The 53,188-nt window shown below is 53.5% G+C and carries 71 protein-coding genes and 3 tRNA genes (2 of these 74 only partly in view); 21 read left to right on the top strand and 53 right to left on the bottom strand.

What is annotated here, in order from left to right:
* From AC6I8C_RS06905 to AC6I8C_RS06710, 40 genes are all read right to left on the bottom strand, one after another.
* Positions 1-344: the 5' portion of a glycine-rich domain-containing protein gene (locus AC6I8C_RS06905; protein WP_497821989.1), read on the bottom strand. The gene continues 544 nt to the left of window position 1, outside the view; 344 of the gene's 888 nt are visible here — the first part of the coding sequence; the start codon lies at positions 342-344; its stop codon lies beyond the left edge, outside the window.
* 2 nt (positions 345-346) lie between these two features.
* Entirely contained in the window at positions 347-928 is a 582-nt protein-coding gene (locus AC6I8C_RS06900; RefSeq protein ID WP_497821988.1) for a YmfQ family protein, read from the bottom strand.
* Positions 919-1,986 carry a baseplate J/gp47 family protein gene (locus tag AC6I8C_RS06895; RefSeq protein WP_497821987.1) on the bottom strand — a complete coding sequence of 356 codons (1,068 nt, stop codon included), beginning with the start codon at positions 1,984-1,986 and terminating at the stop codon, positions 919-921. Before AC6I8C_RS06895 ends, AC6I8C_RS06900 begins: the two co-directional genes overlap by 10 nt.
* A complete protein-coding gene (locus tag AC6I8C_RS06890; protein WP_497821986.1) occupies positions 1,979-2,392 on the bottom strand; it encodes a phage GP46 family protein in 414 nt (137 codons plus the stop codon). The genes AC6I8C_RS06895 and AC6I8C_RS06890 overlap by 8 nt, the downstream gene beginning before the upstream one ends.
* Entirely contained in the window at positions 2,389-2,946 is a 558-nt protein-coding gene (locus tag AC6I8C_RS06885; RefSeq protein WP_497821985.1) for a phage baseplate assembly protein V, read from the bottom strand. The genes AC6I8C_RS06890 and AC6I8C_RS06885 overlap by 4 nt, the downstream gene beginning before the upstream one ends.
* Positions 2,946-4,016 (bottom strand): phage baseplate assembly protein, encoded by a 1,071-nt coding sequence (locus AC6I8C_RS06880; protein WP_497821984.1) that lies wholly within the window; start codon positions 4,014-4,016, stop codon positions 2,946-2,948. The genes AC6I8C_RS06885 and AC6I8C_RS06880 overlap by 1 nt, the downstream gene beginning before the upstream one ends.
* The gene (locus AC6I8C_RS06875) at positions 4,013-5,389 is read right to left on the bottom strand and encodes a DNA circularization protein (RefSeq protein WP_497821983.1); all 1,377 of its coding nucleotides are present in this window, start codon (positions 5,387-5,389) and stop codon (positions 4,013-4,015) included. The genes AC6I8C_RS06880 and AC6I8C_RS06875 overlap by 4 nt, the downstream gene beginning before the upstream one ends.
* A 59-nt stretch (positions 5,390-5,448) precedes the next feature.
* Positions 5,449-5,904 (bottom strand): hypothetical protein, encoded by a 456-nt coding sequence (locus tag AC6I8C_RS06870; RefSeq protein ID WP_497821982.1) that lies wholly within the window; start codon positions 5,902-5,904, stop codon positions 5,449-5,451.
* Positions 5,905-5,965: 61 nt separating this feature from the next.
* Positions 5,966-7,864, bottom strand: coding sequence for a phage tail tape measure protein (locus AC6I8C_RS06865; protein ID WP_497821981.1), 1,899 nt, complete (start codon positions 7,862-7,864; stop codon positions 5,966-5,968).
* Positions 7,865-7,948: 84 nt separating this feature from the next.
* Positions 7,949-8,272: a phage tail assembly protein gene (locus tag AC6I8C_RS06860; protein WP_497821980.1), complete on the bottom strand. Its 324-nt coding sequence runs from the start codon at positions 8,270-8,272 to the stop codon at positions 7,949-7,951.
* Entirely contained in the window at positions 8,269-8,625 is a 357-nt protein-coding gene (locus AC6I8C_RS06855) for a phage tail tube protein (RefSeq protein ID WP_010246516.1), read from the bottom strand. The genes AC6I8C_RS06860 and AC6I8C_RS06855 overlap by 4 nt, the downstream gene beginning before the upstream one ends.
* On the bottom strand, positions 8,625-10,121 hold the full coding sequence (locus AC6I8C_RS06850) for a phage tail sheath subtilisin-like domain-containing protein (protein ID WP_497821979.1): 1,497 nt from the start codon (positions 10,119-10,121) through the stop codon (positions 8,625-8,627). The genes AC6I8C_RS06855 and AC6I8C_RS06850 overlap by 1 nt, the downstream gene beginning before the upstream one ends.
* On the bottom strand, positions 10,121-10,309 hold the full coding sequence (locus AC6I8C_RS06845) for a DUF2635 domain-containing protein (RefSeq protein WP_497821978.1): 189 nt from the start codon (positions 10,307-10,309) through the stop codon (positions 10,121-10,123). Before AC6I8C_RS06845 ends, AC6I8C_RS06850 begins: the two co-directional genes overlap by 1 nt.
* 3 nt (positions 10,310-10,312) lie before the next feature.
* Positions 10,313-10,873, bottom strand: coding sequence for a phage tail terminator protein (locus AC6I8C_RS06840; RefSeq protein WP_497821977.1), 561 nt, complete (start codon positions 10,871-10,873; stop codon positions 10,313-10,315).
* Positions 10,870-11,376, bottom strand: a complete 507-nt coding sequence (locus tag AC6I8C_RS06835) for a hypothetical protein (protein ID WP_033771366.1) — start codon at positions 11,374-11,376, stop codon at positions 10,870-10,872. Before AC6I8C_RS06835 ends, AC6I8C_RS06840 begins: the two co-directional genes overlap by 4 nt.
* Positions 11,369-11,758 carry a phage head closure protein gene (locus AC6I8C_RS06830; protein ID WP_089414362.1) on the bottom strand — a complete coding sequence of 130 codons (390 nt, stop codon included), beginning with the start codon at positions 11,756-11,758 and terminating at the stop codon, positions 11,369-11,371. Before AC6I8C_RS06830 ends, AC6I8C_RS06835 begins: the two co-directional genes overlap by 8 nt.
* Before the next feature lies 1 nt (position 11,759).
* On the bottom strand, positions 11,760-12,089 hold the full coding sequence (locus AC6I8C_RS06825; RefSeq protein ID WP_497821976.1) for a head-tail connector protein: 330 nt from the start codon (positions 12,087-12,089) through the stop codon (positions 11,760-11,762).
* A gap of 5 nt (positions 12,090-12,094) precedes the next feature.
* Positions 12,095-12,442, bottom strand: a complete 348-nt coding sequence (locus tag AC6I8C_RS06820; RefSeq protein ID WP_497821975.1) for a DUF7210 family protein — start codon at positions 12,440-12,442, stop codon at positions 12,095-12,097.
* A gap of 41 nt (positions 12,443-12,483) precedes the next feature.
* Positions 12,484-13,698: a phage major capsid protein gene (locus tag AC6I8C_RS06815; RefSeq protein WP_089414363.1), complete on the bottom strand. Its 1,215-nt coding sequence runs from the start codon at positions 13,696-13,698 to the stop codon at positions 12,484-12,486.
* A gap of 9 nt (positions 13,699-13,707) precedes the next feature.
* Positions 13,708-14,556 (bottom strand): head maturation protease, ClpP-related, encoded by an 849-nt coding sequence (locus AC6I8C_RS06810; protein ID WP_497821974.1) that lies wholly within the window; start codon positions 14,554-14,556, stop codon positions 13,708-13,710.
* A gap of 11 nt (positions 14,557-14,567) precedes the next feature.
* Entirely contained in the window at positions 14,568-15,872 is a 1,305-nt protein-coding gene (locus tag AC6I8C_RS06805; protein WP_134160943.1) for a phage portal protein, read from the bottom strand.
* Positions 15,872-17,617: a terminase large subunit gene (locus tag AC6I8C_RS06800; protein WP_497821973.1), complete on the bottom strand. Its 1,746-nt coding sequence runs from the start codon at positions 17,615-17,617 to the stop codon at positions 15,872-15,874. The genes AC6I8C_RS06805 and AC6I8C_RS06800 overlap by 1 nt, the downstream gene beginning before the upstream one ends.
* Complete coding sequence (locus AC6I8C_RS06795; RefSeq protein WP_187495131.1) at positions 17,571-18,035, bottom strand: phage terminase small subunit P27 family; 465 nt, start codon at positions 18,033-18,035, stop codon at positions 17,571-17,573. Before AC6I8C_RS06795 ends, AC6I8C_RS06800 begins: the two co-directional genes overlap by 47 nt.
* A gap of 173 nt (positions 18,036-18,208) precedes the next feature.
* Positions 18,209-18,547, bottom strand: coding sequence for an HNH endonuclease (locus AC6I8C_RS06790; RefSeq protein ID WP_497821972.1), 339 nt, complete (start codon positions 18,545-18,547; stop codon positions 18,209-18,211).
* 137 nt (positions 18,548-18,684) lie between these two features.
* On the bottom strand, positions 18,685-19,221 hold the full coding sequence (locus AC6I8C_RS06785; RefSeq protein WP_279810422.1) for a hypothetical protein: 537 nt from the start codon (positions 19,219-19,221) through the stop codon (positions 18,685-18,687).
* A gap of 234 nt (positions 19,222-19,455) precedes the next feature.
* Positions 19,456-19,695: an Rz1-like lysis system protein LysC gene (gene lysC, locus AC6I8C_RS06780; RefSeq protein ID WP_497821971.1), complete on the bottom strand. Its 240-nt coding sequence runs from the start codon at positions 19,693-19,695 to the stop codon at positions 19,456-19,458.
* Complete coding sequence (locus tag AC6I8C_RS06775) at positions 19,610-20,047, bottom strand: Rz lytic protein (RefSeq protein ID WP_167431352.1); 438 nt, start codon at positions 20,045-20,047, stop codon at positions 19,610-19,612. Before AC6I8C_RS06775 ends, lysC begins: the two co-directional genes overlap by 86 nt.
* Positions 20,035-20,667 (bottom strand): glycoside hydrolase family 19 protein, encoded by a 633-nt coding sequence (locus AC6I8C_RS06770; protein WP_497821970.1) that lies wholly within the window; start codon positions 20,665-20,667, stop codon positions 20,035-20,037. The genes AC6I8C_RS06775 and AC6I8C_RS06770 overlap by 13 nt, the downstream gene beginning before the upstream one ends.
* A complete protein-coding gene (locus AC6I8C_RS06765; protein WP_497821969.1) occupies positions 20,651-21,241 on the bottom strand; it encodes a phage holin, lambda family in 591 nt (196 codons plus the stop codon). Before AC6I8C_RS06765 ends, AC6I8C_RS06770 begins: the two co-directional genes overlap by 17 nt.
* Positions 21,242-21,424: 183 nt before the next feature.
* Positions 21,425-22,228 (bottom strand): antitermination protein Q, encoded by an 804-nt coding sequence (locus AC6I8C_RS06760; RefSeq protein ID WP_497821968.1) that lies wholly within the window; start codon positions 22,226-22,228, stop codon positions 21,425-21,427.
* A gap of 20 nt (positions 22,229-22,248) precedes the next feature.
* On the bottom strand, positions 22,249-23,265 hold the full coding sequence (locus AC6I8C_RS06755) for a DUF968 domain-containing protein (protein ID WP_497821967.1): 1,017 nt from the start codon (positions 23,263-23,265) through the stop codon (positions 22,249-22,251).
* Positions 23,262-23,627: a RusA family crossover junction endodeoxyribonuclease gene (locus tag AC6I8C_RS06750; protein WP_320503440.1), complete on the bottom strand. Its 366-nt coding sequence runs from the start codon at positions 23,625-23,627 to the stop codon at positions 23,262-23,264. Before AC6I8C_RS06750 ends, AC6I8C_RS06755 begins: the two co-directional genes overlap by 4 nt.
* Positions 23,628-23,635: 8 nt before the next feature.
* The gene (locus tag AC6I8C_RS06745; RefSeq protein ID WP_320503441.1) at positions 23,636-24,400 is read right to left on the bottom strand and encodes a hypothetical protein; all 765 of its coding nucleotides are present in this window, start codon (positions 24,398-24,400) and stop codon (positions 23,636-23,638) included.
* Positions 24,397-25,719, bottom strand: coding sequence for a ParB/RepB/Spo0J family partition protein (locus AC6I8C_RS06740; protein ID WP_497821966.1), 1,323 nt, complete (start codon positions 25,717-25,719; stop codon positions 24,397-24,399). Before AC6I8C_RS06740 ends, AC6I8C_RS06745 begins: the two co-directional genes overlap by 4 nt.
* Positions 25,716-25,838: a hypothetical protein gene (locus AC6I8C_RS06735; protein ID WP_254920038.1), complete on the bottom strand. Its 123-nt coding sequence runs from the start codon at positions 25,836-25,838 to the stop codon at positions 25,716-25,718. Before AC6I8C_RS06735 ends, AC6I8C_RS06740 begins: the two co-directional genes overlap by 4 nt.
* Positions 25,835-26,269, bottom strand: coding sequence for a PerC family transcriptional regulator (locus tag AC6I8C_RS06730; protein ID WP_336998815.1), 435 nt, complete (start codon positions 26,267-26,269; stop codon positions 25,835-25,837). Before AC6I8C_RS06730 ends, AC6I8C_RS06735 begins: the two co-directional genes overlap by 4 nt.
* A 12-nt stretch (positions 26,270-26,281) precedes the next feature.
* Positions 26,282-27,175, bottom strand: coding sequence for a conserved phage C-terminal domain-containing protein (locus AC6I8C_RS06725; protein WP_497821965.1), 894 nt, complete (start codon positions 27,173-27,175; stop codon positions 26,282-26,284).
* Positions 27,172-27,354, bottom strand: coding sequence for a DUF4222 domain-containing protein (locus tag AC6I8C_RS06720; protein ID WP_010245217.1), 183 nt, complete (start codon positions 27,352-27,354; stop codon positions 27,172-27,174). The genes AC6I8C_RS06725 and AC6I8C_RS06720 overlap by 4 nt, the downstream gene beginning before the upstream one ends.
* A gap of 285 nt (positions 27,355-27,639) precedes the next feature.
* Positions 27,640-28,176 (bottom strand): YmfL family putative regulatory protein, encoded by a 537-nt coding sequence (locus AC6I8C_RS06715; protein WP_158131505.1) that lies wholly within the window; start codon positions 28,174-28,176, stop codon positions 27,640-27,642.
* Between the two features lie 25 nt (positions 28,177-28,201).
* Entirely contained in the window at positions 28,202-28,444 is a 243-nt protein-coding gene (locus AC6I8C_RS06710) for a hypothetical protein (RefSeq protein ID WP_010245221.1), read from the bottom strand.
* 100 nt (positions 28,445-28,544) lie between these two features.
* Between AC6I8C_RS06710 and AC6I8C_RS06705 the strand changes: the two genes are divergently transcribed.
* The 11 genes from AC6I8C_RS06705 (at position 28,545) to AC6I8C_RS06655 (ending at position 34,761) form a co-directional block, all read left to right on the top strand.
* Positions 28,545-29,231, top strand: coding sequence for a LexA family protein (locus AC6I8C_RS06705; RefSeq protein ID WP_497821964.1), 687 nt, complete (start codon positions 28,545-28,547; stop codon positions 29,229-29,231).
* 944 nt (positions 29,232-30,175) lie between these two features.
* The gene (locus tag AC6I8C_RS06700) at positions 30,176-30,334 is read left to right on the top strand and encodes a DUF1317 family protein (RefSeq protein ID WP_110330201.1); all 159 of its coding nucleotides are present in this window, start codon (positions 30,176-30,178) and stop codon (positions 30,332-30,334) included.
* A gap of 10 nt (positions 30,335-30,344) precedes the next feature.
* On the top strand, positions 30,345-30,788 hold the full coding sequence (locus AC6I8C_RS06695) for a hypothetical protein (RefSeq protein ID WP_497821963.1): 444 nt from the start codon (positions 30,345-30,347) through the stop codon (positions 30,786-30,788).
* A complete protein-coding gene (locus tag AC6I8C_RS06690; protein ID WP_497821962.1) occupies positions 30,785-31,189 on the top strand; it encodes a hypothetical protein in 405 nt (134 codons plus the stop codon). Before AC6I8C_RS06695 ends, AC6I8C_RS06690 begins: the two co-directional genes overlap by 4 nt.
* Positions 31,190-31,201: 12 nt before the next feature.
* Positions 31,202-32,017: a hypothetical protein gene (locus AC6I8C_RS06685; RefSeq protein ID WP_497821961.1), complete on the top strand. Its 816-nt coding sequence runs from the start codon at positions 31,202-31,204 to the stop codon at positions 32,015-32,017.
* Positions 32,017-32,310, top strand: coding sequence for a hypothetical protein (locus AC6I8C_RS06680; protein WP_497821960.1), 294 nt, complete (start codon positions 32,017-32,019; stop codon positions 32,308-32,310). Before AC6I8C_RS06685 ends, AC6I8C_RS06680 begins: the two co-directional genes overlap by 1 nt.
* Positions 32,303-32,977 carry a hypothetical protein gene (locus tag AC6I8C_RS06675; RefSeq protein ID WP_497821959.1) on the top strand — a complete coding sequence of 225 codons (675 nt, stop codon included), beginning with the start codon at positions 32,303-32,305 and terminating at the stop codon, positions 32,975-32,977. Before AC6I8C_RS06680 ends, AC6I8C_RS06675 begins: the two co-directional genes overlap by 8 nt.
* Positions 32,977-33,114 (top strand): hypothetical protein, encoded by a 138-nt coding sequence (locus AC6I8C_RS06670; protein ID WP_497821958.1) that lies wholly within the window; start codon positions 32,977-32,979, stop codon positions 33,112-33,114. Before AC6I8C_RS06675 ends, AC6I8C_RS06670 begins: the two co-directional genes overlap by 1 nt.
* Positions 33,107-33,454: a hypothetical protein gene (locus AC6I8C_RS06665; protein ID WP_497821957.1), complete on the top strand. Its 348-nt coding sequence runs from the start codon at positions 33,107-33,109 to the stop codon at positions 33,452-33,454. The genes AC6I8C_RS06670 and AC6I8C_RS06665 overlap by 8 nt, the downstream gene beginning before the upstream one ends.
* A gap of 51 nt (positions 33,455-33,505) precedes the next feature.
* Positions 33,506-33,733: a DUF4224 domain-containing protein gene (locus AC6I8C_RS06660; protein WP_497821956.1), complete on the top strand. Its 228-nt coding sequence runs from the start codon at positions 33,506-33,508 to the stop codon at positions 33,731-33,733.
* Complete coding sequence (locus AC6I8C_RS06655; RefSeq protein WP_497821955.1) at positions 33,733-34,761, top strand: tyrosine-type recombinase/integrase; 1,029 nt, start codon at positions 33,733-33,735, stop codon at positions 34,759-34,761. The genes AC6I8C_RS06660 and AC6I8C_RS06655 overlap by 1 nt, the downstream gene beginning before the upstream one ends.
* Positions 34,762-34,859: 98 nt before the next feature.
* On the opposite strand, the gene AC6I8C_RS06650 is transcribed toward AC6I8C_RS06655, so the two are convergent.
* The 6 genes from AC6I8C_RS06650 to uvrY form a co-directional block, all read right to left on the bottom strand.
* Positions 34,860-34,946, bottom strand: a tRNA-Leu gene (locus AC6I8C_RS06650).
* 10 nt (positions 34,947-34,956) lie between these two features.
* Positions 34,957-35,030, bottom strand: a tRNA-Cys gene (locus AC6I8C_RS06645).
* A gap of 40 nt (positions 35,031-35,070) precedes the next feature.
* A tRNA-Gly gene (locus tag AC6I8C_RS06640) sits at positions 35,071-35,146 on the bottom strand.
* 152 nt (positions 35,147-35,298) lie between these two features.
* Positions 35,299-35,847 (bottom strand): CDP-diacylglycerol--glycerol-3-phosphate 3-phosphatidyltransferase, encoded by a 549-nt coding sequence (gene pgsA, locus AC6I8C_RS06635; RefSeq protein WP_497821954.1) that lies wholly within the window; start codon positions 35,845-35,847, stop codon positions 35,299-35,301.
* A 69-nt stretch (positions 35,848-35,916) separates the two neighbouring features.
* A complete protein-coding gene (uvrC, locus tag AC6I8C_RS06630) occupies positions 35,917-37,749 on the bottom strand; it encodes an excinuclease ABC subunit UvrC (RefSeq protein ID WP_497821953.1) in 1,833 nt (610 codons plus the stop codon).
* Positions 37,742-38,401: a UvrY/SirA/GacA family response regulator transcription factor gene (gene uvrY / locus AC6I8C_RS06625; protein WP_013357383.1), complete on the bottom strand. Its 660-nt coding sequence runs from the start codon at positions 38,399-38,401 to the stop codon at positions 37,742-37,744. The genes uvrC and uvrY overlap by 8 nt, the downstream gene beginning before the upstream one ends.
* A gap of 431 nt (positions 38,402-38,832) precedes the next feature.
* Here uvrY and AC6I8C_RS06620 point away from each other — a divergent pair, with 431 nt between their 5' ends.
* Entirely contained in the window at positions 38,833-39,057 is a 225-nt protein-coding gene (locus AC6I8C_RS06620; RefSeq protein WP_003849983.1) for a DUF2594 family protein, read from the top strand.
* 33 nt (positions 39,058-39,090) lie between these two features.
* On the opposite strand, the gene AC6I8C_RS06615 is transcribed toward AC6I8C_RS06620, so the two are convergent.
* The 3 genes from AC6I8C_RS06615 to AC6I8C_RS06605 form a co-directional block, all read right to left on the bottom strand.
* Entirely contained in the window at positions 39,091-39,702 is a 612-nt protein-coding gene (locus tag AC6I8C_RS06615; RefSeq protein WP_497821952.1) for an autoinducer synthase, read from the bottom strand.
* Between the two features lie 122 nt (positions 39,703-39,824).
* Positions 39,825-40,547 carry an autoinducer binding domain-containing protein gene (locus AC6I8C_RS06610; protein WP_497821951.1) on the bottom strand — a complete coding sequence of 241 codons (723 nt, stop codon included), beginning with the start codon at positions 40,545-40,547 and terminating at the stop codon, positions 39,825-39,827.
* Positions 40,548-41,735: 1,188 nt separating this feature from the next.
* A complete protein-coding gene (locus tag AC6I8C_RS06605) occupies positions 41,736-42,431 on the bottom strand; it encodes an extensin-like domain-containing protein (protein ID WP_497821950.1) in 696 nt (231 codons plus the stop codon).
* Between the two features lie 285 nt (positions 42,432-42,716).
* Here AC6I8C_RS06605 and cycA point away from each other — a divergent pair, with 285 nt between their 5' ends.
* On the top strand, positions 42,717-44,111 hold the full coding sequence (gene cycA, locus AC6I8C_RS06600; protein WP_497821949.1) for a D-serine/D-alanine/glycine transporter: 1,395 nt from the start codon (positions 42,717-42,719) through the stop codon (positions 44,109-44,111).
* A gap of 46 nt (positions 44,112-44,157) precedes the next feature.
* Here cycA and AC6I8C_RS06595 read toward each other — a convergent pair whose 3' ends face one another.
* Together AC6I8C_RS06595 and rutR are read right to left on the bottom strand one after the other, a co-directional pair.
* Complete coding sequence (locus tag AC6I8C_RS06595) at positions 44,158-45,132, bottom strand: metal-dependent hydrolase (protein ID WP_497821948.1); 975 nt, start codon at positions 45,130-45,132, stop codon at positions 44,158-44,160.
* A gap of 38 nt (positions 45,133-45,170) precedes the next feature.
* Positions 45,171-45,806 (bottom strand): HTH-type transcriptional regulator RutR, encoded by a 636-nt coding sequence (gene rutR / locus AC6I8C_RS06590; RefSeq protein WP_497821947.1) that lies wholly within the window; start codon positions 45,804-45,806, stop codon positions 45,171-45,173.
* A 305-nt stretch (positions 45,807-46,111) separates the two neighbouring features.
* On the opposite strand from rutR, the gene rutA reads away from it, so the two are divergent.
* From rutA to rutG, 6 genes are read left to right on the top strand one after another with little or no spacing between them, the layout of a single operon-like run.
* Positions 46,112-47,203, top strand: a complete 1,092-nt coding sequence (gene rutA / locus AC6I8C_RS06585) for a pyrimidine utilization protein A (protein WP_135909439.1) — start codon at positions 46,112-46,114, stop codon at positions 47,201-47,203.
* Positions 47,203-47,916 (top strand): pyrimidine utilization protein B, encoded by a 714-nt coding sequence (gene rutB, locus AC6I8C_RS06580; protein WP_497823314.1) that lies wholly within the window; start codon positions 47,203-47,205, stop codon positions 47,914-47,916. The genes rutA and rutB overlap by 1 nt, the downstream gene beginning before the upstream one ends.
* 20 nt (positions 47,917-47,936) lie before the next feature.
* Positions 47,937-48,332, top strand: coding sequence for a pyrimidine utilization protein C (gene rutC, locus AC6I8C_RS06575; RefSeq protein ID WP_497821946.1), 396 nt, complete (start codon positions 47,937-47,939; stop codon positions 48,330-48,332).
* Positions 48,332-49,141, top strand: a complete 810-nt coding sequence (gene rutD, locus AC6I8C_RS06570; RefSeq protein ID WP_497821945.1) for a pyrimidine utilization protein D — start codon at positions 48,332-48,334, stop codon at positions 49,139-49,141. The genes rutC and rutD overlap by 1 nt, the downstream gene beginning before the upstream one ends.
* 19 nt (positions 49,142-49,160) lie before the next feature.
* Positions 49,161-49,673, top strand: coding sequence for an NADH-dependent FMN reductase RutF (rutF, locus tag AC6I8C_RS06565; protein WP_266307139.1), 513 nt, complete (start codon positions 49,161-49,163; stop codon positions 49,671-49,673).
* A gap of 49 nt (positions 49,674-49,722) precedes the next feature.
* Positions 49,723-51,048, top strand: coding sequence for a pyrimidine utilization transport protein G (gene rutG / locus AC6I8C_RS06560; protein ID WP_013357372.1), 1,326 nt, complete (start codon positions 49,723-49,725; stop codon positions 51,046-51,048).
* Here the strand turns inward: rutG and AC6I8C_RS06555 are convergent, their stop codons facing one another.
* Positions 51,049-51,963 (bottom strand): DMT family transporter, encoded by a 915-nt coding sequence (locus AC6I8C_RS06555; RefSeq protein ID WP_497821944.1) that lies wholly within the window; start codon positions 51,961-51,963, stop codon positions 51,049-51,051.
* Positions 51,964-52,059: 96 nt separating this feature from the next.
* Positions 52,060-52,233 carry a con-10 family general stress protein gene (locus AC6I8C_RS06550; protein WP_013357370.1) on the bottom strand — a complete coding sequence of 58 codons (174 nt, stop codon included), beginning with the start codon at positions 52,231-52,233 and terminating at the stop codon, positions 52,060-52,062.
* 301 nt (positions 52,234-52,534) lie between these two features.
* Between AC6I8C_RS06550 and wrbA the strand changes: the two genes are divergently transcribed.
* Together wrbA and AC6I8C_RS06540 are read left to right on the top strand one after the other, a co-directional pair.
* Entirely contained in the window at positions 52,535-53,134 is a 600-nt protein-coding gene (gene wrbA / locus AC6I8C_RS06545; protein WP_497821943.1) for an NAD(P)H:quinone oxidoreductase, read from the top strand.
* Positions 53,135-53,154: 20 nt separating this feature from the next.
* Positions 53,155-53,188, top strand: the 5' portion of a protein-coding gene (locus tag AC6I8C_RS06540) for a YccJ family protein (RefSeq protein ID WP_003850006.1). 197 nt of this gene lie beyond the right edge of the window; 34 of the gene's 231 nt are visible here — the first part of the coding sequence; the start codon lies at positions 53,155-53,157; the stop codon falls past the right edge of the window.

The raw sequence follows: 53,188 nt of genomic DNA, 5'->3' as shown, positions 1-53,188 counted from the left end.
GGACAGCCACCGCCACCACCACCGCCTCCAACTCCTCTCACTACTGCCTTTTTGGTGCCTGTGGTTGGGGTGTAAACTCCAGACGCGGTGAATCGTTGAATGCTAATAAGCCGGCCTGGACCAACCAAGCTCTTCATGGCCGCCAGAAGTTGCGCATTATTTGCTTTTGAAAGACTGAGGCCGGCAGCTTCGATTACAGCCGCAATCTCTTCCTGTACTGAATCAAAGAAATCGGCATCAAGCGCTGTAGGCAGTTCGCCGGTCTGTGGATTACCACCAGTAAAGCCATTTTTACCCGCGCCAAATTTATCCACCTGTGCGGTAGATGTGTCGATACGATGCATGTTTACTCCGGATATCTGAAAATTACGTAGGTATGAGAGGGAGCGAGCTTTTCCAGTACGCACTCTGCGACGGTATCTCCCCAGGTGCGCAGGCTGTCTGTGCAGTTACTGATTGCCGTCATCGGCGTTATCTGTGTGGCCACTGGCATATTGACCTGCCAGTAGTAACGCCAGTCGTCGCTATAAAGAGAGTCTGTACAGTCAGAGAGGCAGGTAAACTGGCTCTTGTTGTAACGGGTAATAGTCACCCCGGTATAGCCAAGCGCTTCAAGCTGCCCGAGATAAAAAGCCTCGTTGATACCGCCTGGCAGATTCAGTTTTGCATCCAGACGCTGGCGACGCTGCTGAAGTGTCTGAACGCCAGCAGGGGCGCAACTGTCGGGAAGCCCACTTATCTCTTCATAACGGTCAATCAACTCCGTTACCGATCGGGGGTCGATTTCCAGCATAAGTGCGTCGCCGCGACCGTGAACTGCTGCCAGTGAAGGTGCAAATCCCGTCAGCAGCAGATCGTCTGCATCCCACGCAGGGCCGCGCGGAAGTAGCGCACCAAGCATCTGCCGGTACTGAGCTGTCATGTCCATGAAATAGTCCCTACTACGCCGACCTCACCTTTTGCAATCGACACATCGGCTGCCGGACTGACCAGCGTGTGGCTGTATTCACCCGTTGCGATACTGATTGCCTCACTGATGCGTGAAGGTTTAAGCACACCTTCTGGCACGCCATCGCGCAGCATCATTGATCGCAACTCAGCCTCAACGGCATATCGCACTTCCGGAGCATCGGGGTTAAGCCGTATATGAAAATCCACGACATGGGGCGTCGCAGCAAACACATAAATGTCAGCCCCGGCCACCGGTGCGCGCGGTTCAATATAAGACTGCACAGCTGCTACTGTTGCAGCGTCAGGGATGGGATTCATCAGGTCGCTGTTGGCAACCATGACCCCGACCGTTCCCCGTCCGCTCCAGTGCCGGTATGTCCAGGCACGCGTTACGCCAGCCACTTCCTTAGCCCAGACTTCATAATCTCCGTCAGCACCGCCCTGTGGAGTCCAGTACCATCTCTCGATGACACGCGCCCGCCACACTTCAATATCTTCGATATCTGCGCCCCCCTGAATACTGTCCGCCTCGCCTGCTGAAGGCAGGCCGGTAATTGGGCTGACAAGTCGCATGGCCAGCCCGTCATCGGTGTTGCCAGCTTTCCCTGCCGTATCACAGATAACAGGAACGCGCAGGACACCGCCTGCCGATTCGGCTTTTGCTGATGTGGTGAAGGAAGTCAGATCGTCACGCTGAATAGTCACGCCTGCAGGAATGGGGATGCCGTCCGTTGCAACGTCCCATCTCGCAAACCCCGTTGCAAACGTGGCCGCCTTGCGCGGGCATCGCTTCATGTTGGCGTGACGCGTCAGCCAGTCCTCATCCGCAAGGTCTGGCAGAAGGTTGCGCGCAAGATAGTCGATGTAACCATATACGGTATGCACCGCCGCCGCCTGCACACGTCCGTAAACTTCGGCGTCGGTACGTCGCAATGCTGCCAGCGTAGTATCGGCTGCCAGGCGGGTAAGGATATCGTTGCGGACGGTGGTGATTAACTGAGGGAGTGTCGGACGGGTAAATCCACTGTCAGCCATTAAGTTCACTCCATAAATCATCAAAGGAAAAAGCCGTGCGGTTGCCGTCTTTCTGGCTGATAACCACTGAGGCGCTTAGCGTATTAATTCCGGTTCGCTCGGCCTTCACATCCACCCGCACCGCTACCCCGTCATCCACCAGCCACTTAAGCGCCTGGCTGATATATTCGCGCGCTTTCAATGGTGTTTTATTGGTGAGCGTCTGGCGACTAAGGAGATAGAGACGCGAGCCGATACGGTCGTTCTGGACGGTCGGGAAGCTGTCGCCCCACCATCCGTTATCCTGCTCAGGGTTGTCGTCAGGCTCGGCCTTTCGCCAGGAGAACAGGGAGATAATCACGGCGCGGGTGAGTGGGTCAGGCGGCCACGTTACGTCACGCTGAATGCCGTTGATGACAATAATCATGACGCCTCCATTTTCTGCGTTGTCGCGTCAGTAGTGCCGCCGCCATCGCCGTTCTCTTCATGCGTATGCCCGTTGTAGGTCTCTCGCATTGCTGACATCGCCAGGCCGCCTGAGTCGCACCTATCTTTAATTTCACCAGTGGACTCGATGTCCATTTCGAATCGTGCCTTTGGCGCATTGGTAAAAGTAATTGGCTTTCCCGCGCCATTGACGATAATCCCTGCCCGGGTCAGCGTGACTGACTGCCCCTGATCGTCATACACCGCCACCTCACCGGACTTAAGATCTTTAATGCGGAAGCGACGGTCAGAGACGACCAGCACCACACCGTGAGATCGGTCACCGTCAAAGTAGGCGGCCACGGCCTCTGCACCGGTAAGCGGCGCTGCGGTAAAGCCATAAGGCTCCATGTGTTCAATATCACTTTTCCCCTCGCCCCCAGCCATTTCAACCTGAAGCATCTGGCACTTTGTAGCCGTGTTCAGTCCGCGAACCACGGCGCGGGCCAGAAGGTTTGACAGCGCACGTCCCATACCTGAAATCGGGTTAGCCATCAGAAATCATCCTCTTCTTTCTTTTTCTTACGCTTGCCGGGTTTCGCCGGTTCAGGAAGATAAGCATCCGGCGGCCCGACGCGGATTTCGGTCACGGTGCCGTTTTCATCCTGCTGATAGGTCACCTCAGCGATCACCATCTGGCGATTGTTAAAACCAAGGATGGGATCGAAGACAATAACCTGCAGGTTAGGCAGCCATAGTGAGCCGTCACCCTGTCGCCAGCCCTGCACGGTGTAGGTAACCTCATCAGTACGCGCTGCACGCTGGCGCATCTCAAATTCTGCGCGTGCGCTGCAGGTTGCCGTGGTGGCGTTGCCGGTCTGGCGGATAATCATCGGGCGGTACCGCTTCAGTCCACCATCAATGGTTTTTGAACGAATGGCCGTGGTGGTGGCCTCACCAAAGTCGTCGTCGTTACCCTTACGCTGCCCGGACACCTGATAATCGCTGAACCGATCACGGATGCTCTTTTCCGTGTCACAGGAAAGAATGTTTTCACCCAGCACCAGCGCGGTATGTGCCTGCTGGCTGCCGATGCCACCGATAACCAGATTGCCCTGCGCGTTGTCATATGCTAGCGCCTGCTGAAGCCCCAGCATCTTGTTCAGCACGTCCATGACCGTTTCGCCCTGGTCGGCCTGAATTCCCTGAAGCGCACCGGATGCGCCGCCCGCATCCACCACCGTAATGCTGAACGGCTTCGCCAGCTCAGCTGCCACCTGTGCCAGCGAACGACCGGCATACTGTGACGGCGTGGCTGAGCAGTCGATAAGATCAGCCGTTTTGCTGCGCCCTGAAATCCCGGTGCTAATGCTGCGTGCGTCGTACCGGACCGGCGTAGCCTCAACGTAGCCGGTCAGCACTTTATCGGTGCCTATCAGCACCTCAACCATGTCGCCGTTTTTAATGCGGGTACTGCGCACCGCCTGATCGGTATCGCCAGGCCAGCTACGGGTAATCTCAACGGTGAAGTCGCGGGCAATACGCTCAATGCCAGCCGCGATCCTCACCGATGTCCAGCCGCCCCACTCCTGACCGTTAACGCGAAGAATCACAGTGTTGTTCATCGTACCGGCACCCTTAGTGACTGAACCGGTACGAAACCGGGATGGCGTATGCCGTTACGCGCCGTTATGTCACCGGCGCGGGATGCTGAGTCGTACCAGTCGGCAGCCAGTACCAGTGCGGGCGTAACATGCGAAGGTGTGCGCTCCGTCATGCGCTCGACCTGCTCCAGGCGCGCAGAGATATCACGGTTAACGTCAGTGCGCACGGTGACCAGCGCCTGGTAAAGCCCATCATCTGAAACGCGCTCCATCTCAAGGTCAATGGCCTCATTGAGACTGTCACGCACCTGCGCGAGATCATCCCAGGAAATGACGGTGCTGTTATCAATAGAGGTGGTTACGCCGGAAGATGCGGAAACGGTGGCTGTCGCTGTGGTATCAGTATCTGAAGCCGCACTGCCTGAATCAGTCCGTATGTTGCTGACAGCAGGATGCGATACCACGACCGGCTGCTGCGGGTCCTGCTGGCGCGTGACTGTCCGGTTTACAGGCTGCGGCAGACTGGTGACCGTTGCGGCCGCCTCGCTGATGGCCGTGGTTCGCACCGCCTGCGCAACGTAATTGCGCTGCGTGGCCTGTGCCTGTGCTGTCTTGCTGTCGGTTTTCCAGACGCCGCGCGGGGCCAGACCCGAATCAACCGTGACGCCGGTCAGCCCCTTAATCATCGACATCAGGTCAGAAGTGTTACCCGTCAGCCGCGTTCCGGCGCGCCACATGGTCTGCAACCGGTTAACAAAGCTCATGCCACTCGACGGTGGACTGAGCAGCACCGATAAATCACCCTGCATCAGACGTGATGCGGCGCTGATACCAGAATCAACATACTGAAAGGCGCTGGTTACGGTACTGAACATGCCTGTCGCCTCATCCAGCACACCGTCCTGTAGGAAGTCCGGCAGGCCATCCATACCAAAGGCACCGAACGCCGATGAAATTGCATCGTCCAGGAATGAAACTGACGATGTGAGTTTCTGTCCGGTTGCCAGTCCAGCGGTGGGAAACGATAATTCACCGGACTCAACGAAGCTGAAGCTGACGCGGCACATACGCCCTTCGCCCTGTGAATGGCTGACGCGAACGGCATCATCTACTACCACGGTCATCTCGCCGTAGTAAGGATGAACCAGCGTGCATGATCCCGGCTTTTCAATGGCTTCAATCAGCCGGTTACGCTGCTCAAAGAAATCATCGCCAATCAGATAAGCCTGAACGCTGAAGCGGCGCGTCGCGCGGCCCAAATCTTCCGCCCACGGTTTGTCGCGATTGGGGTACTCATGCACCTGCACGCGACGCCCAAAGGTTGCCTCATCGCTGTCCACCTTAAACGCGATGCCCCGCAGTGAGGCATCCTGCAGATTATCTTTCCAGCTCATGGCTTTCTCCGGGCGTAAAAAAACCCGCCGGAGCGGGTTGCTTTGAAAATAAGCTTTGATTATTTGGATTCTGAAGCGGTGCACTCAACTTCATGAATGCCGCTTTTAGCATTTGAACTAACGCCAGCTTTTACTTTGCCATTTTTCATAACGGTGATAAAAAACTGGCCGCCAGTCATGGTAAGCCCGAAATTAACTCCACTAACCTCTTTTGAATCCCAATCGTCATTTGGATGTTCAAATGTAAGCCAACTCAGGTCAGCGTTTTTCGGTGAACCGCTTTCAAATAAATACGTCCCTACGCTCTCGCCGATCGTATAAGACGGCTTGGTTACAATAAGCCTGCCGCTCGCGGATGGAGCTAAGCAAGACAGATTTAGTGATAATGAAACTGACTCATTGCTATCCACCGATGATTTGACTTCATTAACAAAACTTGTCGTTAATTTGTTATCTTTCGCAAACGCAGAGGTTGTTAGAGCTGATAAAACCAGAGCTATAGCTAATTTTTTCATGCTTGTCGCCAATAAATAGTTATATATGTCAGGATTTATACCACATCAATAAACAGCGTAATTAATTGTTACCGCTAAAACGATTATACCCAACATCATAACTAAGCCATGGAGTCGCGCTCCCTGCTGGAGTTGCCACGCGCATGCCAGGCGGCGCATTCTCAAAGTTGACCTTCAGCTCGCCCGCTTGCGGGCGGCCTGCAGAAGATGGCCGTTCCAGTCCCACCTTTGGATCATAACGCCCTTCAGGTATTGGGTTGTCCATTCCCAGAATTTCACGCAGCCTCGGGAAAAAGCCGTTATATCCCCGCTCCCGCTCCTGTGACTGCATGCGGTTAACCAGAAACTCACCCTTACTTACACCCTGCGCATTTGCCTGCTTGTCTAAATCCTGCAACTGCTTAAGAAGTGAGATTGCTATGCCAATCGTGATGGTCATCGCACCAAACCGGCTGATTGAGCCCAGCAAGCCAGAAAGCGAACTCGCAAGAGTTACGGCCTGCTGAAGTGAGCCAATCGTTTTAAGGGCGAAAGAACCGGCCATTACCGCACCGATGCCCTCAATAACGGTCTGCCAGCCCCCCATTTCCTGAGCGACATTATCTATCTCAGTCCAGACCTGCTTAACAATTGGCCCAACCTGATCCCAGTTGTTGATTATCAATAAGGCACCGGCAGCAAGCGCAGCGATAGCCAGTTTGGCGGGCGACAGATTCATTACGAAATTTAGTACTTTGAATGCCTGTGAGACAGTGCCTACTGCTGCACCTACAGCAATCAGTGAGATAGCAAATTTCGCAACCGATCTGACCAACTCTGGATTATCCCTGACAAACTTTTCTGTCTGCTTTAAATAAGGCATCAGCTCAACTACAGCCTGCTTGAGCTGTGGCGTAAGTGCATCGCCGAGCGCAAGGCTCACCGCTGTTATGCCATTCTGCATCAGCGTGAGTTTGTTTTCGGTAGTGTCTGCGCGGGAGTCATACTCCTTTTGCATTGAGCCAGCATACTGCTGTGCATCAGCAACCTTACCGAAGTTTTTGCGAAGCAGGTCGAGATTGTTAAGAAGCGGTGCGATAGCCTTTATCGACTCTCTTCCGAACAGCCATTCGAGTGCTTTTGATTTGCTTTCTTCAGGAAGATTTTTAATCCCTTCCAGCACCTTAAGCATGGTCGCTTTTGAGTCCTTGACCATGCCACTGGCGAGAGACTTAGGTGTCATCCCGATTTTTTTCAGGACCTTTTTTGCATTACCGGTATTGGCATTGGAGAGCGAAAGCATGAAGTTCTGAATACCGGTACTGGCTACTTCAGACTGGACACCCATCCCTGCGATGGTTGCACCAAGTGCGGCAAGATTGCCCGTTGAAACGTGGTTGACCGCCGCGAGCGAGCCTACGCTGGTGACTATTTCAGAGATTTTAGCTGCGCTGGCAGGACCGGTATTGCCGAGATAGTTCACCTTGTCCGCCAGTCCGACAACATCTTTCTGCGTCATTTTGAAAGCGGTACGCCAGGTCGCCATCATCTGACCGGACTCTTCCGCAGTCTGATCAAACGCAATACCCATTTTTGCCGCATCTTCTGCAAACCTGACAAGTTCACCTCGGGCGATGCCAGCCTGACCTGCTGCGGCAACAATCTGACCGATACCGTCTGCCGTAATCGGCAGTTTTGTTGACAGGTCAATAACGTCCTGGCTCATTTTTCTGAAAGCATCAGCGTTATCCAGACCGTCAACGACCTTGCGGATATCAGCCATTGTTGATTCGAACTTAATGGCCTGATTTACAGGAATAGCCAGCGCACCCAAGATGGATGCGCCGATAGCAGTTGCTCCAACGGCCAGCGATGAGAATTCCTTCTGAAACCCCTTCAGCTGGCGCTGCATGCCTTTCATCGGGCCGGTGAGTTGGTCAACGGCTGTGATTATGGCCTTTAACTGGAAGCTGTCAGCCATTCTTTATTTCCTCGCTTATGCGTACTGCTTCTTCCTCAAGCTCCAGAAAATCGGAAAGAGCTGACCGCTTCAGTTCAAGAGGGTTTATTCGCCAGAAGTGAGCGACGTTGTAACATCGCTGCCGGAGATTTCTCCCGCTCCCGAGCCGGTAAAAAAACCCAGAATCGTCATTGAGGCTTTGAAAATATCAATCTTCGCCATCTGGCTGGCAGATGAACGCGGAACCCCGGCCAGCACCGGGATATAGCGCAGCGATACCGAACTATCGATTTTGATATTTCCTTCACTGCCAATGGTGAATGGAAAGCCGATCTGCTCAATCTCATCGAAAGATGGCTCACGCAGCTCCAGCACATGAAGGGTTTCGCCATGTGCCGTAATAGGTTTTGAAAGTTGCAGTTCACTCACTGATAAAATCCTTCTGAGCCGTGGAATTCGAGGTCTACCGTACCCTCTTCCGCATTGTGGTTAGCTTCACCGAACTGGAACGCTTCGGACAGCACGTAAACCATGCCGTTGGCCAGTTCGGCAGTGATGGTCATCTGGTCTGAATCCATCAGCTTGGTGACCGGAAACGCCTTCGGAACCTTGAAGGTGCCTTTGACGTAAGGCGCACGGTGCGTTTCTTTGTAATCCACGTCACCGGCCAGGCCGATCACGTCATCACGCACTTTGGTGTTCATCGGCACCTCAATGCCGCCGGTCAGCGACAGCTGCTGGCCGTCCACCTTGACGTATGCTGTACCCGCAATCTTTGCCATTACGCGGTCTCCTCGCTGTATTGCAGACGGAACTGATTAAGCAGCGCAAACACGCGCAACTGGTTGACGTAATCCGGCGGGAAAAGAACATCTACGCGGGTTGGATCGCTCACGTTGCGCTCCACCACCAGATGCTGCTTGAAGAGATCGAAGTTCTCCACGATCCCGGCTCGCTCCATGGTGCGATAGCTCGCGCATATTTCCCCCTTCAGCACTGCAGGCGTGACGATAGCCTGACCAGGACCAAATCGGGTGCCGTCATCTGCCAGCTTGTGTCGCGGGTATTTGCTGGTAACGATACTCTTCAACTGTCGGATAACGTAGGCACTGGTATGCAGGGTTTCACTATCCAGATAGCTGCTATCAGCCACTTCATAGGCATTCTGCTTATAGGTAGTGATCTCACGCTGAATGCGCAGTACACCGCCTTCACTGGATGCCGTGGCAATGCCATGCGTAAGCAGAGACTGCTGCTCAGTCAGGGTGAAGCGGTTGCCTGCCATAGCTGGCAGAGCGCCGATCATCTCACCAGTCTGAGTGGGTCGCGCCGGGTCGATGCGAATAAATACAGCGTTACGAGCCGTGCGCATAGCTACCAATTCATCAGCTGCGGTCTGAACTGTAGTCTCATAACCGGCCACTGAGATGTGCTGGTTATTCAGCGTATCGCCAAACGCCACTAGGTCTGACAGTGTGCCTAACTTCGCTGTGTAGACGTGGCCATACAACTGCCGCGCATAGCTCCAGCGGCCAGAAGAGTCGTTCATCTCCAGTGCGACTGTTGCCAGTGATGCTGAATCGCTGAATGGTGTGCCGATAAAGTCGAAAGGCTCATCACCCATTGCGGCTACGGCGCCTGAAAGATCTGGCGAGCCGGTGCCGCCAGCCATGCCGGTGATCGCAACGTTAACTCCATCTGGCGTGTTTTCGCTGCCAATGGTGCCGTAATAGTTCATCACTAATGGGATGTCGTTTCCGGTAAGTCCTTTATGGCGAGCGGTGAGAGTAACCACGCCTGCTGCAGCGGTTGCCGTTACTGGCAGGTCGGCATTAGCATTGATAGCTGCGGCGAGAGCAGTTGCAACTGTCGCCGGTGTGTCACCAGTAACTACGGCTGCCTGTGCGCGTGTTGCACCGATATAAAGGCTTACGGTGCCTGATGCCTGCGCATTACCGGTAAGGGTTAACTTGCCAGTGGCGGCATCACCTTCAGGTTCATCAACTGCGATTACCCACAACTCGCCAAAAGGATCGACAGCGCGGTATTTAGCAACCATGCGGGCAAGTTGGCTGCCACGGCCCGCTAATTTGCCCGCCAGTGGAGCTGATGGCATGATCGTAAGCTGGTTTTTAGCAATTGTGCTGCCTGTGGACGCAAAGCCGATCAGTAGTGAAGGCCCGCTGTCCTGCGTGGTATTCGCTTCGCTATTATCCATTTCGGCCCAAAAGAGCGGCACGCGAAGGTTTGCTGGAATGTTTGGATAGCTGACAGACATTACTCACCGCCTTGTTTCTTAGGGTCCACCACGGGTTTTTTCTCTTCCGTGACGACTGTTTCAACATCCCCGGCCGCAAGGCGGCGGAGCCAGTAGCTGCTTTCTTCGACGTTCCGGCCTTCTGAAGGCAGCAGATCGCCCCGGACAGGGTCTGGAACAGACCGCCCGCGCTTGGGTTTGATTTGCATGGTTTACTCGCTGAGGTTGATTTTTGTGTGGTGTTCTATGATGCCGTCAGGGCCATTGCCCGGGTCGATGTAATCGATGTCGATGTAGACTGTTTTCAATTCATCCAGTGAGTTCAGGTCATCTTTTTGGCGCGTATCCTCTTCAGTGATTTCGCGCGTCAGCATGAATTCAAACTGGTAATAGAGACGCCCCCGATCCATGTCCAGAAGCTGCCCGCCAGAATATGCCACGGGGCCAGCATCTTCATCCGGCTCCCAGCCCAACAGCGCCTTCCAGATTTCGCGGCGCACATCATGCACGGCGTCATAACCTGCCGCCTGTCCACGCTCGTCGCGCGTATTGTCAAGCACCACGACCACCGCAAAGCCTTCGGTTACGTTCTGCCAGTAGTCAGTCAGGGACTTCTGCTCAGCTGTGACGTCTTCGGTCGGCACCACATACGCCGCCGGCAGCTTCATCTTCCCGGTTTCGGGGATAGACTTGAATTCAGCCGCCCCGGCTACGTTGCCAGCGAACATCGGACATCGCGCCCGGAGAGCGGCGATCACAAGTGATAGCTTCATTTCTTTTTCCTTTCAGGACGCAGGGAGGTACGCAGCGCACGGGTCAGCACATAACGCGTCCACGTTTTGCGCGCCTCCAGCACTTCGGTCATGTAGTTTTTACGCGGGGCAACTCGCCAGCCATTACCGCCGGATTTCCCTTTGTGATGGCTCTTTTTGCGCTTAGAACCACGCTTCACGCCGTAGAACAGAAACGCGGGGTAAAAGTCGCCCTCAATGAGTCGGTTACCCTCGCCCCGTTTCTGGTTTGGCGCGATGCGCACCATCAGGCCCGGACGGCTTTTTGATGCGCGGGGAACGTAATAGCCGATTGACCGTGCCAGCCTGCCAGTCCTGAATCCCGGATACTCACCCGGCGCGGAACGACCACGACGCATGACCAGACGCCTGGCATCACGCATGTGAACCTGACCAATCTGAATGAAGGCGCGGCGCATTTTTGCCCGGTTAAAAACGAGGTCTTTGGGCTGCTGAAAATCAACGTGCAGAAGCGGCTTAGCCATACATCTCTCCGTCGCTGTCCACAGCCCTCAACTCTTCGCACTCCAGCAGCAGGTAACGACCGGCTGAGTTGAGGTCGCGCAGGCGCTTAACGCGATATACATAACCGCCGTAAACCACCTCAAAATCTGAAGTGATGCCACGTAGATAACGGATGGTCATGTAGTGGGTTATGGTGTCGTCAGCCTGAACGGATTCATGATAGGTGGTAGCACCTACCTGCCGGACCTTCGCCCAGACGTCCTTTTCATTCTGATAGACCGAGTCAGTGCCACCATCATCTGCTGGCTGGTCGATGCGCTGGCGAAGATGGATGCGCTTATTGAGCTCGCCGGGATCAGGAAGCGTGAACACAGCGCTGGTATTTGAAGATCGTCGCTGCATGCTAATACCCCGATACCGGCAGACGCCGTGAATACAGCAGAAACTCAAACGCCTGCGGCGTCTCAGTCATCTCCAGCTCTGACACTGAGCTGCGATGCTCATACCAGTGGCTGACCAGCATCAACAGGGCAAGCCGGATATCTTCGGTAATCACCATGCCATCGGTATCAAGCGGTGCAACGTCTGCCACCGTTTTATACAGATTACGGTTGAGGTAGGTTACCGCCTTCGCCTCGGCTGCCAGAGCAAAAAGCTCAAGCAGCCGATCCTCTTCCGTGAAGTCGTTCTCCAGTCGGCATTGCTGTTTAATTTCTTCGAGCGTCAGCAGCATGGTGTTCAGCCCTTTTTGTTTTTACCTTTTGCTGGCTCTGGCTCTGGCTCTGGCTCTGGCTCTGGCTCTGGCTCTGGCTCTGGCTCTGGCTCTGGCTCTGGCTCTGGCTCTGGCTCTGGCTCTGGCTCTGGCTCTGGCTCTGGCTCTGGCTCTGGCTCTGGCTCTGGCTCTGGCTCTGGCTCTGGCTCTGGCTCTGGCTCTGGCTCTGGCAGAGCAGCAGTACCGTCTTCAACCAGCTCTGCATAGCCTTTTTTAATCAACTCGCGACCATGCTGCTCGTCGGTCTCGATGGTGTTGCCTTCAGAAACGACAGTGCCGCCGAAATAATTCGGTTTAATCAAAAGCAGTTTCATATGTAACTCCCGGAAAAGCGGCCCGAAGGCCGCCGTTGCTCTTACGCAGCTGCAGCAGGTGCGGTGAATGAACCGTAAACGAACGCTTCAGGACGCTTAACGGCCAGCGCCAGACGCTCTTCACAACGGATTGAGATCATGTTTTTCTCAAAGTCGTCGGCGTTTTCAGTGGAGATAACCACGTTGGCATCTTCGCGGTCGAAAATCTGCGCACCGGCATTGAATGCGCCGGTCAGGAATTTACCCTGGAAGGCAGCCGCTTCGGTCGCGACAACCGGCAGCCCCCACAGGGTAGGACCAGTCAGCGCTGCCGGGTTCGCCAGAATGTAACGACCCAGTGAATCCTTAGTCAGCTCGATCTTCGCCCAATCAATGAAGTGCAGAACATGGCCAGACGCCGGGAAGCGCGCCAGTTGCGCCTGCAGCATAGCAAGTCGCAGATCATCGATACCGCTTTGATTCGCCACGCTGAAGGCAGCAGCATATGCAGATGCCTGCGGAACGATACCGTTCAGGTGAGTGCCGGTTCCGTCACCGAAAAGAATCTCCTGCTCTTCAACGTACTTCAGGCCATAGCGCAGTTCGGCGTCAATTGTCGATTGCAGCTGCGGCATGTCATCAAGAATCTGCTTAGCGGCTTTGAACAGGTGCGCGATGGTACGGACCGGCGTGATTTTTTCCGCAAAGGTGATGCCGCTGTAAGGTTTGGTGGTGTTCTCAGCGACGGTCGCCGCATTGTTGGTGAAGCCAGTCTGCTGAACCCAGTAGATGGTATTGGACTCAGTACGGCCCGGTGCAATCAGGTCGCGGATAAACAGTCGCTGTTTTGGCTGCTGATCGATACCTGGCAGGCGGTCAGGTGCAACGATCTGGCCCGGCACGTTGACCGACAGCAACGCAGCCTTAACCGGAATGCTCAGGCGCTTATTGCCTTCGATGCTGGCTGAAAAAGCTTTCAGTGCTTCGGAGGAAACAACCTGACCGCCAACGGTTTCGATGACGTTTTTCGCATTAGCCAGCGGCATTTGAGCAACGTGCTGCTCCAGATCACCCAGCGCAGCCTTCAGCGTTTTTTCTGCTTCACGCATGGCGTTAAGCTCACTCGCCATTTTATCCACTGCCGCTTTTGTTTCCGCTGACAGTGAGCCTGATTTTTTCGCCTCGGTCAGCGCTTCTTCAGCCTTCGCGTTAAACTTGCCGCTGGCTTCGTTGATGCTGGCTGTAACCTGCTTCAGAACTTCATTTACTTCAGACATTGTTAATCCTTATTTGCCGAACGCGGCCAGCGCGTTTTTAAGTTGTGCAATATTTTCGGGGTTGATTTCGTCGGTAGCGCCCGGCATACCTTCAGGGATGGCAGCAGCGCCTGGCTTGCCGCCGGTTAAAGCTTTAAGAAGTTTTCGACGCTCGGAGCGCGGTGCGTCGGTTTTTGCCAGCATCGCGTCCAACTTGCGCAGCGCAGCTGCAGGGCTGTCGTCGCCATCTGCAATCTCATCTGCTGACAGCAGGCGATCTGCAAAACCTTTTTCAACCGCATCGCTACCGCCGATGTAGGTTTCGGCATCCATCATCGCGTCGATGGTGGCCGCATCCAGACCGGTTCTTGCGCTATAGATATCGTTCATCGCCTTATCAAAAGGCACCATGTCGGCCGCAATCTGCTGCAGGTCATGACGGTTGCCCATCGCATACACCCAGCAGTTATGGATCATCAGGAAAGCACCGCGACCGATCTGCACCTCATCACCGGCCATCGCGATAATCGACGCAGCAGAAGCAGCGAGGCCCAGCACCTTGACAGTGACCTTCCCTTCGTACTCACGCAGCAGGTTATAAATCGCCAGGCCTTCAAACATATCGCCGCCCGGCGAATTGATATTCACGGTCACATCAGCACCGCCGATTGAGCGGAGCGCGGCAGCAATGCGGCTGGCGGTAACACCATCGCCGTACCAGTCAGCGCCAATGACATCGAACACGGAAATGCTGTTGTCATCACTCTTTGCGGCTTTGATGCCGCCGTTCCAGCGATCCATTGCAGAAGACGGCAGATCGCGATTTTCGCGCGCAAAAGGCCGCCCCTCCGGTGCGGCCGGAAGGCTTTTTACTGTCATTGGGGATGCTCCTAAGCCGCCTGTTTAAGCGGTGATTGTTCGAAAGGAATGTCCGGGAAAACGGCGTTGTGAACTTCGCGCAACAATGTGGCCCTTGCGGCGGTGCTGTTTTTGCGCAGGTCTTCAAGCGGTGTAAGGTTCAGCTGTACGGTGTAGATATCACCACCTTCAATCGGTGGCAGATTCTCCAGGCGGCGCACGTCATTACGGGACATCCAGCCGTTCTGCAGCGCGGTGGTGTAATAAGCGGAGCGCCCTGCGCTGTCGGCACGCAGCAGACCTTCAACGGAGAACTCAGCAAACAGGTCTTCATCACCGTTCAGCAGGCAACGTGATATCTCCTGTTCAATATTCACCAGCATCGGGCGAAGCGTATTAGTCAGGAACAGAAGGTTCATGCCTTCAACGCTCGACGCCCAGCTGCTCTGCTTATCAACGTGACCAACCATAAACGGCGGCACGCGGAACCAGCGGCAGATTTCCTCAATACTGAATGACCGTGACTCCAGCATCTGAGCATCTTCAGGGTTAAGGGTGATGCCCTGATAGGACATATCACCCTCAAGCACCATCACCTTGCCCGCGTTTTTTGAACCAACGAACCGGTTAAGGTTTTCGCGGTTTTTCTGTCGCTGCTCTTTTGTCAGCAGATTCTTTGACAGAAAGAAGCCTGAAGTCTGAATACCGTTTTCAAAAATTTTTGCGGCTGACTCTTCGACCGCCATCGCTGCGCCAAACACGTCACGACCGGTGCGCATCGGCATCATTCCGCATACGCCATCCAGACCAAATCCCCGGATGTGCATCATGTTTTTAACCGGGATGATGCGCGGCACGCCCTTCTCAGTGTAGGTATACTGCAGTTCGCCGCTGTCGAGCCGCTCAACCTTCATACACTGCGGAAGTAGCGGCACCAGAGAAACCAGTTTGGTGCCGATCATCTTTTTCTCAACGTAGGCATTACCCCGCAGGCAGATGCTGGCAACCACCATCAGCATGAAGCGCGACGGCGTCATTTCGCTGTTCGGACGGCGGCAGAGTAACTGATAGGCCGGATGATTAAGCGCCAGCTTGCGGGAACCGTCAGCTGCTCGCTCGTATACCTTCATCGGCAGGGTTGAAACTGACTCACTCAGCAGACGCACACAGGCCCAGACTGAGGCCAGCGCCAGCGCTTTCTCTGCCGTTACAACCTTTCCGCTGCTGCTTGTGCCGTACCACTCCTGCCAGAATGCAGCATCATTTAGTCCAATCGACTCACCAAGCCAGTTAACAATCGCGCTCTTTATGCGACCCGGCTGTTTTTTTTCCTTCATCAGATACCTACCATGATCGGGTCATCAAAAAAGTCATCAGGATCGCCGCTGTCCACCAGCACCGCGTCCTCTGCTGCGCCGATTGCCATAGCTGAAGCCACCACGCCATCGATACGGCCGGTGCTTTTCTTTTTGGCAAATATGCGGTTGTCCTTCTGGTCAGCCTCAAGCACCGCAGAGGCTGCATTCCAGCGCAGACAGGGATTAGGCCGGATGATGAGCACCCGGTTATTCAGGTGCTCCTCAAACAGCTCAATAGAGCGCGGCATCCACAACCCAGACTCCTGCGCCTTGTAAAAGCCCTGACCATGCGGAACAAGGTCAACACTCACAGACTCGCTTTCCAGCTCTGGCTCCAGATACTTGATGCGATACTGGTCAAACGCGATGCACTTAATATCGTATCTGGCCGCCAGCTCACCGATACGCACCGCCACAAAACCGTAGTTAACCGCCTTACCAGGCGGCGCGTGAATAAAGCCATTACGCAGCCAGGCGTCATAGGGAACGTGGTCAGTTTTGGCACGCTCCAGCAGAGAATCTTTCGGCGTCCAGAACTCAACTAAAAGCTTTTTGGATTTCGGAAAGTAAAGCGCCAGCGCTGTCAGGTCGCGTGACCCGGACAGGTCCAGACCGCCATAGCACTCTTCACCCGCTAAATCCTCCGGATCAAAGTCCTGTTCGCAGTTCATCCAGGTGTCGCTGTCAATCCACGGATCAGACGCTTCCACCCACTGGCAGAAGTTCAGGCGTCGGACAATGCTCTCTTTTGATGGCATGCCGCGAGCCTGCGTCACCTGCTCCCGCAAGTATTTATCCGTGAAGGTCTGACCCAGCGACGGGTTAGCTTTACCCCAGCATGTTTCATCTTTAAACGGGTCGTCGCCCTCATCCAGCGAACAGATGAAGCTGAAAAAGCTGTCATCGACCAAATCACCGGCTGCCACCTTGCGACCGTATTCGTGATATTCGAAACAGACACTGGTTTTATCGTGGCCGCTGTTGGTAATGAGGAACATCAGCGCCTGACGGCGGCCCTTTGTACCGGCGCGCATCATCTCAACAACGGCGTTTGTTTTGTGCTCATGCACTTCGTCAATCAGTGCGCCATGCGGGCGCGGGCCTGACTGACCATCATCAGAGCTGATCGGCTTAAAGAAAGAGCCTGTCTGCAGGAACGCAAGGTTCCACACATTAAGCCCGGTGCCGGATTTGGTGATGCGCTGTGCCAGCGCGGGCGACTGATCGACCATCGTTACCGCATCGCGGAACAGGATCATCGCCTGGTCTTTCTTCGTGGCCGCCGCGTAAACTTCGGCGCGGGGCTCTTTGTCTGCCATCAGCAGGTAAAGACCAACTCCGCCTGCTAGTGGCGATTTACCCGAACCCTTACCGGACTCGATATAGCTCATGCGAAAGCGGCGCGTGCCGTCTTCCGCTTTCCAGCCGAACAGGGAGCCAACAATGAAACACTGCCACGGCAGCAGGATGAAAGGTTTCCCCTCATGCTCACCGCCATTCAGCTTCAGAACCTGAGCAAAGAAGTTAACAACGCGCGTTACAGCTTCAACATCCCAGAACAGTCCACGCTTTGGCCCTTCTTCCAAATCCCGGATGTGGCGGGCGCATGCAGCGCGGATATCTGGCCCGGCAAGAACAGCCCCGCTTGTAACGTCCATTGCATACTGCGTCGCCGGATCAACCGAAGAACTGGTTGAGCGGGTCTTCTTCTTTTTCTCCACCATTCACGTTCACCTTTGACCGGGCAGCCGGTGTAAGGCCGAACTCTACCAGGTAGCTTTTGAAGCGCCGGTCTGCATCAGCCAGCATTGAAACAGCCGGGTTGGCTTTAATCAGAAATCCGCCATCGGTCTGGACCGTATAGGTTCTGCCTTCATCAGCAATCGTGATCCGCAGCTGAAGAATGTCGGCGTAGATATCGCAGAGCCTTTCCAGTGCCAGCACATCGGCAACGGTCAGCACGCCCATTCCGTCAAGAAGAACGGTCAACTTTCCCCACGCAACCTTTCCCCAATCGGTGAGGTGTGATGGCGGACTCGGGATTTCTCTCGCGGGTGCAGGCTCTTTGTCGTTAAGTTTTCGCTTGCCCGGATTGCCGGTAACGACCTTAAGGTGGGTCGGCTTTGGTCGTCTTCCGGCCATAAAAACCTCCCAGAAAAAAACTTTTCATTTCGCGGTTGTGCATAAAAAGGGGGGCGGGCGGTCAGGAGGTCGCTGTCCCCTGAAGTCTGATCCCACCCTCCCCCATGATGATTGATAATCTTTCTCATTTGAGCTGTTGACCTACTCGCCCACATGACAAATGAGATGCATTCTTATTTGCGCCAATGGGATGCGGGACTGAGCGGCAGGCCGTTCTCATCGCAACCGATGACGTGACCGCGCTTCTCTTCGCGCTGCTTGGTCGAATCATGATGCTGCTTGCAAAGAGGCTGCCAGTTGGCCTTGTCCCAGAAAAGCTTCTGAGCCTTCGCTATCTCATCCTGCTTGCCGCCGTTGATGGCTTCTTTCAGCCTGTGAGGCTTGATGTGGTCAACGACAGCAGCCGCAACTGCCCTGCCCTGCCGGTGGCACATCGCGCAGAGAGGGTGAGACTTCAGGAATGAAAGCCTGGCTTTATCCCAGCGGCTGTTGTAGATGCGTGGCTCAGACATCAGAATTTCCTACTGGTTAATCGTGATACATTCTCGGCAATGGTGAGTCCACCATCCGATAATTCATTGTGTTTATGCTGAAAATTGAACTCATTAAATGCAGTTTTCAGCACAAAATAAAAACCGCCCGTAGGCGGTTAGTCCATATGCTTAGCTATTTCATTCCGAAGAATTTCCAATAACACTTCCATCTTGTCCCTAAACAGGTTGGATGCATCTGATACTAAGTTGAAACAGGAAGAATCAGTGATCTTGCCTCTCTCATGCTGGAAGCCAATATCAACGGCTTTGTCTCTTACTTTGATGACATCATCATAAGCGGGCTTAATTTGCGGGTAATAGATTCTTAATATACTTAGCATCATCTCAACATTGAATTTATCTTTATCTTTATCATTCAATACTAACTCGCTAACTTGCATTCTGGTCAACTTACCAGCTGCAACTCTCAAGATGTTATGCTGATAGTTGCTTACTTTTAGCGACCATTTAGATAACAGCAAGTAAAGTTCCTCACCTTTCTCAAGCATTAGTTTTCTTTTTTCTTTCCTTAAATCATGATCCATTTGAAGCTTAAGCCGCTTGTCATTCCACTTGTTAGAGTAAATATTCAAAACAAATGAAGCTCCGAATCCCAGAAAAGCGGTTATTACAGGTAATAAGGTCTGAAGCATAAACGGGCCCCTTGACGAAATGATAATCATACGTCTGCTGGCGCAATTATCCAACAATACAGAGTGGCAACCCGTTACCTCTTTTTGGAGATTTTCATCATCAGGCGCACTCGTAAATGCGCCTTGTGATGCTTACCTGAACCCTTCAGCCATCATCATGAGAACAAAGACGATGAACGATGACAATGCAATGCCTTTCGCCAACTCTATAAGCCTCATCATTTTGGTTTCCTGCTAATGCTGAAGCCTGGATGATTCGATGCGCCGAATGGCTGCCCGGTCGATATTGCACTGCCCCAGCACGCCATAAAGCTCTGCATTTAACGCCACGCTGTCACCGAACGTCATATCCTGTGATGGCGCTGGCACGTCAATCTGACTGGTAAGTTCAGCCGGAAGGCTTAGCTGTGGCTGTTTTATTGTCCGGTACTCCACCAGCGGCTTTTGCTGCGTCGCGCAACCGGTCAGCAGCATCAGGGGGAACAGGAGCAACAGCACACTTGTCCGCCGCAAGGTAACGCTTAATTTCATTCTGTAGTTTCCGGTTCTGCTGGGCTGTTACGGCACGCTGCTCTGTAACCTGACTCATGACATCGTTTTGCTGCTTAACGGCTGTTACCAGCTCAGTGACGCTTGATGCCAGGCCATCGTTCTTAGAGCGAAGATCGTTAATCTGCTCATCTTTACTGTTTGCCAGCTTCTCAAGCCTGTCGTTCGTTGCCTTCAGCTGTGAATTACTGGCGTTCAGTCCCCACAGCGCCACGCAGATAAGACCGATGATGACTAGGCCTGAATTGTTTCGGATAAAGCCGATTACGTTGAACATAGAATCCCCTTAGATTTTGATAAGCGGGATTTCCGGTCGTCCAGACCATTGGTGCCACCATTAATGACTCTGGTGATGCGGGTAACATCATCAGAGTCTGCCAGCTCGTTTAATCCGTGATTCTTCCACCATGCTGCTGCTGACATCGCAGCAAAGCGATAGCCCAGCAATAAATCAGGGTTTGCCACTACATCAGCGCCCAGCTGTATAACCAGCGCTTCATAGTTCGCCTTGCCGGTGATCTGAATCAGACCTCGACCGCGATAGCGGTAACCATCTCCCGAACCAACATCACCATTACCGTTGCGGTTTGCGTAAATGATGCTGGCGATCATCTTCTGGTTAGCTGGGTGCATCGCATTACGACCATAAGCGCGGGCCTGTTCGGCAGTGATGCGCTTGCCAAACATTGCGGTCAGGGCGTTCTCGCTATAGTTCAGCCCTTCTTCAACCTTCAGGAACCCGGCTGACTCATGCCCCGTCTGCGCCAGAAAGTGGGCCTGCCGTAATGGCGTGCTTATCTGGAAGGCTGAGAGGCTTGCCGCTATATGTGGATACCAGGTATCACGCAGAGAATTACTTACGCCGGTGGCACGCTGAAAACTACTGGCTGTCAGCATTACTGTCTCCCAATCGCTTATCTATCTGGCGGCGTATCTTCGTTGACACGTAGTCCACACCGAGGAAGCCAAGGAAGACCGCAGCAACCCGCGTAATGTCTTCACTGAAGTGCCAGTTGAACACCGAGCCAATTACCTGAAGGCTTGGCTGTAGGAAGAAGGCGAAGACGCTGCACATCGCTGCATCAAGCAGGCGGCGTGACCATGCGTCTTTGCCAACGTAAGTGGCTCTGAGAATCGCCATGACTCCGGCAAGACCCGCATAGCCGGTTTCGTTTTTGTGGGCGTAAAGCCAGGCAATCAGGCTTGCCCAGAACCCAACGTCTTTGTCCGGCATGCGTTTCATCCTCACCTCCGATAATTGGCAGGTGCTGTCGGTAGTCAGAAGAAAATTGCGCAACGCCACGGTGTCAAAAGTGTGTGTGGAGACTGATTGGCGTGCGCAAAAACGAAAAAAGGCCGCTCTTTGGCGACCTCTTTGAATGGGAACCCTGACGCAATAGCGGTAACTGCCTTGCCCGTCGGCAACAGGGGTAATTTTTCTATCCCTTGTAAGGGATAATTTTTTATTCATCCCTTACAAGGGATAAGCCAATAAAAAAGCCCCGCCAGCTGGTGAGGCTGCGAGGCTTTCGGACATCCACTTGATATGCAACTGACCCGCCATCAGCGAACCAGATAATTCTTTTTAGTGCGGAAGACTCATAAAATCCCCACTATGAGGAGATATTAATCCATTCCCGGACAAAAGCAACAGTTATCTTTGGCTGGGGAATCTTTCATTTCCTGTGATTTTCTGAAAGGTCTGGTCAGCGTGAGACTCTTCCTGCTCTAATTTAGCCACCAGCGCATCAAAGAAAGGCTTCCAGTTGCGGTTCCAGGTTCTCTCCTGCAGGTCAGGAATCAGCACCCGGATGGCTCTGAAAGCTTTTGTACCGGGCGAACGAGCAAAGCCTCTGCCACCACACCGATCACAATTCTTCTCAACGATGGAATTAGTCTGCCTGGACATCTCGATATCACGCACGCGGCCAGTACCGTTGCACCGGCACCGCTCTGTCACTGCGCCCTTGCCGTGACATGTCACGCACATTTTTTCCAGCGTCTCCAACCGGTATTTTGGAGGAACGTAATTATCGTTATCAGGCGTTGAGCAGCCAGGGTGAATCATCACATGCTCAATGCTGTTCATAATGCCACGGCCATCACAGTCGGGGCATGAGTGGGTAGTTGATGCAGAGCGGACATAATCTTCATATGCCAGCTTGGATAGAACTCTGATACAGGAAGGCAACTTTGAGCCAGCTGCTTTCAGAACGAGCTTTGGTGTTATGCGCCGGGCATGCACCATAAGCAGACCTATGACGCGATCTTTATCCCCTTCGCTGACCCCGGACTTAGCCAGAACGGCTGCAATCCCCATAGGAGACTTTGACTGGCACATCCCGATAGCGGCCATCAGGTCTGTACCCGTAAGCCCCTCACTTCCCGTAGAACGGGATGAGTCACTAATCTGGAGGCTCTTCGGATTGAAGTGCTTCAGCGCTGATTCAATTTTCATGCTCACCTTCTCCACACACTTTATTTTTTGTCTGTCCCAATCACTCCGACTGCAATCGCGTGATCGAGGAACCTGAACAGCAGCTCTATCTGACTGCCGTATTTCGCTTCAAACGCTCTCATATCCCGGTGCAGTTCATCGTGATGCGCTCTGCATAGCGGTATCACAAATAAATCATGCGCCTTCGTTCCCATTCCCCCCTGTCCGTGTCCAATGATGTGATGAGGATCGTCAGCCTGTATGCCGCAACATGCGCAAGTCTGCGACTTTACCCATCGTGTGTATTTCTCACTTTCCCAGCGCTTACGCTTGGGGCGCTTCATGAATGATTCTGGTGATTCCGGGTCGGTGCGCAGATCGATTATCTTTTTGACCAACTGAGCAGCATCCTGAATCACCTCACACGCCGGTCGCACCGGAACAATGCGGGCCTCTTTCAGCTCGCCGCTATGGATACTTTCTTTCGGCATGCGCAGAACGCGCCGCGCCGGTGCCTCCGGTATCAGGTCAATCACATCATTCAGGGTTGCCCACCAGCACAGTTCCGGCAGGGTCAGTTGATGGTCACCGTTTAGCGCCATCTGGCTGCATGCCGCCCTGATTATCCAGAGTGCGGTGTTACCTTTGGCGATGTTCTCCAGGCTACCGGGTATGCCGTTTTCCCTGAACTCATTATCGTGGCTATAGCAAAGAGACACCAGGCCGTTTTCGATTTCTGACACTGTGAATTCATGGTGATGCCACACTCCCAGCTGCTCCCACTGGCAGCACCCGAAAGACTGGACGAAGGATGCCAGCGCATTCGGTCCACCAGCAGCCTTTATCACGCGTTCGTGACTGAAGAAGGGAATCAGTGAGGGCTCATCAAGTAACGGCTGTGTGCCGTCATTCAGCCGCCCCGATGGCAGGTCTGCCATATCCATTGTCGGTGTGCTGATCACAACCCTGCCCTTAAACAGCTTCAACAGGTCTGGTCCTGGCTTCAGCAACACAATCCCGGTGCGCGGTGCTACCTCTGGCGTAAGTAATGCTCTCATGCGGCCACCACTTCAAAAGGCGTGATCGTTACTTCGGCCTTACCCTTCTTCGTCGTTGCGCCCCACTCTACCGAGAATCGCTTTATCTGACTGTCGTCGCCCCACACACCGGCATGAGTAAGGCTGTCGAATAATGCTTTGAGATAGTTATCAAGATCACGCTGGCGCTTGTCTGGCGGGAACAGCAGCACACTCACTTCAACATTCACTGTAATCGGCTGCGGTCTGCGTTTAAGTTGTTCCGTGACGGCGGCCAGCGCATTGGAGCGGAAACAGCGCCCGGAGGCGCTGATCAATACTCCCTTTCTGGTGTTACGCCAGTACGTGTTAACGCTTGGCGGGAAAGGCAATGTAAGTTTCATATTTCTCCCTACACCGCCAACTGAAACTGCATGTTAAACCGGTCCCGTTGCTCGCAGTAATTCAATGAGCCAAGGCTGTTGTGTGACTCGATGCGTTCGACCATCAGTGCAGCGCGAGTCTCTTTTGATGCCGGGGCATACGCTCCTGACCATGCCTTATCGATACCAATATTTCTGGCAACGTTAGTGCTGTCAGCGCTCGCCAGCGGTAGTTTGGTGAAAATTAGAGGATTGAGCATGCGCAGGCCGTGAAGCTTGGCGATGGGCTGACCGAACTCATCTGTAACGTGACGAATAAGGTCTTTCATACGCGCTACAGCAAGGTTGGGACGCTTAACGTCGTACTCTCCGCAACTACCGATCGCTACGCGCGGATACTCATTGCAAAGCCGGATGAATCGATCATCGCTCTCGTTCATGTGCCATACCGGTACGCCAGAGGAAATTCCGTGAGGCCACTCATCAATAAGTGCATCGTTCTCAGACTCATCACCGTTGATTACGTCAGGAATAATGGCGAAATCACAACCAGGATGATTCAACCATTTTTTCGCCCATTCATAGTACGGCCCCCAGCCCTTAAAAGTGCTCTTTCCCTTTTCAGCGCGCTTCCATTCGGGATATGCACCGTTATCAAGAAAGAACGATTGGCAGTACTCTGCAGCCAGATTAATTTGCCCTGGGTTTGCAAATGAAATGCAGGCGTGCCGCCCTTTCCATGCCCGAATGGCACATGTATCAGGTGTTATAGGTCCACCATGGTAATGGATCATGCAACCCTCCCAGCCAAAGCGGGCAGTTCTTTAATTGCCTGACGCAGCATGCGGATGTTTGTCCAGCAATCACGGTTAGTCTGCTCCACCAGCGCGATAAACTCCTGAACCGTGCACGGCCTGTCCTGGCGAACGTCAATCAGCACCGCGGAAAAACGCTGCAACTGTTCCTTTGCCAGCTCTGGATCATCGTACTGCTCTGACACCCACAACTTCAGTTCAAGATCGTCATGATGCTCTTTGATGAGGCGCACCGCTTTAGCAATGGTCTCTGCCGGAACTGTCACACAGGTAGGGTTCTCAACGGAGTCCGCCGCCCAGGTATGCGCGTACTTTGATTCGCTGTAGGTGTACTCAGCTTTCATTTTGAACGCGGCAACTACGCACGCCCAAGCTTCAACACCGCTTTGCTCAAGGATTTCGTGTTTTAGAAGCGGCAGGTCATCACCATCGCCGTTCTCTGACTTAACCGGGGCCGGTTGTTCGCTTACTGATTGAGTCACGCCGTAGTGCTCTTTGGCGATCAGGATAATATCCATCAGCTCAGCCGCCTGCAGGTCAGTTTCAAACGTCAGCGTAATGCGGGCGCCCTCATCGCTCTGTTCTGTCTGAGAATGTTTAGCAATCAGTTCTGCAAGCTTACGTGCCTGGGCAGCACTGAACTGCGGCATAGCATCGGTCTTAGTCAGTTTCTTCTTCCCTGCCGCTTTCGCCTTCTGCATCTGCTCCTGAGCAATGGATGAGGCTTTAACGCCATGTTCGCGCTGCAGGGCTACTGCTGTGGTTGCGGCCACTTCACCGGACTTCACCATCTCAATCAGAGGTTCGCCAACGGTCAGCAGCTGCAGGTGCTGTTCAACGTCGGTGATCGAACGTTTCACTTTAGCGGCAATCTCCGCTGGCTCTAATCCTTGATTAACGAGGCGCTGATAGGCGGCTGCACGTTCCAGCGGCAACAGGGCGCGGCCCTGACTACTGGTGACCATGAACGCAACGCTGTCCGCCTCACTCCCCACGAAGTCTTTGCACTCAAGGCGCAGCGTATAGCCCGCTTCCTGAGCCAGCTTCGCACCGTAATAGCGGTGATGGCCATCGATGATCTTAATGCCCTTTTCGGTGACCTTCACAGCCAGCGGAGGCACGTGTTCACCAGCGATAAAGGCGTCGCGGAACTCCTCGACATGAGTCTGATCGATATCACGTATGTTGTAATTAGTTTCCACATACAGCTCATCAACGCCCAGCAGGTAGGTTTTGCGGGTGGTGATATCGGTATCGCTATTTTTCTTGTCGTCGTAAATGCGCGCTAATGTGCTCATGCTGTGGTCAGCTCCCATGTCAGGACAATAATCAGGGCGGCAATCATCACCGCTGCGGTGCGGATGGCCTGGTAGAAAATCTCATTGCGTTGGTAGTGGCTCTTCAGGTGCGCTTTCATTGGCGATCCTCACTCAGGAAGCTTTCGCCAATACGGCCTGTATCAAGTCCGCCATAGCTGCCACAGTTAAGTGAGCCTCTTGCGGCACAGCGGTCGCAGTTCTCTTTGGCTTCATTGCGGGATGCATCGAACCGGGCCACCAGCATCGCTTCACGCCAGACCTGTGCAGCACGCAGCCAGAACCCTTTAGCCTCCAGTTCGGTAGCCTGCTTCGCCAGCTGGCGATGCTTTTCGCTCTCTTCTGGCACCGGCGCGGTGTTGATCGAATAACTCCAGTCGCTGGCACGCTTGAGAGTCCCTCTGGTGAAAAGCGGTTTGATAAAGCGCTTCACTGAGGTCTCATGCAGGCCGGTAAGCTTGCAGAGTTCGCGCACCTTCAGCGGGCCATTGCGGGTAATCAGTTCAAGAATTTTTGATTCGTGGTTGATCATGATTATCTCCCGTTATCCGCGAAAGCCGTGAGGCACTGAGCTGTCAGGCTGCGGAATGACAGTGATATCCCGCTGCATGTTGCGCTTCAGGGCATTCCATTCAGAGCGCGGCGGGCGACCGGCCTTATCCCATTTGGCAGCAGACTGCAGATAGCCAGGCAGGTTGCCGGGGATGAACAGAGTTTTGGGACGCATGTACTGGTATTCCTCAGTGCCTTCCCAGTGGGCGTGTTTGTAATCCACCACCAGGCAAAGCTCTTCCACCGTAAATGCATCTTTCAGCCGGGATTTGATGTGACCCATCGACGACTGCGCCTCTGTGTGCTTAGCGCCAGTAACTTTGTTCAGGTGGCGTAAGACTTCCCGAGAACGATTAACCAGGGACCACTCATCGTCTGGTTGCGTCGCAACCTGACAAGAAGGGGTTGTTGTAATCTCTGTAGTATTCTCTGTTGTAATCTCTGTAAGACGAGGGCAATTTGCCCCAATCGATGGGGTTAAAATGCCATTATCGATAGGTGCAGCTTGCCCTTTTCGATGAGTGCAACTTGCATCCTTCGATGAGGGCAATTTGCCCTCATCGGCCAACAGTGGGTTTGCGTGGTTAATTGCGTAAAAATTGGTGCGATCATGTTGAGTCTTTTTCAGCTGCTCAACATAGATGAGCCCGCTTTTCTTAAGCGAGGTCAGAGCACGTTTAACTGTATCTGAAGACCACCATGGGAATTGCTCATTCCAGTCTTCAATGGTGTTGTAAATCCAGCGTTTGCCGTCATGCTCAACACCTGAAGTGGTGTCCTCCAGCCAGTAACAAATCTGTTGCAGCACAATGGCCTCATTCAGCCCAATACGCTGCGCAAGGGCTGGACTAATGACCAGAGGCTTAACCTTAAGCAATAAACTCATGACGCCACCTTCCTGAACTTCTGACTGAACAGAACGCGGGGCTGCATGCATGGATGCGGATAGTTGGGGCGCATGTAAATCACGCGATGATTAACCACGTCTACACCAACCGTCTCCACAACCACGCCGCGCGGGTCTTTGTAGCGTTCAACCCAGGGTTTAATGATCTCGTTTTCCATCAATTCACACCTAACTGCGCCGGACGGCTGTAGAAAGTCTTCCACGCGGACTCAACTACCAGACGAGTAGTTGTCTGGTAGTTGTTAGGGCCACCAGCTGTCGGTATGATTTGCTCATAGACAGGGACGCCAGCGATAACACGGCAACGGAATTGCCGAACTGCTTTGGTTTGGCTTACAATGGACATGCGATTGATTCTCCACACACGTTGATTTAGTCGCGACCGACGCTCAGGGCTGCAATCCCTGGGCGTCAATTTTTTGGGGCTTAAAAAACTTTTCATTTCAAATGTCCTGCACTTCGATCTGCACGCCTGAGGCATCAATCTTCCTGCCGTTCGCCACGAACATATCTACAGAATGCTCAGCAACACCGACGCCATACAGCGCCATGAAACCCAGAAAGCCATGAATCTGATGGCGCATTTTGGTGTGGAACAATGCGGACAGGGTTTTGCGCTCTTTGCTGTCGATCACACCGTCAGACGCTGCGGCAATTTTGGCTATCGCTAACTCACCAGCTGCTGCGCTCGCTTTCATCTCGATGTCATACAGATCGACCTTATCCACCTCTTTCACTGCGGATACATCCACCAGCAACTTTCCGTGACGTGTCGCGAAAAAGTCTGCCAGGCATGCAGTGCCGGATAACTCTTCCATTTTCATGAGCTCATCAAGGGTGAAGAAACGACTGCCACACTTGCGGTACATGTGGTTGTGAAACTGATCGATGGTCATACCTAAGTCATCAGCCATACCTAAACGACCTGCTTTGTGTGCTTTGCACATCAGTCGGATTGCTGTGTTGATTGTGTCTACCATTTCTTATCGTCCGTTGTAGTTACGGTCATGCCGCAGTAGCTTTAGAATTCAATTCCGGCCAAATTTTCATCCAGTCAGCTGGGTGAAGGTCTTTCCTGCTAACTACACCAGCTGAGTGAATTTCGATGAGAACAGACAATGCCGGACCGAGCTTCTGCCCTTTGCTAATTGCCTTGCGGAGATATTCAATCGTGGTCTCGCATTTGACGGCGAACTCTCGTTGTCTACCCAGCGCAAGGCCATTCAGATACGTTCTTAACGTTTCCATGGAGCCTCCTGTTGTTGATGATGAGAGTATACCTGCAAGTATATTTTATTCAATACCTGAAGGTCATTTACCTGTGAGTAATTTTTCGTATGATCCGGGTATGAAAATCGATACCGACAAAGACGTTTTTGAAATCCGGCGACTTAAGCTTCAGGAGCTTGTTGACAGATTCGAGACACAAAAGAAATTTGCTGAAGCGGCAGGCCTTGATGCGACTGTTGTTTCTCGGATGCTTTATCCACCAGGAAAAGCGAACAAACGAAATATCGGTGAACAATCAGCTCGCCAGATTGAAGAATCACTAAAATTAAGTCGTGGGTGGCTGGATGGATTAGCGAAGTCTGCCGAATCCAACGTCACCTATGTAGGCCCGAATGAACCTAAAGGAAGCTTCCCAGTGATAAGCTGGGTAAGTGCAGGACAATGGATGGAAGCGATAGAGCCTTATCACCCCAAGGGTGTAGACCGTTGGTATGAAACAACCGTTGATTGTTCAGAGAATTCATTCTGGCTTGATGTTAAGGGTGACTCGATGACAGCACCTGCTGGGCTTAGCATTCCTGAAGGTATGGCCATACTTATTGATCCGGAAATTGAAGCGAGGAATGGCAAGTTGGTCGTTGCCAAACTTGATAGTGAGAATGAAGCAACTTTCAAAAAGCTGGTAGTCGATGCAGGTCGTAAATTTTTGAAACCACTTAATCCTCAATACCCTATGACTGAAATTGATGGCAATTGCCGAATCATTGGTGTTGTTGTTGATGCAAAAGTTACCAACCTTCCTTAACCACTCATAAGCCCTTTCGATGACCCGGCAATTGCCGGGTTTTTTGTTTCCTGCTCCCGCCACTATAAAAATAAATCTCTATAACTTTCAATTAAATATACCCACAAGTACAATTACTTTACCTTTGAGTATTTACTATCCATATACTCGTAAGTATATTTAGCTCATCGAATGCTTGCGGGGTATACCGTGAAAATGATTAAGAACATGTCGAACACTTCGGTTCGGGACCTGATTACGTTTTTGAGGCTCTTCCCAGATGCTGATGTTGTCTGTTGTGGTGATGCCGGTGTGGTGAGTGTGCAGTGTGATGTTGAAAACGTGGTTCGCGGACCAGCGTTTTAAGAGTACGGAATTGCTGTGTTGGCGGTTACTCATGAGGGTTTGTTTAACCGCCCTTTTTTAAAAAGATTAGAGCAAGCCTCGCTGAAAGAATTTTTGAAAGTTCTTTGAACGAGACTGGATGGCTTACTACTTCAAGACGGTCTCAATAAATGTCCACCAAGTAGCGGTACTGCTACCGATATTAGCGGCGACAAGACTATGCAAACGGTAAAGGTCGTTAAAACTCGTTAGGCCGATGAGTTCAGATGGCAATAAAGAACTGACAGCCGGGAAAGACCGGCACACAACAGGAAAGAGCATTTGGAGGCGCAGTATTAAGCCGTTGATGAATGCTCTATCCGTTGTGGTGAATGCGGCCAGCGCGCGCGGAAGACTGACAAAGATTGCACACAGTCTAAGAGTTTCCGCTCTGGTGTTTGTCAGTCTGGCCAGAGCACCGGGAGGCACCCGGCACCGCAGCAACCTTTCAAGTGTGTGGAGTAATCGGGCTGTGGGTTATTGCAGTAACCCACCAGCCAACTTAAACGAATCCCAAAAGTTTTTTATTGCCATCACTGGCAAGGGATTCATGCAACCAAAAATCGTGTGTGGAGAGTTTCATGGAAAAGCCGAACGACCATATAACCGTAGGCATCATCACCCTGCCCTATAGCCATATCCTGAACGGTTGGATATTGCCTGACGGCTCGGTAGTCACCAATCCAATTAAGGCGCAAAACGAAGCTGAGCGCCTTAACAGCACCATCACCATTCACTGAGGGCGATGACATGCATCATTTCAAATCTAATAAAGAAGTCGTCGCTGCCGGCCACCAGTTCGCTAAGAACATCGGGATGGATACTCCTCTGATCGAAATGGCAAAGATGGTGACTGAGCTGTCGTCGCGTCTCGACGTTGCCACCGTTCGCGCCAATCTGATGGCTGCAGAGGTTCTGCGCATTAACAGCGTGCTACCTGACACCATTTCAGCCCTACAGGCTGCAGGCGCAGACCTGACGCTGATTGATGACCTGAATGCAGCACTTGCTACACCAGCCTGCGACCAGTGGATTCGCACGCTGCGCGGTGAAGCACTCGGTGAGGCACGCCGGGCTGTAGCAACTATGGGTAATCAACAGCTGCCAGGCACCATACAAGCGATCAACATCCTTTCCCAAATGGAAATGGATTTACTCCGCGCACGTACGGTAACGCTGAAGGTGGTGTCATGAAAAAAGTCGCCCACTTTCGCCGCAGTAATGGCCCAAATGCCGGTTTCAGCGAAAAGCTGGCCTGGCAGTTATCCAAAGGCCCGGCAACGGGTCGTGATCTGGCAGAACGTCTCGGTATGACTCTGAGTGAGTTCAACCGTTTGGTTCTTCACATCATGCGCCGCGGTGGTGAAACACTTCAGGTTGAGGCATCCAATCAGGTCTGTCTCGGTGGCGGCTCCATTGACCGCACTTACACCCTGGTCAGAAATCCGCGCCGTGTTGCTCCCCCGCCATGTAAGCCAATGGTGATCAACCACAGCAACGACCGTTCTGAAGAGGCTATTAAGCGCCATCGTGAAGCAGCTGCTCGCCGTGCTCGTCTGATTGCCAGCGGGCTGTATCTGGAATGCATGGGTTAAGGATGGTGAGTGATGGAAAAGCTGAATGAATTAGTTGAGCAAGCGAAGTTTGTTGCGGACTGGCACGGCAGCGATTGGAGTAGCGCGCTTTGCCAGGATAAAGACGGCAAACAAGCCCACGAGATAATCTGCGAGAGTCGCGGCGAAGCTGTAATCTCCACCGGGAGCAACTCAAACGAAGCATCATGGCTTTGCGATTATCTGGAGCTTTGCAGCCCTGCCAACATCCTCGCCATTGCCGAAGCATTCCAGGCGCTGGAGCAGCAGCGTGATGAGCTGGCGGCTGAGAATGCCATTCTGAAAAGCGGAATCGGCTTCTTCAGCTATGGCACAGACAGCGGCTTTGAAGAGCATGATTCTGCTGAAAAGGCTATTGCAGCAGCAGACAGCGACATCGACTACTACCGTGGTGATGCATGCGACGGATGGTCAGAAGAAACTGACTGTACTGTATGGGGTGTAATTTTACAGCGTGCAACGATGATAGATGAGCGGCCCCGCACGGAAGAGGATAGTTACCTGGGTAGCCATATCTCATCCATCTGTGATTATGCGCTCCTGCCAAATCTCGCTACCCCAGCCACCGACGCTTACCTCAATTCTGTGCGGGCGGAGGGTATTCACTTTGCCGCTAACCGCATTCTGGCAGCGTGGAAGTCTTGCCTCATAAAAGCTACTCCAGCAGAAGCCGCTGACGTATCAGGAGCGGTTCTTTCAGCGCTTGAGTTTCTGCCAAAAGCCAATCCTGAAGAGTTTAAGCGCGACTATGCCGATCAGGTCCGTGCTGACATTGCTGAACTTCTCCGCGCCGGTAAGGATGGTGAGTGATGGCAAAAACCATGATCGACTTCACGGGTGCCAAATTCGAACTGTGCGGCGGCAGCTGCAATGTTCTGCCTGACGGCACCCGGATTAATGAGGTCAGTCACCGCCGAATTACCTTGGCCGACGGAACCATATACGAATTCAATCGTTATGGGTGGCAGCGCTGGCAGGACAACAAAGACTGTCGCCGCATTTTCGATAGCCGCGGTCATTTCCGTAAATGTAACGACCGTTATAGCTGGATGCTAAATCAGGGCTGGAAAGAAAACTTCAATGAGGAAAGCAGTCATGCGTGAACGCCCAATCATCTTTAACGCCGACATGGTTCGTGCAGTTCTCGACGGCAGAAAGACCCAGACGCGCAGGATCATCCAGTCACCGGCTAAAAATATGCAGGCCAGTGGCCATAAAGTTATTGAGTATCGCGAGCTAGGTGATAAGTGGTATGGCGAGCATGTTTTCTCAATGCGCAACCAGAGCGGCACATGGTGTGACTACACCAAAGAGCAGTTTCTGGCTAAGTGTCCTTTCGGAGCAGTTGGTGATCGCCTGTGGGTGCGTGAAACGTGTCAGGCCGTTGAGCATGAGTCAGGTTTAGATGTTGTTCGCTATCCGGCAGATAGCAACGAAATACCTGTTAAAGCTCACCCTCTAAACGCTGGTCGGTGGGTCGATCTTTATCGGTATCGTGGCGGCGAAGGAAAAATAGTGCCGTCAATCCACATGCCGCGCTGGGCTTCCCGCATAACGCTGGAGATTACCGGCGTTCGTGTGGAGCGGTTGCACGCCATAACGCTTGGGGATATCTGCAAAGAGCTTGGTTGTGGCCTGTATGACTTCCGACCTGCCACTTATGGCTTCAAGGTATGGGAAGAACTTTGGCAATCCATCTACGGCGCTGACAGCTGGCAGGCTAACCCGTGGGTGTGGGTCATTGAGTTTAAGCGCGTGGAGGTGGAGTGATGTCTAAGTGCAACGCTTTGCTGTATGCCATGATTGTTGGTTTCGGCTTTGTGGCTGGTATTCATACCTATTTGGCTTGGTCCTCTCTGCTTGAGATTGTGTGGCGAGCTTTTAAAGCGGCGGTGATTAATGCCTAAATCCCCCGCCGAACGCAAAGCAGCGCAGCGTGCCAGGCAGGCCGCTGCCGGTGGTAAAAAGCTGGAGCTGGCGCTGGATAGTCAGGAACTGGAGATGCTGGCGCAGAACTGCGCCGCAGGCCGCCCCGGTCGTGAACCGTATGAGCTGAACGAGTACATAGCGTTGCTCATCCGCAAAGATGCCGCAGAGCTGGCGAAGCAGATTGAATCGCTGGCACAGCAGCAATGCGGTAAGTGTGGCGATCAGCTTCCGGTGCAGTCCTGCCCTTGCAAGGGTGAGGCGGCTTGCTGGGCCACCAGCGGTTGGCACAAACTTAAATTGAATATCAATACGCCGTGACCTGTCACAGCTAAACAAACCTGATGCAGCAGGAATGTGTGGAGAAACTATATGTCTGATATCAACAACGCAATTATTTCTGATGCCGATATCGAAAAAATAACCGGCTATAAAATCCCGTCTAAGCAATGCCAGTGCCTGAAACAGGCAGGTATATTTTTCGTCGTCCGCCGTGATGGTCGCCCACGGACAACTTGGCAGCATTTCAATGACCCAATATCGTCGCGCAAAGCCAAAGAAATGAATCAACCTGAACCCAACTTCGGAGCATTGGATTAATGGCTCGTGTTCGCAAAAATAGTGCTGATGCCTGGATGCCGCCTCGCGTTTATCGAGGCAGGTCAGCCTATGAGTTCCATCCTAAAAACGGGGGTGCTATACGCCTCTGTGCGCTGGATGCAGCTCAGTCTACAGTGTGGTCGGCATATGAGGCGCTGATCAACGAGATACCTGATGACAGGCTGCTGGCGTCATTAGCTGAGCGGTTTTTCAGATCGGCTGATTTTTTCGAACTGGCACGCGAAACGCAGCGGGACTACCTCAAATATTCAAAAAATGTTTTAGCTGTTTTTGGTGCCATGCCCTCTGATGCAATCCGGCCTGAACACGTCAGAAAGTACATGGACAAACGCGGATTAAAAAGCCGGGTACAGGCCAACCGGGAAAAGGCGTTTATGTCTCGCATGTACCGCTGGGGCTATGAGCGTGGCATGGTCAAAGGTAATCCGACCAAGGGAGTTAAGAAATTCAAGGAGACGTCCAGAGATCGGTATGTGACCGATGCAGAGTATCAGGCGCTCTATTCATGTGCGCCGGACATTGTGAAAATCGCTATGGAACTGGCTTACCTTACCTGCTCCCGTCAGGGTGATGTTCTTGCAATGAAAAAGAGCCAGATCATGGAGGAAGGGATACTGATTAAACAGAGTAAAACCAGTGTGGCTCAGATTAAAGCTTGGTCGCCACGGTTTGCTGCAGCAATCAAAATGGCAGCTGCATTACCACTTAAGCCAGGTATGAGCAGTATTTTCATCATCCACCAGCCTAACGGTTCTGGATACACGCGGGACGGGTTTAACAGTCGGTGGAGTGCAGCCCGTGAAGCGGCAAAGCTCAAATTCCCAGAGCTACTTTTTGATTTCACATTCCATGATTTGAAGGCGAAAGGGGTTTCTGATCTGGAGGGAGATTTGTACGAGAAGAGAGCTATAACGGGACATAAGAACGTTGAGCAGACTGCGGCTTATGACAGGAAAATAGTTGTTGTCCCTGTAGTTGGCGGACAGGCGAAGGGGAAAAATTATTAGGAAGGGATATTAGGAAACGTAATTTAGCCACAAAAAAACCGCCTCTGAGGGGCGGTCATACGACACTGCTTATCATTGATTTTATTGGTAATTCGATATGGTGCCCGGGGCGGGACTTGAACCCGCACAGCCTTACAGCCGAGGGATTTTAAATCCCTTGTGTCTACCGATTTCACCACCCGGGCAGGGTGTAACTGGAGGCGCGTCCCGGAGTCGAACCGAGGTACACGGATTTGCAATCCGCTGCATAGCCACTCTGCCAACGCGCCTTAAACTGATGTGCCGTCAGGCTAACCTGACCTGCGAATCTGGAGCGGGAAACGAGACTCGAACTCGCGACCCCGACCTTGGCAAGGTCGTGCTCTACCAACTGAGCTATTCCCGCAATTTTCAGCAATTTCGTCGAACCTGCTGATTTTATTTATCTTCTGGCAGCCTGGCTGCCGTTCGATGCGTTGCATTCTACTTAGATGACGCAATGAGTCAATAAAATTATCCTCACAGCGCGTCCGTTTGCTGCTTTTTAAATCGTATCGATCACGGTTCGAGCAAATCGCCGCGCGCGGCGCTTAGATACTGGAACATAGACCAGAAAGTCAGCACTGCAGCAATGTATAACGCGACTACGCCAACCGCCACAACGGTGGCGTCAGGACGCCACAGCAAGGCAAACAGGGAGAACATCTGAGCGGTGGTTTTCACTTTACCAATCCAGGAAACCGACACGCTGCTGCGTTTGCCAATCTCCGCCATCCATTCACGCAGCGCAGAAATAATGATCTCGCGGGCTATCATAGTGGCTGCAGGCAGCGTAATCCACCAGGCGTGGAAATATTCCGCCACCAGCACCAGCGCAATCGCCACCATCACTTTATCCGCTACCGGATCGAGAAACGCACCAAAGCGCGTCGTCTGCTTCCAGCGGCGCGCCAGAAAGCCATCAAACCAGTCGGTGATGGCAGCAAAAACGAAAATCAGTGCGGTAGCCAGCGACGCCCAGGTGAACGGCAGATAGAAAGCCAGCACAAAGAACGGGATGAGCACGACTCGAAACAAGGTGAGACACGTCGGGATGTTTAATTGCATATGCCGGTAACTGTCTGGATATAGGTAAAATTTAGCCTATGTTCCTACATTGCCCCCCCTGTTTCAATGCTAGTGTTTCAACGAGTAGTATATTTTTTCTGCCAGCGCGTGTGAGATGCCAGGTACATTGGCGATCTCCTCCACTGACGCATTCATCAGCGGCTGCAGGCCCCCCATGTACTTAAGCAGTTGCTGACGCCGTTTCGGCCCTACGCCTTCGATGCTTTCCAGTGCGCTGGTGTTCTTTACTTTGGCTCGTTTTTTACGATGACCTGAAATGGCATGATTGTGAGCGTCATCACGAATGTGCTGAATTACATGCAGTGCTGGTGCATCCGGTGGCAGCGAAACACCCTCACCTTCCGCCTCAAAGAACAGCGTTTCCAGTCCGGCTTTACGGTCGCTGCCTTTGGCGACGCCGAGTAAAATGGGCCGGTTTTTGTCCCAGGGCACATCCAGCTCCGCGAAAACCTGCTTAGCCTGAGAGAGCTGGCCTTTACCACCATCGATCAGAATCACATCCGGGATTTTATCTTCTTCAATCGCTTTACCATACCGGCGTCGTAACACCTGATTCATGGCAGCATAATCATCCCCCGGCGTAATCCCGGTGATGTTATAGCGACGATAGTCAGCACGCAGCGGACCATTCTGGTCGAACACCACACAGGAGGCGATGGTCTGCTCACCCATGGTGTGGCTGATATCGAAACACTCCATGCGCGTGATCCGGTCGAGCTCAAGAAACTCTGCCAGCGCCATCAGCCGCTGATGAATCGTGGAGTGCTGCGACAGACGCGTGGTTAATGCCGTCGCGGCGTTGGTGCGCGCCAGCTTAAGATAGCGGGCGCGGTCGCCGCGCGGCTTGCTCTGGATATTTACCCGGCGTCCTGCCAGTGCACTGAGCGACTCCGCCAGCAGCTCGCGTTCAGGCAGGGTAAAGTCCAGCAGAATTTCACCCGGCAGCGTGCGTGCCTCGCTGCCCTGCAGATAGAACTGCCCGACAAAGGTCTGAACCACTTCGGCCAGGTCGGTATCCACCGGCACTTTCGGGAAGTAGCTGCGGCTGCCCAACACTTTGCCCTGACGGATAAACAGCACGTGAAGACAGGCCATACCTGCTTCATAAGCCACACCCATCACATCCAGGTCATCACCCTGATTGGAGACAAACTGCTTTTCGGTGATGCGGCGCACAGCCTGAATCTGATCGCGCAGTCGTGCCGCTTCCTCGAAACGCAGGCCAATGCTCGCCTCTTCCATGCGCTTGACCAGCTGATTGAGAACCTGATCGTCTTTCCCGGCTAAAAACAGGCGTACGTAATCCGTCTGCTGCGCATACTCCTCTTCACTGACCAGACCCGCGACACAGGGACCAAGACAGCGACCGATCTGATATTGCAGACAGGGCCGGGAGCGATTGCGGTAGACGCTGTTTTCACACTGACGGACAGGAAAGACTTTTTGCAGCAGGCCCAGCGTTTCGCGCACCGCATAGCCGTTGGGGAACGGGCCAAAGTATTCGCCTTTGGCATGCTTTGCGCCACGGTGCATTCCCAGCCGCGGATGGGTATCACTGCTTAGAAAAATGTAGGGATAGGATTTATCGTCGCGCAGCAGTACGTTATAGCGCGGCTGATAGAGCTTAATGTAGTTATGCTCAAGCAGCAGCGCTTCGGTTTCGGTGTGGGTAACGGTGACATCGATGTGCTGGATATTGCTGACCAGCGCTTCGGTTTTGCGGCTGCCGACCTGGGTGCGGAAGTAGCTGGTGAGACGCTTCTTCAGGTCTTTGGCTTTGCCCACATAGATGACGGTGCCTGAGGCGTCATACATGCGGTAAACACCGGGTTTGCTGGTTACCGTACTCAGAAAGGCTTTGGAATCAAAAACGTCATTCACTACTGATTAACGGCTCCGCATTATAGAGGCCATGTCGAATGGCCAGATGCGTTAACTCTACGTCGCCACTGATATTCAGCTTACTGAACATCCGGTAGCGGTAACTGTTAACGGTTTTAGGACTGAGATTTAACTGCTCGGAAATTTCCGTCACCTTTTGTCCCCGGGTGATCATCAGCATAATCTGCAATTCCCTTTCCGACAAACAGCTGAAAGGCGATTCCGCTTTTTGCGGCTCAATCTGGCTAAGCGCCATCTGCTGAGCAATGTCTGACGCGATGTAGCGCTGACCTGCATTCACCGAGCGAATCGCATTAATCACTTCCTGTGGCGCAGCCCCTTTACTGAGGTAGCCTGCTGCACCCGCCTGCATAACCTTAGCAGGCAGCGGATTTTCCGTGTGAATGGTCAGCATGATAATTTTGATATCAGGATTATAACGCACGATTTTGCGCGTCGCCTCCAGTCCGCCAATCCCCGGCATGTTCATGTCCATGAGGATCACATCAACCTGATTGGCACGGCACCATCTGGCGGCATCCTCGCCACAGTTGACCTCTCCGACCACGGCCAGACCTTTCACATCCTCCAGGATGCGACGGATACCCGCGCGGACAAGTTCATGGTCATCAACAAGAAGCACACTGATCAACGGGGAAACTCCAGAGGCTAAAAAAGAAGAAGCAATTCACGATTTCAGGCATCAATCATACCCGCTTTTACCTCAAAAGCACATCAACAAAGCAAAACAGTGTTAGCGTTACATGATTGCTGTCAGGCCCGTCCGGAAGAGATTAACCGGCTTTTATGATAAAAGAACGGATCACGAAAAAATTGATAAATGATATTATTTTCAGTCAATTAATACCGTCTCGCTTTAAGGTTTAGTGCCGTACATCCTCGCGACTACTGAGTCGATGAAGCCTGTGATTACTTTCAGCGATTGATTAGTTGTACTGGACAAACCAGCCTTTAAAGGCGAAGCGAAGCGGCCGTCTCAGCAACTTACTGCCCCTGTGATATACTCACGCACTGCTGTTCGGACAAATTGCCGACACATTGCCATTCACCAAGGAGAAACGCATGAGCGATGAAGATTTTGCAACTTCCCAGGAAGCCCGGAAATTAGCGGATGAAATCGCAGGCCTGAAGATGATGATCACCCTCATTCTGAAAGGTATGGGACAGGCTGATGCCGGAAAAGTGATTATTAACATGGAACGCTATGTGCAGACGCTGGGCGATAAGCCTCAGGCGGAAGTGTTCAGCAATACCATAAAACAGATCAAAACAGCCTACCGTCAGTAAGCTTTTTTGCCCCCAGCAGCGGGGGCAAATACGCTAACTGTGCGCCTGCCAGTTAACCGACACGCCCAGCGTTGGCAGCACCTCTTCCGGGCTGAAACGACGTGTTCCCCGATATTTCTCTGCCAGAGCGGGCTGAACGACCGGAATACGGATCGCAAACAGATTATCTTCTGACAGAATGAGTCCCGGTGTCAGCGGCTCATACAACACGCCGTGCTCCTCAAACATCTTCTCCAGCATCGGCGTTGCCGAACTGATGATGTATTCAATGCCGTTCAGCTCTGCCAGCTGTACCGCGTGCCAGAGAATGTTCAGCGGCAGTTCCGCGTCGACTTCCAGCCGTGCCGAGAAGCGCGACATCTCCCACACTTTCTCATGGCTGAAAGGCAACACAATGCCTTCACTCTGCTCAGGTTCGAACCAGGGCATCAGACGCGCGCAACCACTAATACCCTCGCGCGCATTCCATGCGATTAGCCAGGTGACATCCGATCGATCGTAGCGATCATATTCCTGTCCTGGCGTGCTCAGGCGAGGAGGTATTGACCACCCTTCGCCGCGCGCAAAAACGCTATAACGGTAGCTGCCGAGTTCGGCAAGCAAAGAGGATGGCATATCCTTTAATTGCGTTTGCACTATTTTCATCATGCGCCTCTGACATCCCCATGTTTGCAATGATTTCTTTGCGCCAGCCTGGCAAAGCCCCGGCGCAGGGTAAACAACAGACCTGTACAAAGGAACTGCCAAATGTAGCAGTTGTGTTATGTTCAAATCAGTCCGATTGCCGCTGCGTAGCAGGCAATCTGCGTTTTATTGGAAACATTGAAACGCTTTTGCATATTTTTTTGGTGAAAGTTAACGGTATGTTCAGAGATGGATAAAATAAGTGAAATTTCGACCGCCGTTTTTCCTTCGGCTGTCCATTTCAGAATTTCCAGCTCGCGCTGACTAAACGCTTTTTTTAGTACCATCATTGCATCATCGCTAAAGCGCTCCAGCGTATCCAGGCTTAGTTCCGCTAAAAGGTGTAGTTTCACCTCCAGCTCAGCATGGCGGAGCTGGACAGAAATGGACTGTTGCGACGATATAGATAATATACCAATGACGCGATTTGGTGCCATTGCGGAGCAAGAAAATCCGCTCTGCAGCCCATATTCTCTCGCCTCATGCCAAAGATTGCCGGCGTCAGCGAACTGTTCCTCAATCCAGGCCATCCCTCTTCCCGGTCGCTGACACAATGTAAGCACCGGATCGACAGCGTAATAATTCTGCTTCTCATAATGTTTAACCCATAATTTGGGATAGGTGCTATGTAAATGAATACGCGGCCGGGTAAATGGCACCGGGTGCTGAATCAAAAAGGCAAAATAATCGAAGCCCAGTGATTCAGTAAACTGTTGCAATAACGTCTTCAACTCAGAAGAAGCCGTTAATGCCTGAAATTTCTCTTTCACCTCACTTCGCCAGGCGAAATAGTTTTCAGTACTCATATTGCCTCAGCGTTAATTTCACTCGCCCTTCCGGTATTATTCATTCGGATTCATCGGATAAATTAAATTAACAGCAGAAAATTAATTTATCGTCGAGGTGAACCCCTCACCCTCTGCAGCGCATAAAGTCCTTCACCGTTATGACGAAGTGAAAAAATGCCCCTGCCCCTGTAATGTGAGGCCGGCCACAGCAATTTCAATCACCCCAGGAGAATAAGATTTTTCTGATAGAAATTCAATCCCTGACGTTGAATTGAATTTTATCTCAGCCACCAGAAAGCTGCTGGAAATATTGAATCGGTCTACAAGACATTGAGTAAATAATGCGTAAACAAAGCGTTAATTGCGTCTCAATAAACGAAGCGGCAGCGGAAAACTGCTGACATATTTTTTATCAGGAAATAAGCTCTGCTCTTCAGGCGATGCCGCATTCCTGTGATGAGTCCCCCTACACCGCAGCACGCGCCTCCCAATCCGGAAAAGCTAACGGGTTCACAGACTGCACCTGCGACCTCTCAATGCTGATTCTGCTCCTCTTGCCGTTGCTGCCTGACAGGCGTAACGAAGGGCTGTGTAATAACAATATTCTGCGAAAATCCTGCCCGACTGCGTCGACTAGCGGACAAGTAGACCCGATCAGCCTTTAAGCAGTTTTTTTGACTGCGAATAATCTGAACGAAAAGCGGCGCATTAAAAAAATCGGCTTTATTTATCTTCTGCCTGAACGCAATACGTGGCTTAGATCACTATTTATGCTGACAGTACGTTATGGCAGCAATACGCTCAACCCTGACTCTATTTTAGTCATGAAAATCACTTTACCGATAGTCACGCAGCTAAATCACTGAAGAAAAATTGAAACGGGTAACTCCCCGATGGTTATTTGATGCTGCATGCTTTATCGATGCAATTAATTTCCCTTAATTCACTTTGCGGCATCGTGAATTAATTTCATCCTGACGTTGCTGGCACGCTTCAGATGAGGCGGCGAAATGTTTATTCTGACTGCATTGAGGAGCATTTTCCTGTTGTAACTTATGGACCTGAAAAAGGTTGGCTGATCAACCTCCTGATTTACTGCTGGTTCATTGTCAGGTGTGTGCGCGCTGGCGATGATGACTGGATTGGTTTTCCCCTTACTGGCTGTTTAATTCTTAATCAAACATGGTATTAATCCTGCCAGATGATTTATCGGCAGTAGCCCGCGCCACGCATACCCAGATGAAAATGTGAGGCGTGCGCGGCGTTGTAGTCCGGCCCCAGCGCATTGCCGAATACGTCACAGCCACCCTGCCATAGTGTGTGCAGCATAGCCGCTTTCTCTTCTGGCTGTTGCCAGTGACGACTGACCTCAAGCCGCTGTCCATCTGTCAGCTGAAAGCCTGTCACGTCCCACGCATCGGCGGTGGCATGTTCACTCAGTCGCCCCTGTGTGCGGTGATAAATGTTACGGCAGGCATAGCTGCCGACATGCGTAATTCGTACCAGTGGACTGTGCATATCCCTGGCAGTCTGTTCGCGACTGCGCAGCGCATACATGGTGCTGGCGATTGCCATAGGACAGCTGGCAAGAAAGCTGCTACTGAGGCTGACTGGCCCAAATTTCTGAATCCGTAGCGGATGGCTGAGCGGACAGTTCCCCGTAACGGCCGGACGCTCGCTGAAACTGACCCACCCCGCCTGTTGAGCACGGCGCATTACGGCCAGACAGGCCTCGGGATCGCTGGTCAGTCTTTTCATCTTAATCTGCGTGATCCAGCCCGGCGGATCGGTCACAGAGAGCGGTGTAAAAGGATTAAACTGCGGCGGCAGATGCTGCTTAAGCCAGGGTAAGCTGACCCATCCCAGCGCGATTAACAGCAGAAACAGGATAAGCGTGCGCATAGTCCCCTTTGCAGCATGATGATTAGCAAACAAAAGTGTAGAAGCACATTACTCTTCACGCTGTCGGCCTGACACAATGTGATGAATCATTACGCAGACTGACGCAGGAATAACCAGAATGGCTGGCTGCTTGCCACCTCTGAGTATGGCTGGTGTCACATCAGGTAAAAAACTGTTACCGGCTTTGGGGTGACTTCCTCTATCTTATCCGACTTGCCCTTGGGCAGACGCCTTAACTAACAGCCAGCAGAGCTGACACAACATCAAGACAGGAAAGACAATTCTATGGTTGATCAATCTAAAGAAACCGCACGCGCCCACGACGCGCCTGATAAGCTACAGCGCAATCTGCACAACCGCCACATCCAGCTCATCGCCATCGGTGGCGCTATCGGTACCGGCCTGTTTATGGGCTCCGGTAAAACCATCAGTCTGGCTGGTCCCTCGATCATTTTTGTCTATATGATCATCGGCTTTATGCTGTTCTTCGTGATGCGCGCCATGGGAGAGCTGCTGCTCTCTAACCTTGAGTACAAGTCTTTCAGCGATTTTGCCGCGGATCTGCTTGGGCCGTGGGCGGGCTATTTTACCGGCTGGACTTACTGGTTCTGCTGGGTGGTAACCGGCATCGCCGACGTCGTGGCCATCAGCGCCTATTTCCAGCTCTGGTTTCCGGGCTTCTCGATCTGGATGAGCGCCCTGCTCTGCGTGGTGGTTTTTCTGGCGCTGAACATCGCTACGGTTAAGCTGTTTGGTGAGATGGAGTTCTGGTTCGCGATAATCAAAATCGTCGCCATTGTCGCGCTGATCGTCACCGGGATTGTACTGGTCTCGATTCACTACCCTTCACCCGGCGGTGGCACCGCGGCGCTGAGCAACATCTGGGATCACGGCGGAATGTTCCCGAAAGGACTCAGCGGCTTCTTTGCCGGATTCCAGATTGCGGTGTTTGCCTTTGTCGGCATTGAACTGGTCGGAACGGCAGCGGCTGAAACCCACGATCCACATAAAGTCTTACCGCGCGCGATTAACGCGATTCCGCTGCGCGTCATTATGTTTTATGTGCTGGCGCTGATGGTGATCATGGCAGTGACACCGTGGACCCAGGTCATGGCCGACCGCAGTCCGTTTGTCGAGATGTTCGTGCTGATTGGCCTGCCTGCTGCGGCGAGTATCGTTAACTTTGTCGTGCTGACCTCTGCTGCCTCTTCAGCCAACAGCGGCATCTTCTCCACCAGCCGTATGCTCTATGGCCTGTCGCAGCAGGGCGTCGCGAGCCGCGCGTTTGGTCGTCTCTCTGCCCGAGCGGTCCCGACTACCGGCCTGTTCTTCTCCTGCCTGTGTCTGCTGCTCGGTGTGGCGTTGATCTACCTGATCCCGGATGTGATGAAGGTCTTTACGCTGGTTACCACCGTTTCAGCCATTCTGTTTATGTTCGTCTGGACCATCATTCTGTGCAGCTATCTGGCTTACCGTAAAAAGCATCCTGAGCGCCATGCCAAATCGGCCTTTAAGATGCCCCTGGGCAAATTCATGTGCTGGGCCTGCATGGCCTTCTTTGCGTTTGTGCTGGTGCTGCTGACGCTGCAGGAAGATACACGCCAGGCGCTGATGGTCACGCCACTCTGGTTTGCGCTGCTGGGTGTGGGCTGGACGTTGCGTCATCGCCGCAGCCGCTAATCGCTGACGGCATGTAAACAGCCCGATCACCTGACCGGGCTTTTTTTTACAGGCGTTCACCCAGCGCAGAGAAAATGGCGGACAACGTGGGGCGTTCATAAGGTAAGCGCTGCGGCTGCGAATCGGGCTGCTGAGGCGTGCCCAGGCCAAAGGTGAAGGTATAGTTATCGCCTTCGCCCATGCGCAGGTCGGCAATCGTGGTCTGCCCATTCTGCTCGCGCAAAGCGTAGAAGCCGTGGCTGAACCAGGCGACACGTTCTGCATACCAGCTGCCCCACAAGGCGTCGAACAGTTCAGGATGTCGCGGATACCACACCACATGCAGCGGATGCGAGGGCGACAACAGCGACCAGTAGGCTTCGCCGTAGCGATCCGGCGTGATGATCACACTGCGCCAGACCAGCGTGTTAAAGGCTGTGGGCGTCACCAGGACTTTATTGGCCGTAATGCCCTGCGCCGTCAGCGAATCACGAATCTGCCAGCCTGCGACGCCCTGAATCACCACACTCCAGACCAGATAAAGCGTACTCAGCGCCAGGCCGATCCGGTTCCCACGCATGCCTTTGTCACCACGATGCCACAGCGCGACACCCAGCCCTATAAGCAACGGCAGCGTATAGAGGGGATCGACGATATAAATACTGCCAATGGCATAGGGATAATCGGTGATTGGCAGACCAAGCTGGGTGCCGTACACCGTCATTAAATCAAGCAGGGGATGGGTAATCAGCGCCAGCCAGATCGCGGGCCACCATACCGCCCACTTCACCCGCTGACGAAAGAGTCCTGCAATCCCCCACGCCATCAGAGGTGAGATCAGCGTAAGCCAGAGCAGCGCATGTGTTTCCGTGCGATGCAGCGTCATGTTGCGTATCGCATCACCATGGTCAATAAATACATCCAGATCGGGTAAGGTGCCACAAACGCCACCCACCAGCGCAGCCTGCCAGATCGGCACCCGACGTCCCATCACCGCCACACTGACCGAAGCACCCAACACCAACTGCGAAACAGAATCCATTGATTCACTCCGTCAACGAATTGTGAATATGTCCTGAATTAGCGAACGCGAATCCCTTCAATGATCATGCGCTGGACGTTTTCGACGGTCTGATCGAAAAACGTCGGATCGCTGAGCGTCTGACCAGTCACAGCCTCAACCTGGGTGGCAAAGTCGGCGTAATGCTGCGTGGTGGCCCACAGCATAAAGATCAGGTGCTGTGGCTGTACGCCCGCCAGCCGTCCTTCATCAATCCAGCGTTCAATAATAGCCGCTTTGTCATCCACCAGTTGCTTGAGATCGCCCGCCAGTTCTCCTTTCAGCAAGGGTGCGCCCTGCAGCATCTCCAGGCAGAACAGCCGGGAAGCCTGAGGATGATCGCGTGACACTTCCAGCTTTAGCCGGATGTAACGCCGGATGGCCACCAGCGGATCCTGATCGTGCGCCAGCGCGCGCAATGGTGCCAGCCAGACATCCAGAATCTGTTTCAGCACGGCCACGTAGAGCACTTCTTTAGAGGGGAAATAGTAGAGCAGGTTGGTTTTAGAGACATCGGCCAGCTCGGCCACCTTATCAAGGCTGGTGCCGTGAATACCAAACTGTGAGAAGAAGGTTAACGCCGCTTCCAGTATGGCAGCCCGCTTCGCTGCCACCGCACGCGAACGACGCGTTGGCTTTTTTTCATCGCTATTCACACGTTTACCTCATCCTTCTGGTGTCAGCGCATCATAGCAAAGGGATGAGTCGCTGCCCAATCCGCGCCCTGCACCTTTTTTGCTCAGCCTGCATGCAAAATGTGCAGTTAATTTTGACCAGATGGTCCGAAATGGACCAGTTACTCCACTTACCGCTTATGGGTTAATTTTAACTGTCTGTTATTTATAACAATAAAAAATGTGGCACACCATTTGCAAAATTGTGACTGAGCGCAGCTTATACGGACGTAGCAGGATGCAGTGCAGCGCGTGAAACACCTTCCCCCATCGCAACGAGGTTTCACATGAAAATAGGCGTCTTTATTCCAATTGGTAACAATGGCTGGCTGATTTCGTCCAACGCGCCGCAATACATGCCGACCTTTGAACTGAACAAAGCCATCGTGCTGAAAGCAGAGCATTACCACTTCGACTTTGCGCTCTCGATGATCAAACTGCGCGGCTTCGGCGGAAAAACAGAGTTCTGGGATCATAACCTGGAGTCATTCACCCTGATGGCGGGCCTGGCGGCCGTCACCTCACGCATCGAAATCTACGCCACCGCGGCCACCCTGACGCTGCCTCCGGCGATTGTGGCGCGCATGGCATCCACGATTGATTCCATTTCAGGCGGTCGTTTCGGCGTTAATCTGGTGACCGGCTGGCAGAAACCAGAATATGAACAGATGGGAATGTGGCCAGGCGATGAATACTTCGGCAGTCGTTATTCTTATCTGACCGAGTACGTTACCGTGCTGCGCGACCTGTGGGGCACCGGAAAATCGGACTTCAAAGGTGAGTTCTTCACGATGAATGACTGCCGCGTCAGTCCCCAGCCGCAGCGTGCGATGAAGGTGATCTGCGCCGGACAGAGCGATGCCGGTATGGCCTTCTCCGCCCAGCACGCCGATTACAACTTCTGCTTCGGCAAAGGGGTGAATACGCCTGCTGCGTTCAGTTCGACTTCAATTCGCATGAAGCAGGCCGCAGAAAAAGCAGGCCGTGATGTCGGCTCCTATGTGCTGTTTATGATCATTGCAGCCGAAACAGATGAAGAGGCACGGGCTAAGTGGGAACACTACAAAGCCGGTGCGGATGAAGAGGCGCTCTCCTGGCTCACCACCCAGAGTCAGCAGGACACTAAATCAGGCAGCGACACCAATGTGCGTCAGATGGCGGACCCGACCTCCGCCGTCAATATCAATATGGGCACCCTGGTAGGTTCGTACGCCAATGTAGCGCGGATGCTGGATGAAGTGGCGCAGGTCGAAGGCACGCACGGCGTGCTGCTGACCTTCGATGATTTCCTGGAAGGCATTGAGAACTTCGGACAGCACATTCAGCCGCTGATGGCCTGTCGCAGCGCCCTGCTCGACGCGCAGCAGGAGGTGGCATGATGAATACCGTTTATTGTGCCCACACGCCGGATGTTCCGCAGGTTGAACTGCCTGCGCGGCCAGAACCGATCGCCTTTCCGCCAGGCCAGACGGCGCTGATTGTCGTGGATATGCAGAACGCCTACGCCACCGAAGGGGGTTACCTCGACCTGGCGGGCTTCGATGTTTCCGCGACGAAGCCGGTGATTGCAAAGATCCATCAGGCGGTAACGGCGGCGCGTGCGGCCGGCGTGCAGATCATCTGGTTCCAGAATGGCTGGGACAGTGACTACGTTGAAGCCGGTGATGCCGGTTCCCCCAACTTCCACAAATCGAATGCGCTGAAAACCATGCGTAAACGGCCCGAACTGCAGGGCTCGCTGCTGTCGAAAGGCGGCTGGGATTACGCGCTGGTCGATGAGCTGGTGCCACAGGCCGGTGACATCGTACTGCCAAAATCACGTTACAGCGGCTTCTATAACACCCCGCTCGACAGCATGCTGCGCAGTCGCGGGATCCGTCATCTGATTTTCACCGGCATCGCCACCAACGTCTGTGTGGAATCGACGCTGCGTGACGGCTTCTTTCTGGAGTACTTCGGCGTGGTGCTGGAAGACGCCACTTATCAGGCTGGCCCGCTCTTTGCTCAGCAGGCGGCGCTGTTCAATATCGAAACCTTTTTTGGCTGGGTATCGGATGTCGATACCTTCTGCGAAAGCCTGAATGCCCGCTAACCCACGAAGAGGACGTCACTATGCCGAAAAGTATTATTGTGCCGCCAGGCACCACCACACCCATCGCCCCGTTTGTCCCTGGCACGCTGGCGGATGGCGTGGTCTATGTCTCGGGTACGCTGCCGTTTGATGGTGATAACAACGTGGTTCATGTGGGTGATGCCGCCGCGCAGACCCGTCACGTGCTGGAAACGATTAAAAAAGTGATTGAGACCGCCGGTGGCACGATGACCGATGTGACATTTAACTCGATCTTTATCACCGACTGGTTGAATTACGCCGCGGTGAATCAGGTTTACGCCGAATACTTCCCCGGTGAAAAGCCTGCCCGTTTCTGCATTCAGTGCGGACTGGTCAAGCCTGACGCGCTGATTGAAATCGCCAGTGTGGCGCATATCGGCAAGCCGGAGGTCTGATGAAGCTGGATATTCTGGGTCTTCAGAATCCTGAGGCACCGACGCTGGTGCTCTCTTCCGGTCTGGGCGGCGTGGCGGGTTTCTGGCAGCCACAGCTGGCGGCGCTGACGGCACGCTATCGGGTCGTGCTCTATGACCAGCGCGGCACCGGTCGCAGCGCGGACAGCTTACCGGAAGGCTACAGCATGGCGATGATGGCGGCAGAGCTGGCCGACGCGCTGGCGCAACACGGCATCCTGCGCTTCAGCGTGATCGGTCACGCGCTGGGCGGTCTGATGGGGATGCAGCTGGCGCTGGATTATCCGGATCGGATCGAACGGATCGTGGTGATCAACGGCTGGCTGACGCTGCATCCGCATACCCGTCGCTGCTTTCAGGTGCGGCAGGATCTGCTGCTCAATGTCGGCGTCGAGGCTTTCGTCCGAGCTCAGCCGTTGTTTCTCTATCCTGCTGAGTGGATGGCAGAGCATCAGATACGGCTGGAGCAGGAAGATAGCCATCATGTGACGCATTTTCAGGGGATGGAAAACCTGATGCGACGACTGCACGCCCTGATGAGCGCTGACTTCAGCGCACGGGCTGCCGCCATTCCACAACCGGTGCTGGTCATCGCCAGCCAGGACGATCTGCTGGTGCCATGGAGCTGCTCAGTGTCGCTGGCCGGGGCGCTTCCGAACGCTACTGAACAGATGATGGCCTGGGGTGGCCACGCCATGAGCGTTACCGACCCCGAAAAATTTAATGCCCTGCTGCTGCAGTGGCTGGATCAGACTGATGACGTGCAGCCGCTGCAGCGCGTCGCAGGATAACCCTTTCGTGGAGAACACTATGAGCCTGGAAACCCTTACCCCAGCCGTTGAGAAAACTGAATTTCGTCATGCGATGTCGCGGCTGGGTGCGGCGGTCAACATCATCACCACGGAAGGTCCGGCCGGACGTGCAGGCTTTACCGCTTCTGCGGTGTGCAGTGTCACCGATTCGCCGCCAACGCTGCTGGTCTGCCTTAACCGCTCCGCCTCAGTTTATCCGGTGTTTCGCGACAACATGCAGCTTTGCGTCAATACGCTGGCGGCGGGACACGAAGCGCTCTCTACTCTGTTCGGCGGGAAAACATCCATGGCCGAGCGGTTTAGTGCCGCTGAGTGGTCGACGGCCGTGACCGGCTCGCCGGTACTGAGCGGCGCGGTTGCCTCCTTTGACTGCCGCATTACGCAGATTGTCAGCGTCGGTACGCATGACACCCTGTTCTGCGAAGTCGTGGGCATAGTGCGAAATGATGATACCCACGGCCTTATGTGGTTTGACCGGGGCTACCATCCCCTGTTGCGGCAGGATGCCTGATAACTCTTCCCTGAAACTTACCGGCATTCATCACGCTCTGGAGTAGACGATGGCACGATCCTGGTTTCCGCAATGGCAAAAGAAGTCGGCACTGACAGAAAACGGTATTATCGCCCCGGATGAGACACTGCCGCTGGGGCAGACACTGGTGCTGGGACTGCAGCATGCGGTGGCGATGTTTGGCGCAACGGTGCTGATGCCGCTGCTGATGGGGCTGGATCCCAATCTGGCGATTCTGGTCTCGGGTATTGGCACCCTGCTGTTCTTCTTTATCACCGGTGGTCGCGTGCCCAGCTATCTCGGGTCGAGCGCCGCCTTTGTTGGCGTCGTGATTGCGGTGACCGGCTTCAGTGGTCAGGGACTGAATCCCAACCTCAGCGTGGCGCTGGGCGGCGTGATCGCCTGCGGCCTGCTCTACACGCTGATTGGGCTGGTGGTCATGAAGTCAGGCACGCGCTGGATTGAAAATCTGATGCCGCCGGTAGTAACCGGCGCGGTGGTGATGGCGATCGGGCTGAATCTGGCACCGATTGCGGTTCATAGCGTCTCCGCCTCTTCATTTGACAGCTGGGTCGCGGTGATGACCGTGCTCTGTATCGGTCTGGTTGCCGTGTTTACCCGCGGGATGGTACAGCGCCTGCTGATTCTGGTCGGCCTGATTCTGGCCTGGGCGATCTATGCGCTGCTGACCAATGTTCTGGGACTGGGCAAGCCGGTCGATTTTACCCTGCTGTCACAGGCAGCCTGGTTTGGCCTGCCGCACACCACTGCACCGACCTTTGATCTGCAGGCGATGGTACTGATCGCCCCAGTGGCGATCATTCTGGTGGCGGAAAATCTGGGACATCTGAAAGCCGTGGCGGGCATGACCGGCCGTAACCTGGATCCTTACATGGGACGTGCCTTTGTGGGCGATGGACTGGCCACGATGCTTTCCGGCTCGATGGGCGGCAGTGGCGTAACCACCTATGCCGAGAATATTGGGGTGATGGCCGTGACTAAGGTCTACTCCACGCTGGCGTTTGTCGCTGCAGCCATCATCGCCATCCTCGCCGGTTTCTCACCGAAGTTTGGTGCGCTGATCCACACCATTCCGGCCCCGGTGATTGGCGGCGCATCCATTGTGGTGTTCGGGCTGATTGCGGTGGCGGGCGCACGCATCTGGGTGCAGAACCATGTCGATTTAGGTCAGAACAGTAATCTGATTATGGTCGCCACCACTTTGGTGCTCGGCGCAGGGGATTTCGCGCTGAAGATCGGCTCTTTCACGCTGGGCGGGATCGGTACTGCCACCTTTGGCGCGATTATCCTCAATGCCATTCTGCGCCGTCGCAGCGCGCAGCAGGACAAACCGCTGGCGCGACAGCAGGGTTAATTACTCCAGCGGTGTAGCAGCAGGCTGCACCGCTTTTTTCCGTTTCAGCCGCAGCTCACTCACGATCACCCCACAGACGATCAGCGCCCCACCCAGCAACGCCAGCCCCGGCAGCCGCTCACCGGCAATACGCCCCACCACGCCCGCCCAGACTGGTTCCCCGGCATAAATCACTGTGGCGCGGGTTGGCGAAACGCTGCGTTGCGCCCAGTTCATGGTGACCTGAATCAGTGCGCTGGCCGCGCCCAGCCCCAGCGCGCTGAGCAGCAGCGGCGTTGAGATTACAGGCACCGTTTCCCCATTGGGGATCATCAGCACAAAGGCACACAGCGACGCCACCGCCAGCTGGATTAGCGTCACGCGGCGTACATCAACCTGACCGGCATAGCGGCTGATTAAGATGATCTCGGCGGCAATCGCCAGGGTGCTGAGCAGCGTCGCTATTTCACCCGCATTCAGGCTGATACGGCCATCCTGCGGCCCGGCCACCAGCAACAAGCCGGTAAACGCCAGCACAATCCCCAGCCACGACATCAATCCCGGCGGACGGCGTAAAAACAGCCACTGCAGCAGCGGCACCACCGGAACATAAAGCGCAGTAAGAAACGCAGACTGGCTGCTGGAGATCGTCTGCATGCCCCAGGTCTGAAGACCATAACCTCCGGCAATCGACAGGCCGATCAGCGTGCCCGCTTTTACTTCCAGCCAGGTCATACCGGCCAGATAACGGCGAAAAAAGAGCGCCAGCAGCAGCGCGGCGGTGGCGAAACGGAGGCCGACAAAGAAGAACGGGCCGGAATGCTGCATCGCACGATGCACCACCAGGAAGGTGCCGCCCCAGATCATGGTGATAAAAAGTAATACCAGCTCCTGCCGCGTCAGGCGCAGGGTTAAACCGCGGGGTGTGTCCGACATAATTCACCTGATGATGTGTCCGGACGATATTGTGGGGAGAGCGAGGGGGAAAAGCAACGACGTTAACCGCCGGCCTTAACCGGCGGCAGAGTGGGATTATGCGTCCGCTTTTTTAGGACTGCTGCGCCCGCCCTTCTCACCGGCGCGCGCGGCGCGCTGCGGATCGTTTTTGAAATTACCGCCGCTGTTTTTTCCCCCTTTACGTCCCGCTTCTGCGGCACGTTCACGGTTCTCAGCAAAATTTCCTGAACCTCCACGATGTGTTGTCATGATTTGCTCCTGTCGCGTAGTGCGATAAATAAGAATGAAATAGCAGAGAGCTGACGGCCTAAAGCCAGAATTCAACTCATGCTTAAATAATAGCCAGATTCTTCTTTTACTCGCCCGACAGTCACATTTAGCAACAGAGTAATCACCAGCAATTTGATTAAACAACGAACATTCTTCCGACTTACAACCGATTAGCTGCGGATTTATTGCCCGACTCGTTCGTCTTCGTTTCCGTATCGCCTGCGTAAAACGAAAGCTCTTCTATACTTTTTCTGGACGTCAAAACCACCTGGAGAGATTTATGGCCAAGATTCTGGTGCTTTATTACTCGATGTACGGACATATTGAAACGATGGCGAACGCGGTTGCAGAAGGCGCTCGTCGGGTTCCCGGCGCGAAAGTGGATATCCTGCGGGTACCAGAAACGATGGAGGCCGATCGCTTTGCACAGGTGGGCGGCAAAACCAATCAGCAGGCAGCAGAAGCGACGCCTGAGATACTGCCGCAGTATGACGCGATTATCGTCGGCACCCCGACCCGCTTTGGCAACATGTCCGGACAGATGCGGACGTTCTGGGACCGCACCGGCGGTCTCTGGGCGTCAGGCGCGCTGTTTGGCAAGGTTGCCAGCGTCTTTACCTCAACCGGCACCGGCGGCGGTCAGGAACAGACCATTACCTCGGTCTGGACCACACTGGCGCATCACGGCATGGTCATTGTGCCTATCGGCTACGGCACCAAAGAGCTGTTCGATATTTCTCAGGTTCGCGGTGGCACGCCTTATGGTGCGACCACGCTGGCGGGCGGCGATGGTTCGCGTCAGCCGACAGAAGCGGAACTGAATATTGCCCGTTTCCAGGGTGAACATGTTGCCGGACTGACAGTGAAACTGCAGGACTGATTTAAACAAAGGAGAAAAGTATGTCTACTGAACAATCGAAAGCACACCACGTTG

Source organism: Pantoea sp. X-Soil-YNGN-844 (genome assembly GCF_059730595.1).
The sequence above is the reverse complement of the archived record's forward strand: the minus strand, read 5'-3'. Positions and strand labels throughout refer to the sequence as shown.

Excerpts from the sequence above, each read along its gene's own strand:
- AC6I8C_RS06885 (WP_497821985.1), bottom strand. The coding sequence starts at position 2,946 with ATGGCTAACCCGATTTCAGGTATGGGACGTGCGCTGTCAAACCTTCTG.
- AC6I8C_RS06665 (WP_497821957.1), top strand. The coding sequence starts at position 33,107 with ATGCCTAAATCCCCCGCCGAACGCAAAGCAGCGCAGCGTGCCAGGCAG.
- rutG (WP_013357372.1), top strand. The coding sequence starts at position 49,723 with ATGGCACGATCCTGGTTTCCGCAATGGCAAAAGAAGTCGGCACTGACA.
- AC6I8C_RS06605 (WP_497821950.1), bottom strand. The coding sequence starts at position 42,431 with ATGCGCACGCTTATCCTGTTTCTGCTGTTAATCGCGCTGGGATGGGTC.
- AC6I8C_RS06695 (WP_497821963.1), top strand. The coding sequence starts at position 30,345 with ATGCATCATTTCAAATCTAATAAAGAAGTCGTCGCTGCCGGCCACCAG.
- rutA (WP_135909439.1), top strand. The coding sequence starts at position 46,112 with ATGAAAATAGGCGTCTTTATTCCAATTGGTAACAATGGCTGGCTGATT.
- AC6I8C_RS06855 (WP_010246516.1), bottom strand. The coding sequence starts at position 8,625 with ATGGCAAAGATTGCGGGTACAGCATACGTCAAGGTGGACGGCCAGCAG.
- pgsA (WP_497821954.1), bottom strand. The coding sequence starts at position 35,847 with ATGCAATTAAACATCCCGACGTGTCTCACCTTGTTTCGAGTCGTGCTC.
- AC6I8C_RS06800 (WP_497821973.1), bottom strand. The coding sequence starts at position 17,617 with ATGGTGGAGAAAAAGAAGAAGACCCGCTCAACCAGTTCTTCGGTTGAT.
- AC6I8C_RS06850 (WP_497821979.1), bottom strand. The coding sequence starts at position 10,121 with ATGTCTGTCAGCTATCCAAACATTCCAGCAAACCTTCGCGTGCCGCTC.
- AC6I8C_RS06875 (WP_497821983.1), bottom strand. The coding sequence starts at position 5,389 with ATGAGCTGGAAAGATAATCTGCAGGATGCCTCACTGCGGGGCATCGCG.
- AC6I8C_RS06795 (WP_187495131.1), bottom strand. The coding sequence starts at position 18,035 with ATGGCCGGAAGACGACCAAAGCCGACCCACCTTAAGGTCGTTACCGGC.
- AC6I8C_RS06810 (WP_497821974.1), bottom strand. The coding sequence starts at position 14,556 with ATGACAGTAAAAAGCCTTCCGGCCGCACCGGAGGGGCGGCCTTTTGCG.
- AC6I8C_RS06765 (WP_497821969.1), bottom strand. The coding sequence starts at position 21,241 with ATGAATAAAAAATTATCCCTTACAAGGGATAGAAAAATTACCCCTGTT.
- AC6I8C_RS06895 (WP_497821987.1), bottom strand. The coding sequence starts at position 1,986 with ATGGCTGACAGTGGATTTACCCGTCCGACACTCCCTCAGTTAATCACC.
- cycA (WP_497821949.1), top strand. The coding sequence starts at position 42,717 with ATGGTTGATCAATCTAAAGAAACCGCACGCGCCCACGACGCGCCTGAT.
- lysC (WP_497821971.1), bottom strand. The coding sequence starts at position 19,695 with ATGCTGCTGACCGGTTGCGCGACGCAGCAAAAGCCGCTGGTGGAGTAC.
- AC6I8C_RS06790 (WP_497821972.1), bottom strand. The coding sequence starts at position 18,547 with ATGTCTGAGCCACGCATCTACAACAGCCGCTGGGATAAAGCCAGGCTT.
- AC6I8C_RS06740 (WP_497821966.1), bottom strand. The coding sequence starts at position 25,719 with ATGAGCACATTAGCGCGCATTTACGACGACAAGAAAAATAGCGATACC.
- AC6I8C_RS06865 (WP_497821981.1), bottom strand. The coding sequence starts at position 7,864 with ATGGCTGACAGCTTCCAGTTAAAGGCCATAATCACAGCCGTTGACCAA.
- rutD (WP_497821945.1), top strand. The coding sequence starts at position 48,332 with ATGAAGCTGGATATTCTGGGTCTTCAGAATCCTGAGGCACCGACGCTG.
- AC6I8C_RS06750 (WP_320503440.1), bottom strand. The coding sequence starts at position 23,627 with ATGAAACTTACATTGCCTTTCCCGCCAAGCGTTAACACGTACTGGCGT.
- AC6I8C_RS06675 (WP_497821959.1), top strand. The coding sequence starts at position 32,303 with ATGCGTGAACGCCCAATCATCTTTAACGCCGACATGGTTCGTGCAGTT.
- AC6I8C_RS06690 (WP_497821962.1), top strand. The coding sequence starts at position 30,785 with ATGAAAAAAGTCGCCCACTTTCGCCGCAGTAATGGCCCAAATGCCGGT.
- AC6I8C_RS06760 (WP_497821968.1), bottom strand. The coding sequence starts at position 22,228 with ATGAAAATTGAATCAGCGCTGAAGCACTTCAATCCGAAGAGCCTCCAG.
- AC6I8C_RS06705 (WP_497821964.1), top strand. The coding sequence starts at position 28,545 with ATGAAAATCGATACCGACAAAGACGTTTTTGAAATCCGGCGACTTAAG.
- AC6I8C_RS06845 (WP_497821978.1), bottom strand. The coding sequence starts at position 10,309 with ATGCAAATCAAACCCAAGCGCGGGCGGTCTGTTCCAGACCCTGTCCGG.
- AC6I8C_RS06770 (WP_497821970.1), bottom strand. The coding sequence starts at position 20,667 with ATGCTGACAGCCAGTAGTTTTCAGCGTGCCACCGGCGTAAGTAATTCT.
- AC6I8C_RS06655 (WP_497821955.1), top strand. The coding sequence starts at position 33,733 with ATGGCTCGTGTTCGCAAAAATAGTGCTGATGCCTGGATGCCGCCTCGC.
- AC6I8C_RS06720 (WP_010245217.1), bottom strand. The coding sequence starts at position 27,354 with ATGGAAAACGAGATCATTAAACCCTGGGTTGAACGCTACAAAGACCCG.
- AC6I8C_RS06880 (WP_497821984.1), bottom strand. The coding sequence starts at position 4,016 with ATGAACAACACTGTGATTCTTCGCGTTAACGGTCAGGAGTGGGGCGGC.
- rutB (WP_497823314.1), top strand. The coding sequence starts at position 47,203 with ATGAATACCGTTTATTGTGCCCACACGCCGGATGTTCCGCAGGTTGAA.
- AC6I8C_RS06615 (WP_497821952.1), bottom strand. The coding sequence starts at position 39,702 with ATGAAAATAGTGCAAACGCAATTAAAGGATATGCCATCCTCTTTGCTT.
- AC6I8C_RS06820 (WP_497821975.1), bottom strand. The coding sequence starts at position 12,442 with ATGAAACTGCTTTTGATTAAACCGAATTATTTCGGCGGCACTGTCGTT.
- AC6I8C_RS06825 (WP_497821976.1), bottom strand. The coding sequence starts at position 12,089 with ATGCTGCTGACGCTCGAAGAAATTAAACAGCAATGCCGACTGGAGAAC.
- AC6I8C_RS06830 (WP_089414362.1), bottom strand. The coding sequence starts at position 11,758 with ATGCAGCGACGATCTTCAAATACCAGCGCTGTGTTCACGCTTCCTGAT.
- AC6I8C_RS06815 (WP_089414363.1), bottom strand. The coding sequence starts at position 13,698 with ATGTCTGAAGTAAATGAAGTTCTGAAGCAGGTTACAGCCAGCATCAAC.
- AC6I8C_RS06755 (WP_497821967.1), bottom strand. The coding sequence starts at position 23,265 with ATGAGAGCATTACTTACGCCAGAGGTAGCACCGCGCACCGGGATTGTG.
- AC6I8C_RS06805 (WP_134160943.1), bottom strand. The coding sequence starts at position 15,872 with ATGAAGGAAAAAAAACAGCCGGGTCGCATAAAGAGCGCGATTGTTAAC.
- AC6I8C_RS06900 (WP_497821988.1), bottom strand. The coding sequence starts at position 928 with ATGGACATGACAGCTCAGTACCGGCAGATGCTTGGTGCGCTACTTCCG.
- AC6I8C_RS06610 (WP_497821951.1), bottom strand. The coding sequence starts at position 40,547 with ATGAGTACTGAAAACTATTTCGCCTGGCGAAGTGAGGTGAAAGAGAAA.
- rutC (WP_497821946.1), top strand. The coding sequence starts at position 47,937 with ATGCCGAAAAGTATTATTGTGCCGCCAGGCACCACCACACCCATCGCC.
- AC6I8C_RS06840 (WP_497821977.1), bottom strand. The coding sequence starts at position 10,873 with ATGAAGCTATCACTTGTGATCGCCGCTCTCCGGGCGCGATGTCCGATG.
- AC6I8C_RS06725 (WP_497821965.1), bottom strand. The coding sequence starts at position 27,175 with ATGAGTTTATTGCTTAAGGTTAAGCCTCTGGTCATTAGTCCAGCCCTT.
- AC6I8C_RS06700 (WP_110330201.1), top strand. The coding sequence starts at position 30,176 with ATGGAAAAGCCGAACGACCATATAACCGTAGGCATCATCACCCTGCCC.
- AC6I8C_RS06835 (WP_033771366.1), bottom strand. The coding sequence starts at position 11,376 with ATGGCTAAGCCGCTTCTGCACGTTGATTTTCAGCAGCCCAAAGACCTC.
- AC6I8C_RS06710 (WP_010245221.1), bottom strand. The coding sequence starts at position 28,444 with ATGGAAACGTTAAGAACGTATCTGAATGGCCTTGCGCTGGGTAGACAA.
- AC6I8C_RS06890 (WP_497821986.1), bottom strand. The coding sequence starts at position 2,392 with ATGATTATTGTCATCAACGGCATTCAGCGTGACGTAACGTGGCCGCCT.
- AC6I8C_RS06730 (WP_336998815.1), bottom strand. The coding sequence starts at position 26,269 with ATGATCAACCACGAATCAAAAATTCTTGAACTGATTACCCGCAATGGC.
- AC6I8C_RS06550 (WP_013357370.1), bottom strand. The coding sequence starts at position 52,233 with ATGACAACACATCGTGGAGGTTCAGGAAATTTTGCTGAGAACCGTGAA.
- AC6I8C_RS06660 (WP_497821956.1), top strand. The coding sequence starts at position 33,506 with ATGTCTGATATCAACAACGCAATTATTTCTGATGCCGATATCGAAAAA.
- AC6I8C_RS06775 (WP_167431352.1), bottom strand. The coding sequence starts at position 20,047 with ATGTTCAACGTAATCGGCTTTATCCGAAACAATTCAGGCCTAGTCATC.
- AC6I8C_RS06680 (WP_497821960.1), top strand. The coding sequence starts at position 32,017 with ATGGCAAAAACCATGATCGACTTCACGGGTGCCAAATTCGAACTGTGC.
- AC6I8C_RS06715 (WP_158131505.1), bottom strand. The coding sequence starts at position 28,176 with ATGGTAGACACAATCAACACAGCAATCCGACTGATGTGCAAAGCACAC.
- AC6I8C_RS06745 (WP_320503441.1), bottom strand. The coding sequence starts at position 24,400 with ATGATCCATTACCATGGTGGACCTATAACACCTGATACATGTGCCATT.
- AC6I8C_RS06670 (WP_497821958.1), top strand. The coding sequence starts at position 32,977 with ATGTCTAAGTGCAACGCTTTGCTGTATGCCATGATTGTTGGTTTCGGC.
- AC6I8C_RS06685 (WP_497821961.1), top strand. The coding sequence starts at position 31,202 with ATGGAAAAGCTGAATGAATTAGTTGAGCAAGCGAAGTTTGTTGCGGAC.
- AC6I8C_RS06555 (WP_497821944.1), bottom strand. The coding sequence starts at position 51,963 with ATGTCGGACACACCCCGCGGTTTAACCCTGCGCCTGACGCGGCAGGAG.
- AC6I8C_RS06870 (WP_497821982.1), bottom strand. The coding sequence starts at position 5,904 with ATGAAAAAATTAGCTATAGCTCTGGTTTTATCAGCTCTAACAACCTCT.
- AC6I8C_RS06595 (WP_497821948.1), bottom strand. The coding sequence starts at position 45,132 with ATGGATTCTGTTTCGCAGTTGGTGTTGGGTGCTTCGGTCAGTGTGGCG.
- AC6I8C_RS06785 (WP_279810422.1), bottom strand. The coding sequence starts at position 19,221 with ATGCTTCAGACCTTATTACCTGTAATAACCGCTTTTCTGGGATTCGGA.
- rutF (WP_266307139.1), top strand. The coding sequence starts at position 49,161 with ATGAGCCTGGAAACCCTTACCCCAGCCGTTGAGAAAACTGAATTTCGT.
- wrbA (WP_497821943.1), top strand. The coding sequence starts at position 52,535 with ATGGCCAAGATTCTGGTGCTTTATTACTCGATGTACGGACATATTGAA.
- AC6I8C_RS06620 (WP_003849983.1), top strand. The coding sequence starts at position 38,833 with ATGAGCGATGAAGATTTTGCAACTTCCCAGGAAGCCCGGAAATTAGCG.
- AC6I8C_RS06735 (WP_254920038.1), bottom strand. The coding sequence starts at position 25,838 with ATGAAAGCGCACCTGAAGAGCCACTACCAACGCAATGAGATTTTCTAC.